Source organism: Sulfurimonas sp. NW15, from assembly GCF_051132285.1.
GTDB classification, from domain to species: domain Bacteria; phylum Campylobacterota; class Campylobacteria; order Campylobacterales; family Sulfurimonadaceae; genus Sulfurimonas; species Sulfurimonas hydrogeniphila.
In genome coordinates this window covers 1,374,245-1,431,915 of the sequence record NZ_CP093237.1, presented here as the reverse complement: position 1 = coordinate 1,431,915, position 57,671 = coordinate 1,374,245, and the positions used below count along the sequence as shown (strand labels likewise).

53 protein-coding genes and 1 pseudogene (2 of these 54 running past the window's edge) are annotated in these 57,671 nt (G+C 32.6%); 44 read left to right on the top strand and 10 right to left on the bottom strand.

All coding sequences use genetic code 11. The annotated features are described in order from the left end of the window. The 12 genes from dnaE to MLC52_RS07275 form a co-directional block, all read left to right on the top strand. Nucleotides 1–1,221 carry the final stretch of a DNA polymerase III subunit alpha gene (gene dnaE, locus MLC52_RS07330; protein ID WP_434579859.1) on the top strand. The gene continues 2,397 nt to the left of window position 1, outside the view, so the window shows 1,221 of its 3,618 coding nt (coding positions 2,398–3,618); its start codon lies beyond the left edge, outside the window; the stop codon is at nt 1,219–1,221. 4 nt (nt 1,222–1,225) lie between these two features. Further along, a complete protein-coding gene (locus MLC52_RS07325) occupies nt 1,226–2,488 on the top strand; it encodes a M18 family aminopeptidase (protein WP_434579857.1) in 1,263 nt (420 codons plus the stop codon). After that, nucleotides 2,488–3,471, top strand: coding sequence for a sensor histidine kinase (locus MLC52_RS07320; protein WP_151900163.1), 984 nt, complete (start codon nt 2,488–2,490; stop codon nt 3,469–3,471). The genes MLC52_RS07325 and MLC52_RS07320 overlap by 1 nt, the downstream gene beginning before the upstream one ends. An 81-nt stretch (nt 3,472–3,552) precedes the next feature. Continuing rightward, the gene (gene ccsA, locus MLC52_RS07315; RefSeq protein WP_434579855.1) at nt 3,553–6,675 is read left to right on the top strand and encodes a cytochrome c biogenesis protein CcsA; all 3,123 of its coding nucleotides are present in this window, start codon (nt 3,553–3,555) and stop codon (nt 6,673–6,675) included. A gap of 160 nt (nt 6,676–6,835) precedes the next feature. Then, nucleotides 6,836–7,540 carry a DUF2461 domain-containing protein gene (locus MLC52_RS07310; RefSeq protein WP_151900165.1) on the top strand — a complete coding sequence of 235 codons (705 nt, stop codon included), beginning with the start codon at nt 6,836–6,838 and terminating at the stop codon, nt 7,538–7,540. Further along, entirely contained in the window at nt 7,533–7,832 is a 300-nt protein-coding gene (locus tag MLC52_RS07305; protein ID WP_151900166.1) for a cupin domain-containing protein, read from the top strand. Before MLC52_RS07310 ends, MLC52_RS07305 begins: the two co-directional genes overlap by 8 nt. Nucleotides 7,833–7,840: 8 nt before the next feature. Further along, entirely contained in the window at nt 7,841–8,794 is a 954-nt protein-coding gene (gene hemH / locus MLC52_RS07300; RefSeq protein ID WP_151900167.1) for a ferrochelatase, read from the top strand. Further along, nucleotides 8,791–9,426 (top strand): HAD family hydrolase, encoded by a 636-nt coding sequence (locus tag MLC52_RS07295; protein ID WP_434579853.1) that lies wholly within the window; start codon nt 8,791–8,793, stop codon nt 9,424–9,426. Before hemH ends, MLC52_RS07295 begins: the two co-directional genes overlap by 4 nt. Nucleotides 9,427–9,471: 45 nt before the next feature. Further along, nucleotides 9,472–10,152, top strand: a complete 681-nt coding sequence (locus MLC52_RS07290) for a hypothetical protein (RefSeq protein ID WP_434579851.1) — start codon at nt 9,472–9,474, stop codon at nt 10,150–10,152. 58 nt (nt 10,153–10,210) lie between these two features. Further along, entirely contained in the window at nt 10,211–11,410 is a 1,200-nt protein-coding gene (locus tag MLC52_RS07285) for a molybdopterin-dependent oxidoreductase (RefSeq protein ID WP_151900170.1), read from the top strand. A gap of 9 nt (nt 11,411–11,419) precedes the next feature. Continuing rightward, on the top strand, nt 11,420–11,728 hold the full coding sequence (locus MLC52_RS07280; protein ID WP_151900171.1) for a sulfite:cytochrome C oxidoreductase subunit B: 309 nt from the start codon (nt 11,420–11,422) through the stop codon (nt 11,726–11,728). 39 nt (nt 11,729–11,767) lie between these two features. Beyond that, nucleotides 11,768–13,879 (top strand): cache domain-containing protein, encoded by a 2,112-nt coding sequence (locus MLC52_RS07275; protein WP_434579848.1) that lies wholly within the window; start codon nt 11,768–11,770, stop codon nt 13,877–13,879. A gap of 290 nt (nt 13,880–14,169) precedes the next feature. On the opposite strand, the gene MLC52_RS07270 is transcribed toward MLC52_RS07275, so the two are convergent. From MLC52_RS07270 to MLC52_RS07260, 3 genes are all read right to left on the bottom strand, one after another. After that, nucleotides 14,170–14,367: a hypothetical protein gene (locus tag MLC52_RS07270; protein ID WP_434579846.1), complete on the bottom strand. Its 198-nt coding sequence runs from the start codon at nt 14,365–14,367 to the stop codon at nt 14,170–14,172. Nucleotides 14,368–14,651: 284 nt separating this feature from the next. Beyond that, complete coding sequence (locus tag MLC52_RS07265; RefSeq protein WP_434579844.1) at nt 14,652–14,909, bottom strand: type II toxin-antitoxin system RelE/ParE family toxin; 258 nt, start codon at nt 14,907–14,909, stop codon at nt 14,652–14,654. Nucleotides 14,910–14,911: 2 nt separating this feature from the next. Next, nucleotides 14,912–15,163, bottom strand: coding sequence for a hypothetical protein (locus tag MLC52_RS07260; protein WP_151900175.1), 252 nt, complete (start codon nt 15,161–15,163; stop codon nt 14,912–14,914). Between the two features lie 83 nt (nt 15,164–15,246). On the opposite strand from MLC52_RS07260, the pseudogene MLC52_RS07255 reads away from it, so the two are divergent. The 12 genes and pseudogenes from MLC52_RS07255 to MLC52_RS07200 all read left to right on the top strand — a co-directional run. After that, nucleotides 15,247–15,489: pseudogene (locus MLC52_RS07255) on the top strand (IS30 family transposase); the annotation flags it as partial. A gap of 156 nt (nt 15,490–15,645) precedes the next feature. Beyond that, a complete protein-coding gene (gene istA, locus MLC52_RS07250; protein WP_434579843.1) occupies nt 15,646–16,758 on the top strand; it encodes an IS21 family transposase in 1,113 nt (370 codons plus the stop codon). After that, nucleotides 16,749–17,567 carry an IS21-like element helper ATPase IstB gene (istB, locus tag MLC52_RS07245; protein ID WP_434579842.1) on the top strand — a complete coding sequence of 273 codons (819 nt, stop codon included), beginning with the start codon at nt 16,749–16,751 and terminating at the stop codon, nt 17,565–17,567. Before istA (MLC52_RS07250) ends, istB (MLC52_RS07245) begins: the two co-directional genes overlap by 10 nt. 331 nt (nt 17,568–17,898) lie before the next feature. Continuing rightward, on the top strand, nt 17,899–19,440 hold the full coding sequence (gene istA / locus MLC52_RS07240) for an IS21 family transposase (RefSeq protein WP_434579769.1): 1,542 nt from the start codon (nt 17,899–17,901) through the stop codon (nt 19,438–19,440). 41 nt (nt 19,441–19,481) lie between these two features. Continuing rightward, nucleotides 19,482–20,234, top strand: a complete 753-nt coding sequence (istB, locus tag MLC52_RS07235) for an IS21-like element helper ATPase IstB (RefSeq protein WP_434579771.1) — start codon at nt 19,482–19,484, stop codon at nt 20,232–20,234. A 27-nt stretch (nt 20,235–20,261) separates the two neighbouring features. Next, the gene (locus MLC52_RS07230; protein WP_434579841.1) at nt 20,262–20,552 is read left to right on the top strand and encodes a hypothetical protein; all 291 of its coding nucleotides are present in this window, start codon (nt 20,262–20,264) and stop codon (nt 20,550–20,552) included. Between the two features lie 466 nt (nt 20,553–21,018). Beyond that, nucleotides 21,019–22,230 carry a tyrosine-type recombinase/integrase gene (locus MLC52_RS07225; RefSeq protein ID WP_434579839.1) on the top strand — a complete coding sequence of 404 codons (1,212 nt, stop codon included), beginning with the start codon at nt 21,019–21,021 and terminating at the stop codon, nt 22,228–22,230. Between the two features lie 67 nt (nt 22,231–22,297). Beyond that, entirely contained in the window at nt 22,298–22,900 is a 603-nt protein-coding gene (locus MLC52_RS07220; protein ID WP_434579837.1) for a gamma-glutamylcyclotransferase family protein, read from the top strand. Continuing rightward, complete coding sequence (locus MLC52_RS07215; protein WP_434579836.1) at nt 22,901–23,731, top strand: hypothetical protein; 831 nt, start codon at nt 22,901–22,903, stop codon at nt 23,729–23,731. 27 nt (nt 23,732–23,758) lie between these two features. Continuing rightward, nucleotides 23,759–25,255, top strand: a complete 1,497-nt coding sequence (locus tag MLC52_RS07210) for a hypothetical protein (protein WP_434579834.1) — start codon at nt 23,759–23,761, stop codon at nt 25,253–25,255. 174 nt (nt 25,256–25,429) lie between these two features. Then, entirely contained in the window at nt 25,430–25,621 is a 192-nt protein-coding gene (locus MLC52_RS07205) for a helix-turn-helix domain-containing protein (RefSeq protein WP_434579833.1), read from the top strand. Between the two features lie 247 nt (nt 25,622–25,868). Continuing rightward, the gene (locus tag MLC52_RS07200; protein WP_434579831.1) at nt 25,869–28,646 is read left to right on the top strand and encodes a type IV secretory system conjugative DNA transfer family protein; all 2,778 of its coding nucleotides are present in this window, start codon (nt 25,869–25,871) and stop codon (nt 28,644–28,646) included. A gap of 215 nt (nt 28,647–28,861) precedes the next feature. Here MLC52_RS07200 and MLC52_RS07195 read toward each other — a convergent pair whose 3' ends face one another. The 5 genes from MLC52_RS07195 to MLC52_RS07175 all read right to left on the bottom strand — a co-directional run bounded on the left by MLC52_RS07195 (nt 28,862) and on the right by MLC52_RS07175 (nt 32,546). Further along, complete coding sequence (locus tag MLC52_RS07195) at nt 28,862–29,764, bottom strand: hypothetical protein (RefSeq protein WP_434579829.1); 903 nt, start codon at nt 29,762–29,764, stop codon at nt 28,862–28,864. 229 nt (nt 29,765–29,993) lie between these two features. Then, a complete protein-coding gene (locus MLC52_RS07190; RefSeq protein WP_434579827.1) occupies nt 29,994–30,302 on the bottom strand; it encodes a DUF2958 domain-containing protein in 309 nt (102 codons plus the stop codon). 109 nt (nt 30,303–30,411) lie between these two features. Then, nucleotides 30,412–31,125 (bottom strand): Rad52/Rad22 family DNA repair protein, encoded by a 714-nt coding sequence (locus MLC52_RS07185; protein WP_434579825.1) that lies wholly within the window; start codon nt 31,123–31,125, stop codon nt 30,412–30,414. Between the two features lie 12 nt (nt 31,126–31,137). After that, nucleotides 31,138–31,725, bottom strand: coding sequence for a hypothetical protein (locus MLC52_RS07180; RefSeq protein WP_434579824.1), 588 nt, complete (start codon nt 31,723–31,725; stop codon nt 31,138–31,140). A gap of 11 nt (nt 31,726–31,736) precedes the next feature. Continuing rightward, entirely contained in the window at nt 31,737–32,546 is an 810-nt protein-coding gene (locus MLC52_RS07175) for a DUF932 domain-containing protein (protein WP_434579822.1), read from the bottom strand. A 400-nt stretch (nt 32,547–32,946) separates the two neighbouring features. On the opposite strand from MLC52_RS07175, the gene MLC52_RS07170 reads away from it, so the two are divergent. The 20 genes from MLC52_RS07170 (at nt 32,947) to MLC52_RS07075 (ending at nt 56,619) form a co-directional block, all read left to right on the top strand. Further along, complete coding sequence (locus MLC52_RS07170; RefSeq protein ID WP_434579820.1) at nt 32,947–33,846, top strand: helix-turn-helix transcriptional regulator; 900 nt, start codon at nt 32,947–32,949, stop codon at nt 33,844–33,846. A 75-nt stretch (nt 33,847–33,921) separates the two neighbouring features. Then, nucleotides 33,922–34,602, top strand: coding sequence for a hypothetical protein (locus MLC52_RS07165; protein ID WP_434579818.1), 681 nt, complete (start codon nt 33,922–33,924; stop codon nt 34,600–34,602). Nucleotides 34,603–34,604: 2 nt separating this feature from the next. Continuing rightward, nucleotides 34,605–35,207: a hypothetical protein gene (locus MLC52_RS07160; protein ID WP_434579816.1), complete on the top strand. Its 603-nt coding sequence runs from the start codon at nt 34,605–34,607 to the stop codon at nt 35,205–35,207. Between the two features lie 58 nt (nt 35,208–35,265). Beyond that, nucleotides 35,266–36,957: a dynamin family protein gene (locus MLC52_RS07155; RefSeq protein WP_434579815.1), complete on the top strand. Its 1,692-nt coding sequence runs from the start codon at nt 35,266–35,268 to the stop codon at nt 36,955–36,957. Between the two features lie 9 nt (nt 36,958–36,966). After that, nucleotides 36,967–39,981: a WG repeat-containing protein gene (locus MLC52_RS07150; RefSeq protein WP_434579813.1), complete on the top strand. Its 3,015-nt coding sequence runs from the start codon at nt 36,967–36,969 to the stop codon at nt 39,979–39,981. 20 nt (nt 39,982–40,001) lie between these two features. Beyond that, nucleotides 40,002–42,203 carry a dynamin family protein gene (locus MLC52_RS07145; protein WP_434579811.1) on the top strand — a complete coding sequence of 734 codons (2,202 nt, stop codon included), beginning with the start codon at nt 40,002–40,004 and terminating at the stop codon, nt 42,201–42,203. Then, a complete protein-coding gene (locus tag MLC52_RS07140) occupies nt 42,203–42,352 on the top strand; it encodes a hypothetical protein (protein ID WP_434579809.1) in 150 nt (49 codons plus the stop codon). The genes MLC52_RS07145 and MLC52_RS07140 overlap by 1 nt, the downstream gene beginning before the upstream one ends. Nucleotides 42,353–42,361: 9 nt before the next feature. Further along, nucleotides 42,362–44,605, top strand: coding sequence for a dynamin family protein (locus MLC52_RS07135; RefSeq protein ID WP_434579808.1), 2,244 nt, complete (start codon nt 42,362–42,364; stop codon nt 44,603–44,605). Next, nucleotides 44,605–46,017: a dynamin family protein gene (locus MLC52_RS07130; protein WP_434579806.1), complete on the top strand. Its 1,413-nt coding sequence runs from the start codon at nt 44,605–44,607 to the stop codon at nt 46,015–46,017. The genes MLC52_RS07135 and MLC52_RS07130 overlap by 1 nt, the downstream gene beginning before the upstream one ends. 123 nt (nt 46,018–46,140) lie before the next feature. Next, nucleotides 46,141–47,049 (top strand): AAA family ATPase, encoded by a 909-nt coding sequence (locus tag MLC52_RS07125; protein ID WP_434579805.1) that lies wholly within the window; start codon nt 46,141–46,143, stop codon nt 47,047–47,049. A 65-nt stretch (nt 47,050–47,114) separates the two neighbouring features. Further along, nucleotides 47,115–48,299: an IS3 family transposase gene (locus MLC52_RS07120; RefSeq protein ID WP_434579643.1), complete on the top strand. Its 1,185-nt coding sequence runs from the start codon at nt 47,115–47,117 to the stop codon at nt 48,297–48,299. Nucleotides 48,300–48,392: 93 nt separating this feature from the next. Further along, nucleotides 48,393–50,891 carry a WG repeat-containing protein gene (locus MLC52_RS07115; protein ID WP_434579802.1) on the top strand — a complete coding sequence of 833 codons (2,499 nt, stop codon included), beginning with the start codon at nt 48,393–48,395 and terminating at the stop codon, nt 50,889–50,891. Continuing rightward, nucleotides 50,881–52,359, top strand: coding sequence for a VWA domain-containing protein (locus MLC52_RS07110; protein WP_434579800.1), 1,479 nt, complete (start codon nt 50,881–50,883; stop codon nt 52,357–52,359). The genes MLC52_RS07115 and MLC52_RS07110 overlap by 11 nt, the downstream gene beginning before the upstream one ends. Before the next feature lies 1 nt (nt 52,360). Then, complete coding sequence (locus MLC52_RS07105) at nt 52,361–53,689, top strand: dynamin family protein (RefSeq protein ID WP_434579799.1); 1,329 nt, start codon at nt 52,361–52,363, stop codon at nt 53,687–53,689. Between the two features lie 75 nt (nt 53,690–53,764). After that, on the top strand, nt 53,765–54,016 hold the full coding sequence (locus MLC52_RS07100; protein ID WP_434579798.1) for a hypothetical protein: 252 nt from the start codon (nt 53,765–53,767) through the stop codon (nt 54,014–54,016). Next, the gene (locus tag MLC52_RS07095) at nt 54,003–54,338 is read left to right on the top strand and encodes a type II toxin-antitoxin system PemK/MazF family toxin (protein ID WP_434579796.1); all 336 of its coding nucleotides are present in this window, start codon (nt 54,003–54,005) and stop codon (nt 54,336–54,338) included. The genes MLC52_RS07100 and MLC52_RS07095 overlap by 14 nt, the downstream gene beginning before the upstream one ends. A 1-nt stretch (nt 54,339) precedes the next feature. Continuing rightward, nucleotides 54,340–55,440 (top strand): HP0729 family protein, encoded by a 1,101-nt coding sequence (locus MLC52_RS07090; protein WP_434579795.1) that lies wholly within the window; start codon nt 54,340–54,342, stop codon nt 55,438–55,440. Nucleotides 55,441–55,449: 9 nt separating this feature from the next. After that, the gene (locus tag MLC52_RS07085; RefSeq protein ID WP_434579793.1) at nt 55,450–55,638 is read left to right on the top strand and encodes a hypothetical protein; all 189 of its coding nucleotides are present in this window, start codon (nt 55,450–55,452) and stop codon (nt 55,636–55,638) included. Between the two features lie 209 nt (nt 55,639–55,847). Beyond that, nucleotides 55,848–56,066, top strand: a complete 219-nt coding sequence (locus tag MLC52_RS07080; RefSeq protein ID WP_434579791.1) for a DUF4277 domain-containing protein — start codon at nt 55,848–55,850, stop codon at nt 56,064–56,066. Further along, on the top strand, nt 55,993–56,619 hold the full coding sequence (locus tag MLC52_RS07075) for an IS1634 family transposase (protein WP_434579790.1): 627 nt from the start codon (nt 55,993–55,995) through the stop codon (nt 56,617–56,619). Before MLC52_RS07080 ends, MLC52_RS07075 begins: the two co-directional genes overlap by 74 nt. A gap of 22 nt (nt 56,620–56,641) precedes the next feature. Here the strand turns inward: MLC52_RS07075 and istB (MLC52_RS07070) are convergent, their stop codons facing one another. Then, entirely contained in the window at nt 56,642–57,394 is a 753-nt protein-coding gene (istB, locus tag MLC52_RS07070; protein WP_434579771.1) for an IS21-like element helper ATPase IstB, read from the bottom strand. A 41-nt stretch (nt 57,395–57,435) separates the two neighbouring features. Beyond that, nucleotides 57,436–57,671 carry the end of a Mu transposase domain-containing protein gene (locus tag MLC52_RS07065; RefSeq protein WP_434579788.1) on the bottom strand. 313 nt of this gene lie beyond the right edge of the window, so 236 of the gene's 549 nt are visible here — the last part of the coding sequence; its start codon lies off the right edge, out of view — the gene reads right to left on this strand; its stop codon occupies nt 57,436–57,438.

Sequence of the window (57,671 nt, the reverse complement as noted above, 5' to 3'; positions counted from 1 at the left end):
TACGGTTTCAACAAATCACACTCGGCAGCCTATGCCATGGTTACTTTTCAAACGGCATGGCTCAAGACATATTATCCCAATGAATTTATGGCAGCACTTTTAACCTCAGACAAAGATAATACAGAAAAAGTAGTGCGCTATATAGATGAAGTCAAGCGAATGGGCATAGCACTTTCTCCTCCTGATATCTGTGACTCTTATTTGGAATTTTCTGCTATTACGAAAAATCAGCAGGAGATTATTTTGTTTGGTTTGGGCGGTATAAAAGGGGTTGGAGAAGCAGCTATTTATGCCATGATAGAAGAGCGCGAAGAAAACGGCGACTATACCTCTTTGCAGGATTTTGTCAACAGAATCGAGCCAAGTAAAGTAAACAAGCGTGTTATTGAAGCCATTATAAAGTCAGGCGGATTTGACAGATACGGCTACTCACGAAAAGCACTCTTAGACCAGATAGAACTGATTGTGGAGACGGCAAAAAAAGCGAGTGAAGCAAAGAAAAATGCAGTTGGTTCTCTTTTTGGAGATGATGAAGAGATTACAACCGTAAAACTCGAACTTACAAACTCAGACGAATATGAACTCAAAGAGATTTTAGAGTTTGAAAAAGAGACTTTGGGATTTTATGTCTCCGGGCATCCGATGGATAATTTCAGACAAGAATTGGATGAGCTAAATTATACACTCTCATCAGAACTTGAAAGCATCAAAGACGGCTCTTTTGCTATATTTATAGGAAAAGTAGAAGAGATAACGAAAAAAATCTCTAAAAAAGGGAATCAGTTCGGTATTGTCAACCTGATGGACTTTCATGGAAATATTGAAATTATGCTTTTTTCCGATAAGCTCGAACAACTCAGTGAAATGGATCTGGAAGAACCTGTTGCTTTTAAGGCAAGAGTCACGCATACTGATTTTGGACCACGACTCAATGTTACAAAGCTAATGACACTCAAACAGGCAAAGAAAGAGACAAAAAAAGTAAAAACAGAGATTCAAGAAGCGCCGCCGGAGCCAATTAATTTGGCTGTACGACTGAGCAGTAATTTTGATGTACTGGAAAAACTTTATACGCTTATCAGGCAAAATCCGGGGAACAGACCGCTTAAAATTACCATAGTATCAAAACTGCACAATGTCGTCATAGATTCCGCCATACATGTAAATGCACAGCTCATAACTGCGCTTGAAGGCAATGAATTTGTGGATATAATAGGATAAACAGATGAATAAACAAGATTTTAACGAAGGACTTTTAGGCTTTTTGGATGCTTCGCCTACGCCTTTTCATGCGACGCAAAATATGGCAATGATGTTTGAAAATGCAGGATTTATCAAGCTTGATGAAACAGATAAATGGGAACTTAAAGCAGGACAAAAGTATTATGTCACACGCAATGGCTCATCAATCATTGCCTTTACCTATCCAAAAACAGAGAAAAATTATGTGATGGTCGGGGCACATACCGATTCGCCAAACCTGAAACTCAAGCCAAATCCTGTAATAAAAGAGCATGGTGTGGTGAAATTCGGTGTTGAGCCTTACGGCGGACTGCTCTTAAATCCCTGGTTTGACAGAGATTTATCTTTAGCGGGTCGGGTAAGTTATCTTGATGCAAACAAGACTTTGCAAAGTATCTTGATTAATGTGCAAAAGCCAATCGCTGTTATTCCATCGCTAGCCATTCATTTGGACGACAAAGCCAACAAAGAGAGAACGGTGAACAAACAGACAGATATCTGTCCGGTTTTGAGCACAAATGAAGATTTTGATTTTGATGAATTTATTAAATGGCAGCTTGCAAACAACGGTATTGGAGATGTCGAAGAAATTTATGCAAGTGAGTTGAGCTTTTATGATACACAAAAAGCAGAATTTGTAGGGCTGCGGAATGATTTTATTGCAAGTGCGCGGCTTGATAATCTGCTGAGTTGTTACACAGGCATGGTTAGTATTTGCAGTGTAAATACAGACAAGCCTATGCTTTTCATCGCAAGTGACCATGAAGAGGTGGGGAGTGAATCGACGAGCGGAGCAGGGGGCAGTTTTCTAGAAAATACCCTGCACAGAATGTTTGATGATTATGAAGAGTATATGAAGATGACAAGAAGCTCTTTGATGATAAGTGCAGACAATGCCCATGCAATTCATCCAAATTACCCGGCAAAACATGACAGCAATCATGCCCCGCATATAAACAAAGGTGTTGTCATAAAAGTCAATGCAAATCAGCGATATGCCTCCAATGACAAAACAATAGCAAAGTTTAAGTATAGCGCTTCATTGTTACATGTAAGGCTGCAAAATTTTGTGACAAGAAGCGATATGGGATGTGGCTCCACCATAGGACCCATCACGGCTTCGCGTTTAGGAATAGACACCATAGATGTAGGACTGCCAACCTGGGCAATGCATTCCATACGCGAACTTGCCGGCAGTGATGATGCACATGATTTGTATAAAATTTTGACAGGACTCAGTGCTTAATGGCATCTATTACACCGCAGGAACTTAATGTTCTTATTCAGCAGACTTATAAGGTTGAGAATGAGTTTAATGAGTTAAAGGCCTCGTATGCACACCTGCAGGATACTGTTGAAAAGGTTGTTGAATTTCTCCCTAATGCTATTTGGATTCTTAACAGTGATAACACTGTTTTTTTGCAAAATTCCCATGCAAGAGAGTTATGGGAGCTTTTAAAGCTTTTGGAGTACCGTGATGAAGATTATGAAATTACTTTTAATGCACACTCCTACCTTGTCAAGAGTTCTACCTATAAAGACAAAGTGATGCTCTCTGCAACAGATATTACAGAACAAAAGCGAAAAGAGAATCTTGCCACTATGGGACAGATGGCAGCCCACCTTTCCCATGAAATACGGAACCCTATAGGGGCGATTTCTTTGATGAGTTCGACACTTAAAAAACGGGTACTTCCTGAAAATATTCCAATAGTCGAAGAGATACAAAAATCAGTTTATAGAATTGAGCGAATCATTAAAGCGACACTGATGTTTTCAAAAGGTGTGCAGACACAAAAAGATCTTATACCGTGGAGTCAGCTCAAAGAGTCTCTGGATATGGCGATAGCCTATTACGGATATTCAAAAGAGATAGAGTTTGTTTTTCCAAAAGAGGATTTTTTTATGCATGCAGACAAAGATTTACTTGAAATGCTGTTTGCAAACTTTATCACCAATGCCATTGATGCGATAGAAGAGGATGAAAACGAAGAGGGAAGGGTTGAAATAACCTATGAAAATGATGGAATATATCACATCTTTAAGATATATGACAGTGGTGTGGCTATAGATAATGAAAAAGAGCTTTTTGAAGCATTTAAAAGCACAAAGCTCAAAGGCAACGGTTTAGGACTTGTTCTTTCCCGTCAGATTGCCGAGGCACACGGCGGAAGTGTAAATTTATGCACTGTGCAGAAAAAATGTTTTGAAGTGAAAATTAAAATGTAAGTTAAAAAGGCGTGATTGTTTTTAGGTTAGTTTATTATTATCTTATTGCAAGTATAATAATTTTTTTTTAAAAGGTTAAACATGAAAAAAATTCTCTCTTTAATTGGTTCAATGCATACGATGGCAATTTTAATGCTTATTTTTGCATTTACAATAGGGTATGCAACGATAGTTGAAAATGACTATGGAACGATGACTGCAAAAGCAGAAATCTATAATGCACGATGGTTTGAGGTTTTGCTGGGTTTATTGGCTTTGAATCTTTTGTATAATATCTATCGATTTAAGATGTACAAACTCTCTAAAGCGCCTATTTTTATCTTTCATATTGCGTTCTTGGTGATATTGGTCGGTGCGGCAGTGACGCGGTATTTTGGTTATGAAGGGACTATGCATATTCGTGAAGGAGGCAGTGCTTCTTCAATTGTAAGTGCTGATCCCTATATAAGCATAAAAGTCAGTAACGGCAGTGACACAAAAAAATTCTCTAAAGTTTTATATCTCTCAAAAAGAGGAAATAATGATTTTGAGGCGTATTTGAAGCTTGAGAATAAAAAGGCTGATGTGAAGCTTGTAGAGTACATTCCTAATGCCATAGAAACTTTGGTGGCAGACAAAAACGGCAAGGCAATAGCAAAACTTATGGTTACAGGCAGTGGACAGGGAAAACCTGTAGCACTCGAAGAGGGCAAGTTTTATAATGCGGGAAGTTTTATTCTGGATTTTAATTCAGGCGAACATTTTGATAAACCGGTTTTGTTTTTGTATATAAAAGACGGCAGGTTGTACCTGAAGCATGATATGAAACTTTCTTACTTAAAAATGGCTGACCGATCCAGAGGCAGTTTGGATGCAAATGATCATGAAGCGCTTCAGACAAGAGTTCTTTACAGCAGTGATTTAGGCGGTTTTGTTTTGCGTGATTTTATGCTGCATGCACATAAAAAAGTGGTTTCAAACCCAAAATCCATACTGCGGGCTTCCGGTGTAGATGCGCTTAAATTTTTGGTTCACAGTGGCGATAAACAAAAAGAAGTCCTGGTATACTCACAAAAAGGTATGCTTGGTGTTCCCAGTGAAGTGGATATAAATGGTTTACATGTAAGTGTTGCCTATGGTTCAAAAGAGATAAAAATTCCTTTTACCTTAAAACTTTTGGATTTCGAGCTTGACAGATATCCGGGATCTATGAGTCCGGCATCGTATGCAAGTGAAGTGGAACTTATAGACAAGGAAATGGGAATTGATATGAAATACAGAATATACATGAATCATATTTTGGAACACAGAAATTACAGATTTTTCCAATCATCTTATGATATGGATGAAAAAGGAACAATTTTGTCAGTAAACCATGACCCAGGAACACTGCCGACATATATAGGCTATTTTTTACTGGCACTCGGAATGTTTTGGGCACTCTTTTCCAAAAAACACAGATTTGCCAAACTTTCGGCAAAAGCAAAAAAAGCGAGTGAGTGTAAAATAGTTCCGGCATTGTTGATTGCAGGTTTGGCATTTGCAGTGACACCGGCAAAAGCCGCTGAACTTGATCCGGCTATAAAAACCATACTTTCTTTTGATAAAGAGCATGCACAAAAATTTGGACATTTGATAGTGCAGGATACAAAAGGACGTATGAAGCCGATAGATACACTTGCTTTGGAAGTATTGGCAAAAATACACAGAAGTTCTACATTGCAAGTCGGAAAAACAGAGTTAAGTGCAAATCAGGTAATCCTGGGCATGATGATACGACCGGATGTTTACAAAGACATAAAACTTATTCGAACGGGTGATGAAAGAATAAATGAGGCCATAGGAATAAAAAAAGATGCAAAATATGCCTCTTTTGCACAGTTTTTTCAGGATCCTGCAGGTATGCGGGGTTACAAGCTTTTGTCTCTTGTTGAACAGGCTTCAAGAAAAGCTCCAAAAGACAGAAACAAGTTAGACAAAGCTGCCTTGAAAATTGATGAAAAAGTAAATGTTGTTTATATGGTTTTTACAGGTTCACTGTTGAAAATATGGCCAAAACCGAATGACCTTAATAACAAATGGTATGCAACAATTGAGGCTTTAAAAACATTTGATGCTTCTCAGGCTGAAAAAGTCAGAATGATTGCGATAGCCTATTTCACAGCTGTCGATGCTGCTCTTTCAAACGGAGAATGGAAAATCGCTGATGCAGGATTGAAAAAGATAGACGAATATCAGAGGTTCTACGGTTCTGCTGTCTATCCGAGTGAAAATAAAATAAAAGCAGAGATTTTTTACAACCACTCAAATGTTTTTGAAATTCTTTGGCCATTGTATTTCATTATGGGCTTTGTATTGTTGATTTTAAGTTTTGTGAAAATTTTAAAACCGAAATTTCAAATGCAAAAAATTACAAAAGTTTCTTTGGGACTTTTAGGTATCTTTTTTATTGCACATACTTTGGGTCTTGCACTGCGATGGTACATATCGGGACATGCTCCATGGTCAAACGGTTTTGAATCAATGACATATATTGCATGGGCAACGGTTCTGGCAGGATTTATTTTTTCCAAGCAGTCTCCTATTACGCTGGCATCTACGTCAATTTTGGCAGGTCTGATTCTGTTTGTGGCACATTTGAGCTGGATGAACCCGCAGATTACCAATCTTGTGCCTGTACTTAATTCTTACTGGTTGAGTATACATGTATCAATGATTACGGCAAGTTATGGTTTTCTGGGGCTTGGAGCATTGCTTGGATTTATCACCCTGTTGCTGTTTATTGTAAAAAATGACAAAAATGACAAGCAGATTTCGCTCTCTATTAAAGAGTTGAATGCCATTAACGAAATGAGTTTGATCATCGGGCTTGTTTTGTTGACAGTCGGAAACTTTTTAGGCGGTGTCTGGGCAAATGAATCCTGGGGCCGATACTGGGGATGGGATCCAAAAGAGACATGGGCACTGGTGACTATTTTAGTCTATGCCGTTGTTATCCATGTACGGTTTATTAAATCTATTTACAATGACTTTAATTACAGTGTAATCTCGCTCTTGGCATTTACATCGGTTTTGATGACATATTTCGGAGTGAATTATTATCTTGCGGGTATGCACTCGTATGCAAAAGGGGATCCGGTACCTATTCCTGACTTTGTTCCGGTAACCTATGCAATAGTGTTTATAATTATTGCACTTGCTTTTAGAAACAGAAAATTAGCATAGAAATACCAGATTTTAGGCAAGCTTAAAACCTTGGTTTTAAACGCAATGCTATTAAGTTAAGCGACTTTTTTGGAACCCGTACTTTAGTGCGGGCTTTGTGTCTTTCATGACTAAGTTTTAGTTTGACACATATATTTGTAATGTAAAAAAGGAAATACCTTTGGAGTTTACAGGTTTTAGTAAAAAAACACTGCCGTTTTTGGCAGCAATTCGAAAAAACAACAACAAAGAGTGGTTTTCGGCTCATAAACAGGAGTACGAAACACTCATTCTCAATCCCTCCCGTGCTTTTGTCACAGAGATGGGAGAGCATCTGCAGGCACTTGAACCATCCATAAACGCAATACCAAAAATCAACAAATCTCTGTATAGAATCTACCGTGATTCAAGACGTCCAAATGCGCTTGCCATGCCTATAAAAGAGCGCATCGGCATAATATTTTGGCAGGGAAACAGCAAGAGAATGCAAAGCTCCTCTTTTTATCTGCACTTTTCGCCTGAAGAACTTTATGTAGCCGTGGGTGTACGCTGGTTTGAAAAACCGATGCTTGATGCTTTTCGGCAAACCATTAAAAATGATGCCAAACGTGCCGAACTCGCAAATATACTTAAAGTTATCAAAGCAAAAAACAAAAACTACACCCATCTTGAAAAAGGCTATAAGCGTTTTCCTAAAGGATTTCATGCTGATATGGAACATGCTGATTTGAGCCTTTATAAAGGTATGGCAACCTATACGATACTCGACCCGCATCTTATAGAAGACGGGGAGAAGCTTATAAACAGGCTTTATGAAATTTATGAAGATATGCTGCCTCTGCAACAGTTTATGTATGAAGTCAGCCTGAGAGTCGAAGATGAGTAATATTTTTGATTATGAGCTGCCTGAACCTGACAGTGAGAAATTTCAAACACTTTTAAAAAAGAAAAATGTAGAAATAAAAACTATAGTAAGCAACACCCTGAAAACTCCGCAAACCTTTGTTGAGGAGAGAGATGAATGGCTTGTCGTTCTCAAAGGTTGTGCAAAATTGGAAATAAATGGTATAGTACACAAATTAAAAAGCGGTGATACTCTGTTTATAGCTGCAAATACAAAGCATACACTTCTCAAAACAAAAAAAGTCGTTGTCTGGCTGAGTGTATATATACAATAGGAAGTAGATTGAAAAAAGAGGCGATAGTATTACTGAATATGGGTGGTCCAAACAACCTGAATGAAGTAGAAATGTTTTTAAAAAATATGTTTGCAGATAAAAACATACTGACGATGAAAAGCAATCTTGTGAGAAAAATGGTTGGCGGACTGATTGTCTTTAACCGTGCGGAAGCATCTCAGGAAATATACAGAGAACTGGGCGGAAAATCGCCTATAGTCGGGCATACAAAAAATCTTGTGTCAAAACTGCAAAAAAAACTGGGTGAAAAATTTATAGTTGATTTTGCCATGCGATATACACCGCCTTTTGCCTGTGAAGTAGTGGAAAAACTGGCTAAAGAGGATGTGGACAAAATATACTTGATTCCTTTGTATCCGCAATACTCTACAACGACGACAAAGTCCTCTCTTGAAGATTTTGAAGAGTGCTATCACAAGAGTAAAGGCAATGCACTTTTGGTGGAAATAAAACATTTTTTCCAAAATGAAACATATAACAGGGCAGTTATTCAAAGTATTCAAAATACAGTGGGAGAGAGTGAGTATCGTGATTTTGACATTGTTTTTTCAGCACACGGACTTCCGCAAAAAATTATAGATGCGGGAGATGTGTATGAAAAACATGTGAAACGTCATGTGGAAATTTTAAAAGAGATGATGCAAAAAGAAGGGATGGCATTTCATGATGTTCATTTGGCATACCAGTCAAAAGTAGGGCGTATGGAGTGGCTCAAACCTTCACTTGAGGACAAACTCAAAACAGTCAGAAACAGGGGTGTTGTCATTTTTCCTATCGCCTTTACTATTGACAATTCGGAAACTGACTATGAGCTGGATGTAGAGTACAGAGAAATAGCACAGGATTTGGGATTTAAAGAGTATAGAGTCTGTAAATGTCCAAATGACAGTGATTTGTTTGTTGAAGCACTTGTGGAAATTTATAAAAAGATGAAATCATGAAAAAAATAGTTATATTTGATATGGACGGGACATTGATTGATTCAAAAAAAGATATTACCATCTCAGTCAATTATGTAAGAAAAACAAATCATAACCTGCCTCCACTAAGCGAAGAGTTTATAGTGGATGCTATTAACAAAGAGGTAAGAAATCTTCCTAAACTCTTTTACAATACTGAAATCTATGAAGAAAAAGACAGAATTCTTTTTGAAAAACATTATAAAGAGCAGTGTATAGAACATCCTTACCTTTATGATGGTGTCCAAGAGATGCTTGAGCGGTTACATGTAAAGGGGGTAAAGCTTTCAGTTGCGACAAATGCACCGACACAGTTTGCCCTGACAATGCTGGAACATTTACATGTAGCCGATTTGTTTGACATGATAGTCGGTGCAGATAAAGTACAGGCATCAAAGCCGCATCCCGATATGATACACAAGATTTTGAATTTTTACAGTTATGATGCAAAAAAAGATAAGGCATGGATGGTGGGGGATAATTCAAAAGATATTAAAAGTGCACACAATGCCGGCATTGAAGCGATTTTTGCAGCATGGGGATTTTCTGCGCATGGAACACATACCATAGTAGTAAAAGATCCAAAAGAAATAGTAGATATCGTTTTACAATAAATTATGATACAATAAATCCTAACTCGGTTGAGGAGGGATGTCAAAATGTTTCATAATGATTTACTGATAGCTTTTATTGTAATGGGCATTTTATTTTTACGACAAATAGCAATTTTGAAACGTCCGGACAAAATTAACTATGCTCCTCTTGTTCTTGCTATTGGAGTGATTGCTACACTTGTCCATTTTATTTTACATACACAGTATGCAGATATTTTACTACTTGTCAAAGAATCTCTTTTTCCTCTTCTTTTTGCTTTAATCTTATATGTAATTATGAACATTTTTCATCAAACACAACAATCGCAGTTTATGAAAATGCAATTGGCACAACTTGAGAGCATCATACATGCAGACAGAGATATACAGAGAGTTGAAGAGCAAAATATTGTTTTAGAAACATCAAATAAACTGTCTGCTTTGATAAAAGATTTTGAAAGTGAGATACTGCTTTTAAAATCTCATACCGGCAGTATAAATACAACTTTAAGCGAGAGTGAAGCCAAACTGTTAAATGTCAAGAATCAAAGTGAAATGATAATAAAACAGATTGTTTTATCAGTGAAGAATATGCAGGAACTTGAAAAAACAACAGCAAGTTTTCCAAAAATATTTTCTCAATTAAACAGTGTGATTCAAGAAATAGAAGCGATAAAATCGGATTATATAACATCATACAAAGAGCTTGAAAATCTTTTAAAAAGATTGGAAAAAAAGCTCTTTTAAGTCATTTTAAATATTTGTCGATATAATCCAAACCAAAATAACAATTATAAGGAAAAATATGAAAAGAAGAGAATTTCTTAAAACTTCTATGGCTGCTTCAGCTGCTATTTTAGGTACAACTGCATTATCAGCCGGTGAAACACATCAGCCAATTGATACCAGAAAAGTCTCTGATATGGCTTTCCCTGAAAAAAGACCATTGATAACCTATTCGGACAGACCACCGCTTTTGGAATCACCAAGAAGCACATTTGCACGCGGCATCACTGAAAATGATGAATTTTTTGTCAGATGGCACCTTCCGGATATTCCGACTTATATTGATACAGATTCTTTTACTATTAAAATCGATGGTTTGGTTGAAAAAGAGTTGGAAATTTCTCTTAAAGAGTTGAAAAATGATTTTGAACAAGTTGAAGTAACTGCAGTACTGCAATGTGGTGGTAATTCCCGTTCAGCTTTTACACCAATAGCAGGCGGTATTCAATGGGGAAGTGGTGCTATGGGATGTGCAAAATGGAAAGGTGTACGGTTAAGTGATATTTTGAATCGTGCAGGCTTGAAAAAAGATGCTCATTGGATCGGTTTCAACGGTAAGGATAATGCAGCTTATTATGAAACACCGAATTTTGTAAGAGAATTAGAGATTGAAGAGTTAAATGATCATGTCATTATTGCGTATGAAATGAATGGTGAGGATTTACCTTATTTAAATGGCTTTCCTCTTCGTTTGGTTATTCCTGGATACTATTCGGACAGTTGGGTTAAAATGTTAAGTAATATTACAGTTACAAATAAGTACAAATCTCTTTTCTTTATGGATGTAGCATACCGTGTTCCAGACAATAAATGTGAATGTGAAACGCCAAAGCATAAATTTAAACCAACAAAGCCAATAACAAATATGAATGTAAAATCAGTGATAGGGTATCCTGAAAACGGGATGAAACTCTATCATAATTCACATGTAGTTGTAAGAGGTGTGGCATTTGATGACGGACATGGAATTAGAGAAGTTTTAGTCTCTGTTAATGGTGGGAAAACATGGGAAAAAGCAGAACTCAAACAAGAAAATGGACGTTATGCTTATACGGAGTTTAGGTATTCATATAAACCTACAAAATACGGAAAACTGACATTTATGGCAAAAGCAGTTAATCGTCTTGGAGATGAACAGCCATTTGCAAAAGATATCGGATGGAACCATGGTGGATATAAGTACAATGGTATTGATGAAGTTACAGTAGAAGTGGTTTAAGGAGAAAAAATGAAAAAATTATTATTAATAGCAATACTGTCCGCAGGTTCACTCTTTGCACAAGTAAAGGGAGATATTGAAGTCCCGTATATATCTTATCAAATCAAAATGGGTAAAGGATTTGATGCTGTTCAGGCAAACTGTCTGATGTGTCACTCTTTTGGATATATTATTAACCAAGGCCCTCAATCACGTGAGTTTTGGCATAAAAAGATAGAGAAGATGATTGTACATTTTAAAGCACCTATCACAAAAGAAGATGAAAAAATTGTGACTGACTATCTCTTTAAGCACTATGGAAACGGCAAATTAAAATAGTACCTGTCAAAAAAAATTGCAGGAATGGAGGTAAATTTCATGTCAATCAGTAAAAAAATACATATACCATTGGTAGTTTCTATTTTAGCAGGATTTATTGTTATTTTGGTGAACTACTATTATTCTATTAAAGACTTGGAACATGAGGTTTATACTTCAGAATCTGCTTCTTTGCATCTTAGCTACAAGCAAGCAATGCAAGCAAAGGAAGACATCGGTCTTACCAATGCTATAAACATATCGCAAAATTACAGTGTGATACGCTCATTGATGGAAAACAACAGAACTGTTGCCATCAATGGTTTAAAAAGCCTGTCTCAGGAATTTAAAAAATACACAAAATATAAAAATATTAAAATACATATACATGATGCAAATGTACATAGTTTTTTACGTGCTTGGAAGCCAAAGAAATTTGGAGATGATTTAAGTTCTTTTAGAAAAACAATAGTTGCCGTTAAAAGAGATAAAAAACCTATTGTCGCTATTGAGCTTGGTCGTGCAGGGCTTGTACTCAGAGGCTTAGCTCCCGTTGAGCTCAATAATCGCTATTTAGGTTCTGTTGAATTTATGCAAGGTTTAAATTCTATAATAAAATCTGCGAGAAAAAACAACGGATACGAAATAGCCATTGTCATGAAAAACGAATATCTCTCAACAGCACGTTCATTAAAATCTGCTCCAAAAGTCGGTAATTTTACACTTGCAGTCAAAGAAAATGTCGTTAATAAAGAGTTTTTTAATGATTTGGCTCATATTTCCATTGAGAAGACAGATACACCACAAATAACTGATAAATATTTTATAGTCTCAGAACCTATAAAAGATTTTTCAAACAATGTTGTTGCTTATGCACTGATCGGTGAAGATATCAATAAAGTAAACAGCGTCATTTCTCAATCTGAAGACTCTCTTTTGAGACAAGTATATATTATGTCTTTGGTTGATCTGTTTATTTTACTGTTTTTAATGTACATTATCAAAAAAACAATTACTGACCCTATAGTAAACCTTGCAAATGTTGCTGATGAATTGGCACAGGGTGATGCTGATTTGTCCAAGAGACTTCCCGTGGTATCAGAAGATGAATTAGGGCAGGCGAGTAAAAATTTCAATGCCTTTTTAGATAAAGTCGAAGCGCTTGCACTCGAAGCAAAAGAAGAAGCTTTAAGAGCTGAAGATTCTGCAAAACATGCTGCGGAAATTGGCGAGAAGAACAAACTGACTCTTGCACTGTCAGGAGAGATGATAAGCGGTGCACTCAACAATGCAGAAAATTTAAGAAACAGCATGTCTCAGAGTGTTGAAAGTGTCAATCAGGTAAATATACTCAATGCCAAAACATCCGAAGTCATTCAAGAAGTGACACACTCTACGGATAACATTAAAGATGCAATTGGCAGTATTACAGAGATGGTTTCAGAATCACGACATTCTGCAGAGGAACTGAATGCAAACGTTGAAGAAATTTTTAATGTGATCTCTCTTATTAAAGATATTTCAGACCAGACTAACCTGCTTGCACTGAATGCGGCTATAGAAGCGGCACGTGCAGGTGAACACGGACGAGGATTTGCAGTAGTTGCCGATGAAGTTCGTAAGCTTGCAGAACGAACGCAAAAAGCTACAAGTGAGGTAGAAGCAAATATAAGTGTACTTAAGCAAAACTCGATGAATATGAGTGAAAACAGTGAAAAAATTGAAGAACACTCCATAAGTTCACAGCAAACACTTGAGGACTATGTTGACACGCTTTCTCAGTTGATTTCCAACAGTGAAGCTATCACAAAAGACAATGAAATCATAGGATACGAACTCTTTGCAAATATGGCTAAACTTGATCATATGGTCTATAAAAACAATGCATATTCATCAATGCTTGAAGGGAAATTGAAATTTGAATTGAGTGACCATACTCAATGCAGACTAGGCAAATGGTATGCAGATGAAGGTAAAAAACTATTTGGAAAAAGCAGTTTTTATACCAACCTGCAAGAGCCGCATAAAAAAGTGCATGATGATATAGCAAAAGCTATGCGTATGCTTGGCAGTGATAAAGTTGATGAAATCATAAAAATATTTAAAGATGCAGAAAAAGCATCACAGGAGTTGTTTACTTATTTAGACAATATGGTTAAAGAGAAATTATAATTCTTTTTAACCCGCTATTTATACCCAATGCCATTAAGTTAAAAAAAATTAATGCTTTTTCGGAACCGGTACTTCAGTCATAAGTATCTACACAACTCAAAACTCCATCTACATCAGATATCTTGTTCCTGGTTACGAGCCTGCAGCTTAATCGAACTAAAAACTTTCTGATTTCCAACATATTTTTACTGTTTGTATGTTCTGTCTCTCATACAAGCAAACAGGCATAAGAGGCAACAAACAAGCGTTTAAATATAGCCTGTGCACTCTTTTGTTGCCATTTTTCCAAATTAAACCCTGAACTCTTTAGCAGTTGTCAAACGAGTGCTTTCATTGATTTCATTGAAAAAGATAGCATATGCTTCTTCTAGGAGCTCTTTTTCTATCTCATGGATAGTTTGAGTGTCTTTGATATTAAAATTGTTTCTAGATACATCACTGTTCTCGTAGTAAAACTCACTACTTACTAACTGATATTTTGATGCCATACTTTTTTCTGAGGAGTTGAGCTTTTTTTATAACAGAAGTATTTTGTTGTAGTATATCCTTCAATAGCTTGAAAGATAGATACAATTTTTGAGATAATATTTTTATTGTTCGGATTCTTGCTCTGCCAATTCAAATTTAAAGTGCTTATTTTAGGGGTTTTAAGGGGTGGATGGGGTAGAGGGTTTCACTGTATCCCTGTTTTATTGTATTTTTTAAATACAAAATAAAAATATACCCCTAAAAATTAAAGTGACCTACAATTCTGCTTTATACCTTTTAATACCTAAAACTGTAATGATTGATTTTTCTTCATCAACTTTATATACAACTGTATACCCTCGCCTTTATAAATCAAGTCTCGGATATTATCATCATCAAAGTAAATTGATTTTCTACATTTGTAAGGCATATGGTGCATATCTTCAATTAATTTTTTTATCCCTTTTTTAAATTGATTTGCTCTATTCTTGCTATCTTGTGCAATATAGTCCCAAATGTTATTAAAAGAATTTATAAACCTTGGCTCATAGATAATTTTCATACTTAATTGCTAGTATGATGTTCTATTGTATTCCATACTTCTGTATGTGAAAGAGGTTTTGTCTTTCCACTTTCAATATTTTCTAAAGCATTTTGGAAATAAGCTTTATCCTCTTGAAATTGCTTAGAGTTTAAGTAATCATCTTTTCTATCTACTAGATTCAGAAGGTATTCATTAATTTTTGATTGCATATCAATGCCAGCACTCTTGAGTTTTTGATAAACATCATCTTGAATATTTAAAGATATTTGCATCTGTAATTACCTCCTTTAGTTACCTAAGTATAACATATTTTTGGTGATACAAGCGTTAATTGTAATTATAATTGGCGAGAGAAAAGTCTCGCATCGGAGATTGGGAAATTGACACTGTAGTTGGTAAAGATCATAAAGGATTTTTAGTTACTGTAGTTGACAGAAAATCAAAATTTGCTATCATTAAAAATGTACCAACTAAACATGCCGAAGTAGTAACCCAAGCGCTTATAGAGATGCTCACACCAATGAAAAAGATCACTCATACAATTACAAGTGACAACGGCAAGGAATTCGCATATCATAAACAAGTAGTAGCTGCACTTGTCAAACGAACTGCTAAAATTGGCACTAAGGGAAGTGAGTTAAAAGTTACTTTTTAAACACAAACCTTAAAAAATCAAATTAATTTTTGATAGACTCCGTTTCATCTTTTTTGAAGGGAGTCAAGTGTTAGATAAGAGGCAAGTTCAAATGACGGGGTGCCCCTTGAGGGTATAAAAAAACTTTTAAAACAAGGATTTAATAAAACAGAAGTAGCAAGACGACTGGGAATCAGTCGTGAGACAGTTCGTAAATATTCTAAACTTCCTGATGGGTATACACCAGTTATTAACAGAGCACCAGTAGAAAATATTGTAGATCCATATCTTCCCCATATTGCAAAGATGTTGGAAATATCCCATAAGGAGAACTCTTTTATTCCAACCACTGTAATTTACAAAGAGATACAGGCTTTAGGATACAAAGGAAGCTTGCGTTGGCTCCAGCAGGTAATGCAGAAATATGAACTGCGTGAGCGAATAAAAAATAGTGAAAAGCTTATACGCTTTGAAACAGAGCCAGCCAAACAGATGCAAGTCGATTGGGTAGAGTTTCCAAAAGACAACCTCTCTGCATTCGTTGCTACAATGGGCTATTCAAGGGCTTCGTATGTGGAGTATGTTGATAATGAAAAGATAGAGACATTGCTGGCATGCCATATGAACGCTTTTAGATACTTTGGAGGCGTTCCACTAGAGTGTCTATATGATAATATGCGCACAGTCATTATTAGACGCAATGCGTACGGGAGAGGTAAACATAAACTCAATCCTCTCTTTGAAGACTTCGCCAAGCATTGTGGCTTTGCTATTAAAGTATGTCGACCATACCGTGCAAAGACGAAAGGAAAAGTTGAGAGATTTAACCATTATTTACGCTACAGTTTTCATAACGCACTGCGTGTAAAACTTGCAATGAAAAATTATCAGCTCAATATTGACAATGCTAATGCAGAAGTACTCAAATGGCTTGAAATGCAAGCCAATGTACGCATACATCAAACAACCCTGCAAAGGCCATTTGATCTGTTGGCAGAGGAGCAACCCCACTTGCTTTCTCTGCCTAAACCTTATGGTGGCATCCATCCAAAGGCTGTAATACAAAGTGTAGCAAAAAATAATCAAGAGTTCAATAAAACACAAACAATAGATTCTATCTATATTCCAAAACCAGATATACAAAGTTATGATGAACTGATCCCTGCTGCCCTGCTTTACTGTATGCTGCCAACTTTTTCTATGCAACAACTGGGAGGTGCTTTATGGAACTAGAGCAGGAGATAGAAACACTTTGCAGATCACTCAAACTCTCTACTGTAGCAAACGAGTTTCACACTGTTGCCGCCACTGCTGCCAAAGAGAGTTGGCAATATACACAGTTCTTACATGAACTTTTAGTGCTTGAAAATAACAGTAGAATGGACAGAAGTAAAAACACCCTAACCAAACTTGCAGGGTTTCCTGCTATTAAAACGCTTGAGCAGTTTGATTATACTTTTTCTGTAGGAGTTAACCGCAAACAAATAGAGGAGTTGGCAACTCTAGGTTTTATTAAACGGCATGAAAACATTATTCTCCTTGGAGAGTGTGGTGTAGGCAAAACCCATCTGGCTATTGCTTTGGCATATAAGGCAGTTCAGAACAGATACAAAGCAAAGTTTACTACTATTGCAGAATTACTTGCCAATGCCAATAAAGCCAAAAAAGAGAGGAAGTATGATGCCTTTTTAAAATCAGTAACCAATCCTTCAATACTTGTTATCGATGAGATAGGTTATTTCAATATGAACAAAGAGGAAGCCAATCACTTCTTTCAGATTATCTCTAAACGGTATGAAAAAGCCTCTACTATCCTTACCTCCAATCTTGTCTTTAGCAAGTGGTCACAGGTATTTGCAGGTGATAAGGTTGTAACAACTGCTATCCTCGATAGACTACTGCATCATTCACACATCATCAACATACAAGGAGACAGCTATAGATTAAAAGAGAAAAAAGAGTCAGGAATTATCAATTCAGATTTATATAAGTTTGGAGCTAAATCTTCAAACAAAACAGGACAAAACAAAGTGGTGGTTTAAGTTTCAAATTGTAACTTTTTTTTACTTTTTAGTGCAAATTTTTAGGGTTCGTTTGACACTCTGATAGCTCTTTGTTCTACATTATTGAAAAAGAGTGTACGAGGTGGGTTAATAGTTGTAGGTGCAAAAAACGCACCTAATCGGACACCCATAACGTTTTAGTTCGGACACCCGTGACGGTTTTAAATCGGACAGTGATGACGGAAATGATTCGGACACTTTTACTAAAAAAGCGTCAACACAGATTCGTTTAAGAAAGAGATATTTTCTAAATTCAAATACACTCTTTGTAAATTTATTTACAAGGGTGTTGAAAATGAGGATTATATCTATGAGATCAGTTCGTGATATTGTAAAGTACCATAGTATGGGCTTGTCAATCAGAAAGATACATGACGCTACAGGAGTAGCCAAAAGTACCGTTGCAGATTATATCAAACGGTTTAAAGAGCTTGGATTGTCAATAGAGCAGATTGATGTTTTAGATGATGATGCACTCAAACTACAGTTTTTCCCCGATGTAGCCAGTGTCGTTGTCTCACGCAAAGCGATGCCAAACTTCAACTATATCCACCAAGAGCTCAAACTGCGCAAAAAAACCAAAGTGACCCTCTATCTGTTGTGGGAAGAGTATAAAGAGGATAATCCGGATGGGTATCAGTACACCCAGTTTCGCGTATACTACCGCCGCTTCGTCAAAAAACTCAACCCCTCCATGCGCCAGACACACCTTGCGGGTGAGAAGATGTTTGTAGACTACAGCGGTGTTACTATGCCAATACACAACCAAAGAACCGGTGAAGTGGAGTATGCACAGATATTTATAGCCGTACTAGGGGCTAGTGGATACACCTTTGTTCATGCTACCCCAAGTCAAAAACAGGAGGACTTCATCTACTCCCATGTCAAGTGCTATGGGTTCTTTGGCGGAGTGCCAAGAGTGGTAGTTCCCGATAATCTCAAAAGTGCCATCATCTCCAATAATAAAAACGGTATCGTCGTCAATGAGAGCTATGCAGACCTCAATCGTCACTATGGCGTCATAGTAAATCCAGCACGCCCAAGAAAGCCAAAAGACAAGCCAAAAGCAGAACAGGGTGTCCAAGCGATTCAACGCTACATTCTCGCACGCTTTCGTCACCATAAGTTTTTCAGTGTCGATGAGCTCAACGAAGCTATAGCGGAGTTGCTCGATAGATACAATAATAAGATTATAAAACATCTCCAAAAGAGTAGAACAGAGCTCTTTAATGAGCTCGATGCACCCTATCTTAATCCACTGCCTGCAAACAGCTATACCTATAAACAGTTTAAGATCGCAAAAGTGCATCAGGATTACCATATAAGCCTTGAGAAATGCAACTACTCTGTACCTTACAAATATATCAAAGAGGAGGTAGAGGTACGATACTCCACACAAAGTGTCTATATCTACCACAAGAACAGACTCATCGCTACACATCCACGCCTGCGAAGAGTTGGTGAGTGTTCGACACTGCATGAACATATGCCAAGTAAACATCAGTATGTAAACGAGAGTATGAATCCGCAAAGAGTGCGTTCTTGGGCAAAAAATATAGGTGAATTCAGTAGTGTGTTTGTGGAGGATGTATTTGCATCAGTAGAGTATCCACCACAGGCGTATAATAAAATAGTAGCCATCTTATCGTTGGCAAAACTCTATGGTAATACAGAGCTGGAGTTGGCGCTGATGTATGCCACAAAGCACAACACCACAACCACAAAGTCGATCAGATCGATACTCGATAAAAAGCTCTATCTGAGTGAGAGTGCCAATAATGTGCAACCATCATCACACTACGCACTTTTTAACAACCACTCCAATATCCGCGGTGCAGATGAGTACAAATAGAAATAATAATCAAATAATAAAAAGAAAACAAGGACAAAAGAATGAATCACACTACCGTTATCAACAAACTGACAGAACTTGGTTATAAGGGCTTTAAAGAGGCATATTTGCAACAGATGGAGGATATCAACTACGATTCTATGGGGTTTAGTGAAAGACTCTATCAGCTTCTTGATGCGCAGGATATATTTTTACGCAATAAACGCATCATCATGAATCACAGACTCTCAAAAATCAAAGATAAGCAAGCAGCACTCGATGCTATAGATTACACACCACAAAGAGGGATCAACAAAGCACAGATCAGATCACTATCTTCACTCAACTTCATCGATGCCAGACAGAACATCATCATTACCGGTAAAACTGGGACTGGGAAAAGCTATCTCGCTCAAGCGTTTGCCAATAAGGCTATATTTGATGGGTACAAAGCCTACTATGTAAGAACCCCTTCATTGCTTGAGGAGATAAAAATTGCAAGGTTGGATGGCACTTATACTAATCTGCTTAAAAAGTATTCAAGATTTAAACTGCTGATTCTTGATGACTTCGGTGTGATACCTATGGGTGAAGATGATGCAACGAATCTCTTTGAGATCATAGAGGACAGAACGCAGATTAATTCTACAATTATCACTTCACAGCTTCCTGTAAGTGAGTGGTATAACTATCTCAACAACAACACCATTGCAGATGCAATTTTAGACAGAATTGTTCACTCCTCCCATAGGATAGAACTGAGTGGTCCATCGATGCGAAAACTCAAATCGAGCATCAAAACTGACGAATATTAAAAAATCATTCGGACACTTTATGCTAAAATGGCGTTACAGAAAATATTCCCTTTCTTGGTGTCCGATTTAAAACGCGTTGGGTGGCCGGATGCTCCGTCATATGCAGTAGGAGAGATTAACCTTGGCGGATCTATTGAGCCTATACACAATCCAGTAAGTATTGCTGAGATAGCTGTTGAAAAAGGTGCCAGTGTTTTACTTATGCCCGTGACCAGTAGACGACAGCTATTTGATTTGCCTGATGACCTAGCCATTAAGATCGATATACAGTTTTATTCTGATGCCAGGGATGCTTTGTTGAAAGCGATTGTGGAGTAACAATTATTTAACTTCATTGCTTACAAAAAATGATAGTTATTATAAAACAAAAAGAGATTTTGAACTAGCTTAAAAGAAATTTACAGTTTTGACGAATTTTAAGAATGAAATATTTGTACGTTTTCTGACAAGAAAGATTCAATTTTACAATCTTTTTCAAAAATATGCAGATTTCAAACTATTTGTAGTAAAAAAAATGTAGTAAAACTTTAAAATTTCAAACCTTAAAGCCCTTAAAAAAGGGCTAAACTAAGAAATATGAGACTAATCCTATAAGTCCTCCAAAGACAAATCCCTATACTTTTGCAATAAACCTTAAATCTTCTCAGATAGCCTTATATATAGGCTTCTAGGAGCTATTTGTATTTTTTGATATTTTCAATATTTTACAGTTTTATGCAGTTTTACAACAAATTGTTGTAAAATTTTGTTGTAATAAAATATTTGATAATTCTAAAGGTTTCTAGTGGGTTTACGAAAGATAAGAGCAAAAAAATATAACGGTATTTATGAATATTTTAAAGATAGTGATAACGATAAAAGGACTATAGCTTATTATATTGCATATAGAGATATTGATAACAAGGTTAAAAAATATAGATGTGATGCAACATCCAAAGAAGAAGCATTAAAAATATTAAATGATAAAAGAACTGAACTAGCGAGAGATAGAGCAGAGATAGAAAAAGATGATTCTCTTTTAGCTAGAAAGTTAATGAACAATAATCTAACTTTAGAAGATGTTGCTAAAATTTATTTTCCTACAAAAACAGCTAAAACTACCAAGATGATAGAATCAACATTTTACAGACATGTTAATCCAAAACTTGGAAAGATAAAAATATCAAAGATTAAAACATCTGACATAAAAAAATTGAGTGAAGAATTAAAAAAGACACCAGCTTTAAGAGGTGCACAACAAAAAGCAAAACTAGATGCAGATCCATTAAATCCAAGAACAGTTAAAAAAATTATTAGTAATCTTAGAGCCTTGTTTAATTGGGCTATAAAGAATGGATATGTAGACAAAAATCCTGTTATTGTTGGAGAGATAATTAAGACTGATAAAAATGAAGCAGGTAGAGTGTTGTCAGATGAAGAGCTTGAGAAGTTATGGAACCTTGATGAATTGCAAGTTAAGCCACGATTGTTGTTATTTTTAAAAGCTTGTTATCATACAGGGGCAAGACCATCAGCAGTAATGACAATACAAGTAAAACACATAAATTTTAAAAATAAAACAGTTCATATTAGAGCGATGAAGCAAGGTAAACCTTATGATGCAAAAGTTGGCGATGAACTTTTAACAATGTTTAAAGAATGGATTGGTAAACATGATTTAGTACATGATAACTTTATATTTTTTCCAATACAGCTTTATAAAAAAGCTACAACAGAAAAAGAAAAACAAAAAATGAAAAATAGATACACAAGGTATCAAGGCTATGCTGAACATTTTAGAAATATATTTGATAAACATTTCAACCAAAATATAAGTCCTTATGATAGTGCTTATAGAGTAACAGTTTATACAATGAGAAGAACTGCTGCAACAAAGGTGTATAAGAAATTTGGGATAGTTCATGCAAAGAAGTTTTTAAATCACACAGAGATTGATACCACTATGAAATATCTTAATATTGATGATGATATGGAAGTTATTGATTATGGATTATAAATATTATCGTGACAGTTTTATAAAAAATATGCTATAATTTAGTCACGATAAAAGAGGAGAAAACATTATGACAATCATAGATAAAATAGAGCGACAAATAAACAGTTTAGCTATTTATGAAGTAGTGCCTTTTTCCTATATAAAATTAAAAGATGTATCTAAAGACACAATTAGAAAATATCTTCATAGGCTTCATGATAGGGGATTAATCTCTATTGAAAAAAGAGGTTACTTTAAAAAGATAAAGCCATTTAACGAGTTTCTTTTTGTGTATGGCTCACTGAAAAAAGGTTTTGATAACCATAAGCTACTAGAAAAATATGCAAAAAGAGTAGGTAAAGCCTCTACTGTTGGTAAGTTTGCAATGTATGAAGATAGTTTTGGAAACTATCCATATCTTGTAAAAGAACCAATAACAAAAGTGATGGGTGAACTTTATGAGATCAAGAGAAAAGAACTATTAGACAAGATTGATGAGTTTGAGGGAGCTCCAGAGTATTACCAAAGAAAAAAGATAAAGGTAAAAACTCACAAGGGTGTAAAACTAGCATTTGTTTATATAAGAGAAGATGAAGAGATACCAAAAGAACAAGAGTCGTTAAAAATATGGGAAAATAATACAGACTATAAAGTGCATAGACTTGATAGTTTTTTAGAAGGTTTGCACTAAATGGTACAAAATACTACAAAACGATATAGAGCAGTTAAGAGTAATATTGAGACTTTAAAAATAAGTGATAATGATTTATATCAGTTTGGGTGTGAGTTTGAATTTTATATAGATACAGCTAAATATAATTTGCAAGATGCTATTAAAGAGATAAGAATTAAAATTGCAAATTTTACAGATGCAGATATTTTAGTAGATTTAGCAACACTGCCGACTGATGCTGATAAAAACCATTGTGTACAGATAAAGCCTGACCAGTCGCTAGATGATAATGGTATTGAAATATCAATCCCTATAACAACTAAAGATGGTGTAAAACATTACATCAATAATATCTTGCCACTTATTGAAGAGTACGGCTACACTAACGAAGACACAGGACTACATTTTCATATTTCTACTTTAAAACAAGATGGTATTAATTTTAACTTTTATCTCTATATGCTTATGTGTCATGATAAGAACTTACTCTCTTCTTGGTTGCCTCGTAGTGGCTATAGTCAAAATGTGATGGATATATTGTCTAAAAACACAAAAGTAAAATCAAGAGAGATAAAAAATAAAAAAGGAACTATCTGGAATCTTGAGAAAATAGGTGTGAATCATATAGAGATAAAGGCTATTGGTGGAATGGACTATCATAAGGAGATAGATAAAATTGTGAATGAATTTGATATGTATGTTGAGTGTTTTAATATGGTTATTAAAGACAAAAATTCCCAATATAGACAGAAGTTGATAAATGATCATAAGATTTTAATTAGCTCTGTTAGTCAATCTGTAAAAGAAGAATTTTCGAAAGTTGTTGATGAAGCTGGTCTAATAGAATAATATATATATGAAATAGTAGGAGGGAACATGGAATTAATTAATAATGATATTGGTGAGAAGCTTTTAGAAATAAATAGACAAAAAACTTTATGGGATGAATATACATATGATATAGATATGGTTGTAAAAGATCATAATGTGAGATTAACAATGAAATCATCTATGTCTCCTGTAAAATGTGAAATTCCAGCAAAAGATAATGTACGATATACTTATATTCAAAATCTTGAAGACTATAACCTATCTAATAGTTTAGTACTCGATATGATAATAAGAAATAAAGAATTTCAGAATTATATATATTATGTAAGAACGATTGATTTTGAATTTGAACATAAGTCCTCTGTGTTAAAGGAAGAGCGCTACAAACAACTCAAGCAAGGACTGATAGAAAAATTTGGTTTTAATATTGAAGATGAACAAAAACTTCTATTTCATCCTTATGTGAGCGAATCTATCGTAGATAGTAATGAAAAAATACTACATGATTTTTTGATACTAAATCCACCATTTATTAATGATTTAAAAAATGGATTGATTAAAGTAATGAACTTTTATTTACAGAAAAAACAACTTTATCGATTTATTCAACCTACACATTATGAATTAATAAATTCTGATAATATAGAAGATTATTCGGATAAAAATTTGTTTGTATATATAATTCATCCAGAAAGTATGAAAGCTGATTTTATGCGTTATGATGTCTACAAGGATAGAGGAACACATTTAACCAAAATTAATGATTCCCTATATACTATACCTCCAGTAAAAGAAGTTGTGTTAACTGAAATATCCGATGAACTGATAGATAAACATTTGCATGAGATTTGTATACCAATTAGCACCGATGGAGAAGAAAAACTAGTTTCATTAGGTGAAAAAAATTTCCCAATAGATTTTTTAGATAAGGATTTTATATCATCAATATCTGATGATGATTATATTAACTCTTCTCATCAAGATAGCTTACAGTTAGTTAATCTTCCAAGTATAAAATTAAAAAGTAACAAAAGTATTAATGTGAGCTTAAATGTTGATTTACCAAGGGAAGAACTAATAGCATATATAGATAAACTAAAAGGTAGCAAAGATATAAAATCATTTATAGAAGTTTTTGATGAAAAAATTGAAGAAATTGAAAATCCAAAACAAATAAAAGTAATTGCTAAGAAACGTGAACTTAGAAATCGAGATTATGCAAATGCTTTTTATATATACGATTTATATAAAATTATTGGAAAAGAATTTCATAAAAAAGAGCTTGAATTAAAAGAAGAAGCAGAGGCTCAAAAAGTAAGAATAAGTGAAAATATACAATATGGAAAAGAGCAGAAAAAGCACGAATTTGCAAAAATTGAAGAAAGACTACAAAATCATCTAAAGCTGTTTAATAAGACAGTTTTAGATGATGAAATATGTAAACTTACAAAAATAGAAATAAGTAAAGTCAGAGCATTGTATGCACTTTTAAAAGGTTATATAGATGAATATAAGTTTAAAAATGTAATTTTAGGTAAATAATCTTTTATATAGCCATTATAATAAACTAGTAAAAAACACAAAATATATCTCCATTCTAATCTTTTTATCCCCCTTATTTAAGTCATTTAGGAAAAATATATCTTTTTTTCCCTAAATGAAACTCTCTATTTATCTGGTAAATTTTCATCATATCATTAAAAGGAGGTACAAAACATGACAACTTTAGACAATTTACATCACAGATATAAAAAGTCTTTGTTATCTAAAAAAGAAACAGCACGAGAACTAAATATTTCTCAAGCGACCCTTGATAGATTACGAAAGTCTGGTGCTATAAAGTCTAAAAAAGTTGGTGGTGGAATTTTTTTCACCATTAATGAAATTGTTTTATTTTTGGAATCATAACCAAATAAAACTTAGATAAATTCGATGAAATTTTTTTTCATCATGTTCTTTTACAACTTATTGTCAAATATACCTTAATAGATTAAATGCTCTTATTACTTTATTAATTATATTGCTTCATCCTCACAGCACTACAAGGGTAGTGTTGTCTCGATGAAACTTTATCGGGTAGCCAATGTATCCATATAGTGAATCAGTATAGATGTAGCTATTGGAGAACCATATAATAATTAATAAAGGAAATATCATGATGAATAATCATTTTACAGGTTCGCATTTACCTGCTAATGTAAATGCAAATAAGAGTTTTGTCGCTAGTAAGCCTATTTTTTTAGATACGGTACAAGCTGAATTGGTTAATGAAGAACTGGAATACCAGAATCAACGATTCCAAAAAAATCTCATACAACACGAAAGTCTTGTACACAGACATTGGCGTAATGAAAATGATAAGCAGATCATTGTAAATAATGAATGGAACAAATACAATAGTTTAATTCAAAATGAGCAATCGTTTTTATTTAACAATCGTATTGCAAGAGATGGGGATGTATTTTACTACCAGCCAAACCCTAATCATAAAGTTATCTCAGGCACAAAAGAGGAAATTGAACTAGAGGTTAGTAGTCGAAATCCTTTTAATTTGTGTTTTGTGGATGATCTTAATGATATAAAAGGGATTCGTTTTGATACGGTACATATTTCTATTAAGTCTATTCCTGTGTTATCGGAACAAGTATATGATCCTAATAATAGCTATGGTATGGTAAACTATTTTAATGAAATATCTCAAAACGATTTTATTCCAACAGAATATTTATACGAACGATTTAATGATTGTTCTCTAGAAAAAGAACCTTCGCCAGTATTATATGTTATTCAAAATCTAACAACATATAAAGACCATGCTTTTTTAGCTAACAGAATGGGTAAACATTTTAAGAACCTAAAATCAGATAATACTCTTGTTTTAATTCATAATCGAGATGTAGCTGATGTAATATGGAGTCAGATTATCACAAAAATCTATGGAGAACATAATGTAAAAGTTCTTAGTGATGAAATCTTAAATACTCAATCAGTCGAAGATATACTTGATAAAACTTTATGTATTAGAGTTAATTCTATTCCTGATGATTTTGAGAAACAAGAAAGATTAAAACAACTTATTACATCTGTATCAATTAGTTATGACAGAGTCCAATTATATATTACTCTTGATGAAGCTCATCCAATTTTAGAAGAGTTTTTAAGTGCAACCGATATAATATTTTTAGATTCAATACAAAATATTATTGAGAAGCTAAAAGCAAGAGATAAAATTAACTTATTAAAACAAATTGATAGTAATTTAATGCACTTTGCAAAAGAATTATCTGTTATCGGATTAAACCCACTAAATGAAAACAATTACGATAATAATGTTGAAAAACAAAAGTATCTTAACCTTATCTCAGAAATTGATAGCAATAATATATCAAAGAATGAATTGTTAAATCCATTTGATGGCAGTATTGATAGAATCATTCCATTGGAAGCAAGATATAAGCATATGATGATTACAGGGCAAACTGGTTCAGGTAAAAGCGAACTAGCTAAATCGCTAATCTATAATGATGTTGAACGAAATGATGGAGTAGTAATTTTACTAGAACCACATGGTGATTTAGCAGAACAAGTTGCAAAACTTCCTATTGAAAGAAAAAGACTGGTTTATATTGATCTTACTTTGCACGAGAACATGACTCCATCAATGAACCTTTTTTACTTAGTTCATAAAAATGAAAAGGAGATACAAGCGAGAGCTAAAGTTATTGTATCAGTTGTAAAAACTGTAAATGATACAGAAAAATTTACTGGGGCAATGGAGGATGTTCTTTATAACGTTGTATGTGTACTTCTAAGAGCAGGTAAAAGTGACTTTTTCGAAGTTTTGAGATACCTTAGTGCTAAAGAAAAAGACCTACTTCAACTTGGTCAACATAGTCCAAATATGCTAGAAAAAGAGTTCTTTGTGAACGATTTTGAAACTATAAAACCGACGAGAGATGCTGTAAAGAGAAGAATCAAGAAGTTATTAAATGATCCATTACTTGCAAATCTATTTAATGGTGATTGTACTTTTGATTTAGAGCAACTAATGAATGAAAGAGGAAAAGTACTCATTTTTAGAATCCAAAAAAGTGAAATGTTAGATTCTTATGCTTATTATGCTAGATTTATCCTTGGACTAATCCAAACTATAGCTTTAAAGCGTGCAAGGATTAAAGAAGCTGATAGAGTACCAACTTATTGTTATATTGACGAGTTCCATAATTTTATTACTTCAACTATTGAAGAGATTTTAACGGAGAGTCGTAAATATGCATTATATATGACTCTAATCAATCAGTCGGTATCACAAATTAAAAACTCAGCGTTAAGGGATATTATTCTCAGTAACACCAATGTTAAAGTAATTGGCAACAATAGCAATAAAACATTGGATACGATGAACAATACACTTAATACTAAGCTAACAGATGTTGAGAAACTCCCTACTGGTGAGTTTTATTTATCCATCGGCAATGGGGATATTGTTAAAGTCAAAAATAGTGATGCCTTACTAAGTAATAATGTTAATATCTCGCCAAGCGAATGGAGTGAACTAAAGCATTATCAACTGGAGCATTATTACAGAAGCACAAAATCTGTTGATATTACATTATCAGATAGTGAGTTGGAACAAAAGATTAATGAATTCATTATGGCTATTTTTTCAAGGACTATTTCATATTTTGATAAAGTCAAATCAAATCAAGAGCTGTATAATGAATTAATATATAATTTTAACGATAACTCACTTGGTGCATTAGGATACATCTCTAAACAAGATCTTTATTTATACTTCAATTTAGTGCATAATAATAACTATTTTGAAAATAATAAAAAGCTGTTAAAATTGCTTAGAAAAGATGATTTCTTTACACAAAAAGTTGATGACAACAAAACATATAATGGTAAAAAAAGATTAAAAATCACTTAGGATAGAAGTATTCGGCTTCTATCCTATGGTTATTCTACTTGATTTTACTATTATTCTAAAAAACCTATCTTATTCGAGAATAAGATGGGAATAGCCCATAGAATACCTTATATATGGGCTTTATTCCACTTTTTACCATATTTGTATTTTCTATAAAATGTCCATTATTAGGATTTTTTGTAGAATATACTTTCTTTTTTATCTGTCTTTTACTTTTATAACACTGTCTCTACATCCTCAATATCAAAATGCCATAATTCAATATTAAACATCCAGTATAAAAACTCATCTATATATACCAAGTCTGGATATATTCTATATGCTTCAAAACCAATCTTCTTTACATCCCTTACTCTAAAATTAGTGAAACTTTCATACTCAGTCATTTTATTTAGTTTTTCTTTAATAGTTGGAAAATACATTACATGGTAACGATCTAATGCTTTTGCAATTTCGTTAATATCAGCATTATTTTTATGAAAGAATTTTGGGCTTAGAGATAGTTCAAATCGTGTTAAATCATAATCAAGTTTTTCCTTATATGCCTTGTCGTACGTGTAAGCATGTTTGGAAACTTTATGCAATCTATCATAAGCTATATTTTCAACATATCTAGTTTGTTCAAATTTCTGTTGTTCTGAGAGACTATAGTATTGAGTATTTGGTGTTCGTTTCGTACACACTACTAGCACATTATTAAATTTTGCATAAATATCTATAGCTATATCAAGTTGTGTGATCTTAAAGACTAGATTATTACTATTGATAAAAGCACACAACCTAAATAGACAATCGCTTGAAGCATTGTCTATAGCTTGGTTATATCGCATTAATCCAGCTAATTTTATACTAATATAGTAATTATTTTTAGGTCTATTATGTCTATAATATGTTGTATATATACCTGTAGTAATAGAAGCGATATAAGTTCCATGGTAGTAAATAAAGAATACTCTATTTGTTTGTCTACTAATCTCATTAGTAAAATCTTTATAGTTAACAAAATAAGACTTGCTTATATAGTCAATTATTTTAGAGTGAACATCGTGTTGTTGTTCTTGTGTTGTAAAGTCCAGTTGTATTTTAACTGTATCTATTATTGTATTGTAAGGTTGCATTCCTTTTCCTTATGTTAATATAGTAGGAATAATAAATACAGTAATAGTTATCTTTCTAATTATTTTAATATAGTTATTAGTTATATAATATTTGGTTATAACTGATACCTAATTATACTTGTACCTTTTTTGGTAAAGTATTAGTGAAAATAGAGCTTCTTATTACTGTATTATTTTCCATCAATAAATAACTAATGAAGAAAAAAATAAATTGCACATAGTGCATAGCTTAGTAGCTATGCTCTTTTATAGTTGATAACACTGTAGGAGTAAAATACAAATCTCTCTCAACACCAAGCCCTAAAGCACCGTGTAGTGATTCAAGCTCACTAAGGGTAAAATACCCAAGCTCACTCTCTAACCCTTGCACATATCCATAACAAGTATCTCTATCAGCTTTGGAGAACTCTATGATATACCAACTCCAATTACTATCAGGTGTAAAAAGCTTAACATAGCAAAGAGGATCTTTTAAATCCTCTGTTGCATATAGGTCTGGAATGTCACTTAGAAGTGTTTGTGGGATTAAGTTGCTCATAACTCCCCCTCCTTTTGAGTACATAAAAGTGTTGTTACTGTTAAAGCCACCAAAAGACAAGAGAGAACAATTTTGTGTGATGATGGTTGTTTTTGTGGTATCACTATCATTAGGCTGCCTTTTGCTCTATTGGTTTATACCAAAGCTTAGAAGCTCCATCCCAACGAAATCCACAAGCTTTGATAGAGTCTTTCTTTGCAAATATATCATCACCAACAACTATAAGGTTTTGCCCTTGCTCCATTATTGTTAATCCCAAATTATAGAGTGAAGCATAATCTTGTGGAATGTGATTGTTGTGTGGCTGTTGTGCTTGTGACTGTGGTTGAGAGTATTGCTGTTGTGGCTGTTGTTGTAGCTGTGCAGGTTGTTGGTAGTTTTGCTGTTGGTTATGTTGTCTGCTCTTATCATAGAGTGAATTACCAAACTGATTCCCAAAACTCCTAAGTGTTCGTTTTATAGCATCTGTTACTGCCTCTTTAGCTCCACCCTCATGTGCATCTGCTAAAGTTTTTGCAATCCCAGTACCAAACCCTACATCCTCACGAGTGACACTTTTAGAGTGTTGTATATCGTGTACTGTAATGTTGATTACTGCTTTATAGCAGATTACATGGTTTTGATTATGGTTTTGTTCTTGTGAAACCTGTATGAGATTTGTAATAGTATAATCCCAGTTTCCATAACCAAATATTTTATTAGCTGTCTCAATTACATCAAACCCCTCCAGATAAGAGAGGCTGACATTTCCTTTGGTACGACTTTTTATTCTACTACTATCGAGTTCATAGCTTAAAACTTGTATCTGTTTATCGTTAAACATTTCATTTGCTCCTTATGCTACTTCTTGATTCTCTACCAAACTCAAAAGTTCGGTAGCTTGATTGTTGGCACTGCTACGGCGAGAGTTTACTTTTATACGAGCAGGGATCTCCTCTTTTGCTATCCCCACTTCCACATACTTATCTATCTCATTCATCCCCTCTAATGTACTCATCGCCTCTTTGACTGCATCCTCATCTACTACAACTTTGAAATATCCCAGTTTAATAAGTGCATCAGCATTGATAATTTTAAAGGTCTCTTTGAGTTTTGTCTTTTTTGGTGTGATGGTTATTGAGGATATTGCTGTACCATCAAGTCTATCTATCCCATACTCTGCTAAAACATCTGCTGTAGCTTCTAGTGCTGTAGTTTTTGCTTGTGTGAGATTTTTCTTTAAGGCTTGTAGCTCTTTTATATCATCGCTAATATAAGCGATTTTATTATCTAACTCTTTGATACTAAGTCCTAGATAGTCAGCTTTTGCATGGTATGGCTTATCTGATTCAAGAACCTGTTTTACATAGTTTTTAAACCACTCTGTTTTATCGGTTTTTATATTTTCAATTTCAGTTTGTAATCTGTAGTTTGTCATTTTCATAATACTGCTCCTTATGCTGCTTGTGCCATTTGTGGCTGTTTAATGAAAGCTATTTTCTCCGTTATATCCCATAACCCCTGATTTACTTCAACATCTTTAGAGATAGATTTAATCTCTTTACTTGTAAATCTTCTGCCTGTCTCTTTATTAACACCTGAGATATTTCCACGAAGGAGGTTCTCTTGTATTACATTTAAAACTGTGTAGAGGTCATCTTTTGTATCCTCTTCACGATGAGGAACTAATAGATCTTGATAGTCTATTTGAAGATGCTTTTCAAACCGTAAGGGTATGCTACTTTTGGCAAAGCTCTCCTGCTCTGTTTGTGAGAGTTGGATTGATTCGAGTGTTTGTATCTTTTGCATCAGTTTGGGTTTAATAGCTGTAATGTTGGCGACTGCATTTGCTACATCGTTTTCTCTCTCACCGAGATGTTTGATTTTATAGCTCTCAAAGATATTATCAGCGATTACAAGTCCATTACTACATACAAATCTATAGATACCTGCACTGATACTAAAGCTTTTACTTCTGTCATGTGAATTAAAAAGTAGTAGTTCTACTGCATTTTCTTGTGGGTTAAGTAAGTCGTCAAAGTGTCGGAATCGTACAAGGTGTTGTTGATACCCTTGTTTATCATCATCTCTGACATTTGCCTCACTTACTGTTACTGGATGCCAGTTGTGGAGTTTTATCTCATTGATAACATCTATGGTTGGGATAAAGTGATACTTATCACTTACATCGTAGTGTGGTTCCTCTGTAAAGAGTGCTGGGGCTTGGGTTCTTAACTGTTCATTTGTTAGTGGAAATTGTGACATGGTTGTCTCCTTTTATTATATGGTGGTTGAAACTCATTGAGTAAAACTTTAATCATCACAAGCTTCTTTTAAAGCTGTAGCTACTGCGATAGCGATTGTTGCGAGTGTACATGTAGATGGCATTGTTTTCCTTTTGGTGATTTTTTATAGTGTGTGGTTGGCTTATTTAAATAAGCGACAGATAATCTCTTTTTGGATGGTGCAAACATCCCAATCATCAAGATCAACTACTTTCATTCATGCTCCTTGAACTGCTGTTGATAAATTTTTAAAGCGAACGAGTAAACTGGTACTCTTGCTATATGAGTAATATATGTTTGAAAAAAATTAGAAATCACTTTTTGTTTATAGTAAAAAGTATGCTAAAATGAAACGGCAAATAAAACAGTGGATATTAAAAATGAAGAAACCTAATGAAACAAATTTTTCTAAACTATATAGCTATTTGCAACTAGGTGGTAAGTATAGTGCTAAGGAGTTAAGTGAAACTTTTCAAACATCACTTAGAAGTATGCAAGGGTATCTTAAACAGTTAAGAGAGGAGTATGGACTTCAAAAAGAGGGAAAATACTATTTTTTTACAGATGAGTATCGTCACATTGAGATTGATGAAAAGGTACAAATGAGTACAGCATTAATGATCTCTTTATATAAAAATGCAATTCCTCTTGTAGATGAGAGAGTCTTGCAAAATTTTAAAAAAATCCCTAAAGAAACAGATGCTTTTTTATTTGATATAGATTTTCAGCCAATAGAAAACGAAACCTATTTCAATCAGGTAACGGGTGCTATTATTCATAAAAGAGCTATACATTTTAGATACAAAAATACAAAAAACATTATCTCTACTAAAAATATCTATCCTTTAAAAAATATCAATGTCTTAGGATATTGGTATTTGATGGGGTATGATCTTGAGCAAGATAAAATAAAAAGTTTCTATTTTAACAATATCAAAGAGCTGATTGTTTCTAAGGATGAGAGTTATCTCTCAGAAAAACAGATGAAAGAGTTAAATGACAAATCATTGCAGATAGATTCGGTATGGTTTAATGATGATAAGAGAAGTGTCAAGCTCAAAATCACTGGAGATGCCGTCCGCTACATATTACGAAAAAAGGGAGATATGTTCACAATCATTAAACAAAACAAATCTTCTCTTATAGTAAGTATGCAATACTACAATGATATAGAGGTTCTCACCTTTGTAAAAAAATGGATACCTTTTGTTCAGATAGAAGACAACGAAGACTTAAAGAGCAAGCTCTATGAAACTTTAAAAGAGTATCTCTTGTCGTAAGATGTAAAAAACGAAATTTTTTTGCATTTTATCCTGCTACAATTTTCCCATACAAAATTTATGGGAGGAAACAAGATGCAAAAACTAAAAACAAAGCAGAAAAAGAAACTTCAAAAGTTTACAAAGAGTATCAATGTGTACTTAAAAGAACTACAAACAAAAAAGCTCTATGAGTTTATGATATTACATCTACCTTATATAGATGATTATAATCTGCGATATATCAGCCACACAAATAAAGTTGAAAAGGCAGAAGATCTAGGAGAGATACTTCTAAGTGGGATAGAAGATTTAGTCAATATTTTTGCCGAGGATGGCTTAGGCATCAAAGATTACGAGCCAGTAGAAGATGAGATGGAGCAACTTAAAGAGTTTCGAGAGTTGATAGAATCACAATTTCCTCCATTTGAAACCAATAAAGTTATGGATAAAATACAGAAAAAGTTGAAAAAATTAAAGCAAAAAGATAAAACAGATAGTCCCTACTACAAGAAACTAAAGAAACTTGAAAAAGAGATAGAAAAAATTCGTGATGTTTTAAAAATAAGACACGATGTGCATAGCTCACTCAGTGCATTAGAGTGGAAGTTAATCAAAATAAATCTTGCCATATCACTTACCAAACTAAAAAACATATCGGCATATGCCGAGCTACAAAGACTTGAGGGGGAGGCAAAAGAGATATGTAAAAATATTGTTACCTCCACTAAACAATATGACAGTGAAATTGAAAACTTACAGCCAATAGGAAAATAGATATGAAATCTACCATTTTTAATGTAGCAGAGATTATTATACGAAAAATAGTTGATGAGATTGAAATTGAGAGAGAAAGAGAAAAAATGGACACTCAGCCATTTTCAGACACAAATGGCTATGTCGCAAAATCAAGAAACCATATCCTATCAAGCATGAGAACAGTAACTCCAACAGTTGGTTCTGTTTTAGCTACTGGACTTGGACTTGGGCTAATAGAACATACAGGTATCTATATAGGAGATGGCTATGTTATAGAACAACATGGAGATGACATGCTCAAAAAAGTCACCTTAGAGGAGTTTAAAAAGGGTGATGGAGAGTTTTATGCACGAGGCTTAAACAGTGAGATTCAAATAGCATGTAACAATAAAGGTGTTCCACTTGCAAATGAGTATGTCGCAAAAAATGCAATAAAGATGTATGAAGATTACAATAGGAGAACGAAAGAGTATTCTATAATCTTCAATAATTGCCATCAATTTACTTGGGAATGCATAGAACCAGATGCAGATGAACAGTTGGTTTTATTTACAACACTTGAGCAAAAAATATCACAAAAGTATAACAGTGTCCTTTATTGGGACACATTAAACATAAAATAATACATTTTATAATACTATTAACAATATAGTTATAAAATGCTGTAAAGGAGTTTTAATAATGATACAACAAAAGAAAACTTTCTTAAACTATTTAAGAAGTATAGAAAAAGAGTTAGACGGCAGTAGTATTTCAGTAGAAGATACAAAAGTATTGGAAAATGAGATTGAGAATTGTGAGTTAGTTGTTCCTGTCGTAGGTGGTTTTAGTGCAGGAAAAAGTTCCTTGATTAATTCATTTTTAGAAATAAATGTTTTACCTACAAACTTAACTCCAGAAACAGCACTTGCCACTGAACTTCGCTATTCGCAAAATGATTACATAGAAGCGATTAAAGAGGATGGCAGTGTAGATAAATTTGAGATTCAACAGCATGAAGAAATTAAAAACAATGCGAAAAAATATAAATATTTAAAACTGTATCTCAATAATGATAAACTCAAAAGTATAGAACCTTTTGTATTGGTAGATATGCCTGGATTTGATTCCCCTTTAGAGTTACATAATCAAGCAATCCTAAACTATCTAAATAAGGGTGTCTATTTTATTATACTCTTAAGTGTTGAAGATGGCACAATACCGAAGAGTATTTTAAATGAATTAGAAAATATTTCAGACTTTGGAAAAGACTTCTCTTTTTGTTTAAGCAAAACAAACTTAAAAAGTCCACAGGATGTAGAGTCGATACGACAGCAAGTTTCAGAACAACTTGAAGATTTCGATTTTGAAAAAGAGATTGTATTGTTAGATGACAATGGAGGGGAAAACTTAGAAAAGATTTTTCAAGATATGGATAGTGAAAAGCTTTTTTACTCCTTGTTTATTGATGATCTTAAAAGAGATTATTTTCGTATAGATAGTGCTATTAGCACAACTATTAGTGTACTAAAATCAGATAAAGATGATTCTTTGCAGGCTATTCAAGCTTTAAATGATAGTATCAAGAATATTGAAAATAAAAAAATAAAAATGATCAATGAAGCACAAAGGAGATATTCTAACAATACAACAGAAAGCATTGTTAGTATTGTTGGTGAAGAATTGTCTAGAAATCAAGAACAACTTGTTTCTTTGGTATCAAGGGACAAAGAGTCTTTTCAAAGAGAGGTAAATAGTATTGTAAAAAATAAACTGATTTCTGAACTAAACTCCAGAATGAAAACAATTGGAGAAAATATTGTTGATGATTTTAGTATAGAACTTAAAAATCTAGGTAATGAATCTGAAGGATTTACTATAGATCGAGATTGGATAGAAAAAATATCTGGAAATACCAAACAGATACTTCAATCAACACAACATGGATTAGAAAAAATCACAGATGCGACCAAAGGTAAAAGTGGTGCAATCTACAAAGTAATCGCAACTACTCTTGGAATAACAACAACTATTTTAAATCCTATTTTAGAAGTTATAATTATATTTTTACCAGATATTATAAATTTTATAACTGGAAAATCACAAGAAGCTAAAAGACAAGAGATGTTAAGGCAAAAATTTACCAATGAAATTATTCCAGGTTTAAAAAATCAATTACGAAGTAAAGTTGATGAGATAATGCAACAACAAGTTCAACAACTTATCGAGTCAATCGGCGAGCAGTTTGAAAAACAATTAGAACAAAAAAAGCAAGAGGTTGAAGTTGCACTAAAAGAAAAAGAGGCAAATATACAACAAATCGAAGCCCAGATAGAAACATTATTAACTCTTGAAAAAAGTATCAAATCTATAGCTACATCAGTTATTTTTTAAGGCAAAATTATGGGACAAAAAACAGAGTGTGAGATTCAAAAAGAGTTAGTTTCAAACTTACTCTCAACTGGTGCGACAAATAAAGGATTAAAAAAGTTTAAAGAGTTACTTAATGGAGATTTTTTACTCTTTGCAAATAAAGAAAATGCTTTAGCAAATGAAGCAGAGATGATTTTAAAACTCCAAGAGATAGAAAAGGAATTAGAGATCATTTCAGCTTACCCACTGCTACACACCAAAAATGTGGTAGCAGTTGGTGGAGGTTTTAGTGCAGGTAAGAGTGAGTTTATCAGTAGTTTTATTCAAAGCGATGTTAAATTACCTATCGGAGTAGTACCAACTACTGCTATACCAACTTATGTTTTTCATGAAGAAAAAAGGAATTTTTTAGGGTGTAGTAGCAAGGGTGGTATTGTAGATTTGGAAAAAATTGATGAAGATTTTCAATCAAAACTCTCTCATGACTTCATAAAATCTTTCGATTTTAATCTCAAAGATATTATGCCATACCTTCTTATTGCATCACCACTTTCACATGATCATATATGTTTTGTGGATACTCCAGGATACAACCCAGCAACAATAAGTGATGGTTTTACAAGTGAAGATGTAAAAACTGCAAAAGATTTCCTAGAAAATGCTAATGCCCTGTTATGGCTTATTGGAGGAGATAGTAATGGAACTATTGGAAATACAGATCTTCAATTTCTCGAAAATTTAAATTTAGAAGATAAAAAGCTTTATGTTGTATTTAATAAAGCAGATTTAAAACCGCTTGATGATTTAGAAGATATTTTAGAAGAGATTGCTGAGAGTTTAGAAGATGCAGATATAGATGTAGAGGGGATTAGTGCATATAGTTCTATTATGCAAGAGGAATATACCCACAAAGGAAAAACTCTTGAAGAGTTTTTGCAAAACTGTAACAACTTCATTAGTAAACACCAAGAGTTACTTCAACGGGTATATAGTGTTTATGAAGCTTACCGAGTTGCAACACAAAATAAAATTGATGAGAAAAAAAATGCAAAAGAGGAACTACACTCTCTTTCACTTGATATTTTTGAAGAGGGAATTGATTTAGATAAACCAGTGCATGAAAGAGTAACAAAAATCCAAGAGTATTTTTCTACTGAGCAAGAGGAAGAAAATCTTAAAACTCTTAAAAGTGTTTTTGAAGAGTTTAAAAATAGCATTAACGATGTATTTGGCATAGTAAAAGAGTATATGGATAATGAAACAAAAACACAAGATCCTGTGCAAGAAGAGGTAAATGAAGATGTTGCCAATAAAGAATCTAGCAAAAAGAGTGATAAAATCTATCCACTCAAAAAAGAGAATTTATATGGATTTATAGATACTGATGGGCAATGGGTAGTAGAACCTCAATATGAAGAAATTGAAAAGTTTGATAGCAATGATTTAATTAAGGTGAAAAAAGATGGTAAATATGGTTTTATAAATACCAAAGGTGAAATCGTTATAGAGCCGCAGTTTGATGAAATTGAAGCTTTTGAAGATGAATTGTCAAAAGTAAAACAAAATGACAAATATGGTTTTATAAATACCAAAGGTGAAATAATTATTCAGCCACAATTTAAACATGCTAGTTCTTTTTCAGAAGGATTTGCAGAAATAGGAAAAAATGAAAAGTATGGTCTTATTGATAAAAAAGGTAATATTATAATTGAACCTCAGTTTGATGATATTTATGGTTTTGAAAATGGTTTTGCTAAATTTGAAATCAATGACAGAATAGGTCTTATTAATACAGCAGGAAAAATTATCATAAATCCAGAATATGATAATAAAATAAAGGTGAAGAATGGCTTTATAGAAGTTAAACACTCTAACAAGAAGGGGTTATTTAACAAACAGGGTCAGATGATATTAGATTTTAATTATGATTCTATAGCTGTTAATGATAATTTTTTTATAGTTCAAAAATATGGTAGATACGAATTTCTTGATAAAAATACCCAATTAATAAGAGATGATAGATATGAAGACTATGACATAATGGGAAATGGATATATTGCAGTAAAACATTATGGAAAGTGGGGATTATTAAATAAAAACTTTGAAATGATTGTTGAACCAAAATATGATGAAATGTATAAAAGAGATGAAAATTTTATAACAGTTGAATTGGATAATAAAGAAGGGATAATGAATAGCAATGGAGAGATTGTTCTTGATCCTATTTTTTATACAATCTATGAATTTTTAAATGGTTTTGCAAGAACTAGGTATAGAAAAAGAGATAAATGGGGTTTTATTAATCAAAACTATGAAGTAACAGCTGAACCAATATTTAAACATGCTAATGACTTTACAGAAAATGGACTCGCAAAAGTAGAAACCAGTGATGGCAAATATTGTTTTATCAATACAGATGGTAAAGTTGTTATTGAGTCAAAATTTGATGATGTTTATGATTTTAAAGAGGGATTTGCAAAAATTAAGCAAGGTGCTAAATATGGTTTTATTGATGAGAGTGGAAAGGTTGTCATTGAAGCTAAGTATGACGAACTAAAAGATTTCTCAGAAGATTATGCTGTGGCAAAAATGAATAATAAAGTTGGATTTATAGATAAAACTGGAATGTGGAAAATAGATCCAATTTATGAAGATGCTGAATCCTTTGAAAATGGCTTTGCTAGAGTAAAAAGTCAAGGCGAATGGGGCATAGCAAATAAGGATGGAATATACTTAGGAAGTGCCTCAAAAAAAATAAAAGAAGAGAAAAAAACTTCTTTTCCTTTTTTTGGTTCCAGTAGTTTTTTCGATACAGATAAAAAAGAAGATTCCAAATTCATCATTTCTAAAAATAATGATATTATCATTAACAAAACAGGAAAAGTTGGAGTTAAAAAATACAATGGAGAGTGGCTTGTTCTACCCCATTTTGACAAGATAGAATTTCTAGAAGATCTCATAAAAGTAAAGTTTGGAGATAACGAGGGATATATAAGCTATGATGGTGAGTATCTTACATTTAGCGAAGAAGACATTTACAATTAAAATAAAACGGAGGATAGAGAATGAAAGTAGTAGAGTTAAGTGAAAAGTTAGAAGATGTTGTTGCTAAGTATAATCTAAGTGATAGTGCATCAGTCTATAAAAATGAATTTGCTATTGCAAAAACACAAGATTTAAAGAAAGCTCTTGAGGAGATGGAACAAGAGGGTCGTATTCTAAAAATAGGGATAGTTGGTCGTGTTAAAGCAGGAAAAAGTTCTTTACTAAATGCACTTATATTTGATGGGGATAGTATTTTACCAAGTGCTGCTACACCAATGACTGCTGCACTTACAGTAATGGAGTATTCTCCAGATACAAAGGCAGAAGTTGAATTCTTCACACAAGAAGATTTAAGCGATATAAAACATGAACATGATGAGTATCTTCGACAGTTAGAAAATTTAATAGAAGAAAAATTTAAACAATTAAAAGAGAAAAATAAAAAAAATAAACCAGATGAAGAGCTACAAGAAACAGCAAGGAAGCAAGCTACAAGAGAGATGAAAGGCAATGATAAGCTTTTTTCATCTTACGATCAATATTGTCGGATTAAGGATTCTGATGCAAGTTTAGAAGAGTTGAAAGAATTTGAGGAGATAACGGCTGAAAACACTCAAGAACTAAATAAAAAGCTTTTGGATTTTGTTGGTGCAGATGGTAAATATATGCCATTCACAAAATCAGTTACTCTTAAACTCAATGAGGAAAATCTAAAAGATGTACAAATCATTGATACTCCAGGTGTAAATGACCCTGTAACTTCAAGAGAAGATAGAACAAGGGAACTTTTAAAATATTGTGATGTTATACTTATTGTTTCTCCATCTGGACAATTTTTAAGTAGTGAAGATATGGATCTTTTTGATAGAATTACCACAAAAGAAGGGATCAAAGAACTTTATATCATAGCAAGTCAAATTGACAATCAACTATATGGTAGTGAAAAAAAAGCTGGTGGTGGAATATTGCATAAAGTATTGCAAAACACTACTAAAAACTTAACAAACCATATGCATTCCGTCCTTTCCAAAGATGAATACTTGAAGGATAATCCAACTTTTAAGTCACTTTTGTCAAATGAAGTTGTATATTCATCTGGTATTTGCTACTCTTTGATGCAAAGTTTAGATAAAAAAGAACAATGGGATAAGAATAAAGAACATGTTTGGGGGCTATTAACAGAACAATATAAAGATTATTTTAGCGACGATACTATTGCTCGTGAGAACTTAAAACTACTCGCAAATATGCAAAAAATAAACGATATATTAAATGGTGTTAAGGATGAGAAAGAAAATATCTTAAAAGAAAAAAAAGATAGTTTTGAAAAAGCAAAAGAAAAAGGGTTAAAAAATTATCAAAATGCTCTTATAAAAGAGATTAATCGCACCATAGAAAAACTTAAAAATAGTGATATAGAAGAGATTAAAAAGAAAATAGAACACATGTCTAAAATTAAATCTAAGTCAGTAGAGGTAGTCGATGAAGCATATAGCGATAAAATAGATACTTTAGAATATGACATAAAAAGTTCTCTGCTTGATAAATTAAATTCATATTTCAGAGATTCAAAACGAGATATATCAAATAGTGAAGGAAGTGAAACTGAAAGCTATACAGTAGATAAAGGATGGTTTCAAGGAGTTAAAAGCTTGTTTGGTGGAGATGATCGGTACGAAACAAGACACAGAACATACACAACAGTAAAAGCTGGACATATCAGAAACTCTTTAGACGAATTGACTGACAAACTAGAAATGACTATTGATATAGAAGCAAAACGAACTATAGAAGAATGGAAGAAAGAGCTTGTGAAAAATATTGTCCATACACTTAGAGATGTTGCGGGAGATTCTAATTTAGAGATTGATCTTTTAAGTAAAACGATTAAACAAATTGTCAATAGTGTCACATACCCAGAAGTAAACTATGGAGGTGGTTTGCCTAGCTCACTTAGAAAAAGTGGTACACTAGAAGGTAGTAGTGCAGAACGATTTATAGATGATGCACGAGACTATGTAGATAATTTAAAAGGGCAAGTAAAAAGTGATATTAACAGTTATATCAAAAATTTAGTTCAAAAACTAAAAGAGACTAATATCGCAGACAGTATATTTAAAAAATATGAAAGTGATATGAAAAAGTTTGAAGATGATATAAATAATAAAACAATGATGTTGGAAAAATACAATATGATAGTTTCTGAATTGGAGAAATTATAATGAATGAAACTATAGACAAAATACATCAAGAGGTTGAAGTTGCACTAAAAGAAAAAGAGGCAAATATACAACAAATCGAAGCCCAGATAGAAACATTATTAACTCTTGAAAAAAGTATCAAATCTATAGCTACATCAGTTATTTTTTAAGGCAAAATTATGGGACAAAAAACAGAGTGTGAGATTCAAAAAGAGTTAGTTTCAAACTTACTCTCAACTGGTGCGACAAATAAAGGATTAAAAAAGTTTAAAGAGTTACTTAATGGAGATTTTTTACTCTTTGCAAATAAAGAAAATGCTTTAGCAAATGAAGCAGAGATGATTTTAAAACTCCAAGAGATAGAAAAGGAATTAGAGATCATTTCAGCTTACCCACTGCTACACACCAAAAATGTGGTAGCAGTTGGTGGAGGTTTTAGTGCAGGTAAGAGTGAGTTTATCAGTAGTTTTATTCAAAGCGATGTTAAATTACCTATCGGAGTAGTACCAACTACTGCTATACCAACTTATGTTTTTCATGAAGAAAAAAGGAATTTTTTAGGGTGTAGTAGCAAGGGTGGTATTGTAGATTTGGAAAAAATTGATGAAGATTTTCAATCAAAACTCTCTCATGACTTCATAAAATCTTTCGATTTTAATCTCAAAGATATTATGCCATACCTTCTTATTGCATCACCACTTTCACATGATCATATATGTTTTGTGGATACTCCAGGATACAACCCAGCAACAATAAGTGATGGTTTTACAAGTGAAGATGTAAAAACTGCAAAAGATTTCCTAGAAAATGCTAATGCCCTGTTATGGCTTATTGGAGGAGATAGTAATGGAACTATTGGAAATACAGATCTTCAATTTCTCGAAAATTTAAATTTAGAAGATAAAAAGCTTTATGTTGTATTTAATAAAGCAGATTTAAAACCGCTTGATGATTTAGAAGATATTTTAGAAGAGATTGCTGAGAGTTTAGAAGATGCAGATATAGATGTAGAGGGGATTAGTGCATATAGTTCTATTATGCAAGAGGAATATACCCACAAAGGAAAAACTCTTGAAGAGTTTTTGCAAAACTGTAACAACTTCATTAGTAAACACCAAGAGTTACTTCAACGGGTATATAGTGTTTATGAAGCTTACCGAGTTGCAACACAAAATAAAATTGATGAGAAAAAAAATGCAAAAGAGGAACTACACTCTCTTTCACTTGATATTTTTGAAGAGGGAATTGATTTAGATAAACCAGTGCATGAAAGAGTAACAAAAATCCAAGAGTATTTTTCTACTGAGCAAGAGGAAGAAAATCTTAAAACTCTTAAAAGTGTTTTTGAAGAGTTTAAAAATAGCATTAACGATGTATTTGGCATAGTAAAAGAGTATATGGATAATGAAACAAAAACACAAGATCCTGTGCAAGAAGAGGATATTGTTATAAAAACTAAGAATATTTTGGAAGCAATTAGCAATATTTTTGGTATAGAATACACTACAGAGATTTTGAATAATCAATATAAAAAAAGTGATGAAATTCATATACTTAAAAAGAAGGATATACTTACTTTTATAAAAGAGATTAATCGCACTATAGAAAAACTTAAAAATAGTGATATAGAAGAGATTCAAAAGAAGATAGAAAGCATACCTAAAATAAAAACAAAGTCGATAGAGGTGCTTAATAAAACATGTAATAGTGAAATAGATACTTTAGAATATGATATAAAAAGTTCTCTGCTTGATAAATTAAATTCATATTTCAGAGATTCAAAACAAGACATATCAAACAGTGAAGGAAGTAAAACTGAAAGCTATACAGTAAGTACATCACCATGGTCTAATCCTTGGAGCTGGGGGGATGATCGGTACGAAACAAGACACAGAACATACACAACAGTAAAAGCTGGACATATCAGAAACTCTTTAGACGAATTGACTGACAAAATAAAGAGTATTGATATAGAAGTAAAACGAACTATAGAAGAATGGAAGAAAAAACTCTTTAAAGATATTGTCCGTACACTTAGAGAAGTTGTGGGAGATTCTAATTTAGAGATTGATCTTTTAAGTAAAACGATTAAACAGATTGTCAATAGTGTCACATACCCAGAAGTGAACTATGGAGGTGGTTTGCCTAGCTCACTTAGAAAAAGTGGTACACTTGAAGGTAGTAGTGCAGAACGATTTATAGATGATGCACGAGACTATGTAGATAATTTAAAAGGACAAGTAAAAAGTGATATTAACAGTTATATCAAAAATTTAGTTCAAAAACTAAAAGAGACTAATATCGCAGACAGTATATTTAAAAAATATGAAAGTGATATGAAAAAGTTTGAAGATGATATAAATAATAAAACAATGATGTTGGAAAAATACAATATGATAGTTTCTGAATTGGAGAAATTATAATGAATGAAACTATAGACAAAATACATCAAGAGGTTGATACTTTAGCAAATCGCTTTTTTTTCGGGAAACAGCCAATAAAACAAAGAATTGCTGAAGAACTTAATGATTTACTCTCTAAGCATAATCAATTAGAACAAGATTTTGAAACATATAAAGAGGATAGTAAAACACGGCTCAATATACTTGAGACATCTTTGCATACCTTTGAAGATAAATTAAAAGAGCATTTATTAAAAACTCAACTTATCTCTAAATTGCTATCAGCTTCCACAAATAACAAAGGTTTGCAAGAATTTAAACATTTGCTTTATAATGATTTTATGGAGTTTGCAAATAAAGAAAATGCTTTAGCAAATGAAGCAGAGATGATTTTAAAACTCCAAGAGATAGAAAAGGAATTAGAGATCATTTCAGCTTACCCACTGCTACACACCAAAAATGTGGTAGCAGTTGGTGGAGGTTTTAGTGCAGGTAAGAGTGAGTTTATCAGTAGTTTTATTCAAAGCGATGTTAAGTTACCTATAGGGGTAGTACCAACTACTGCTATACCAACTTATGTTTTTCATGAAGAAATAGAACTTTATTTAGGCTGTAGCTCAAATGGTGGACTTGTCCATCTTAGTGATATAGATAAAGATTTTCAATCAAAACTCTCTCATGACTTCATAAAATCTTTCGATTTTAATCTCAAAGATATTATGCCATACATGATGATGGGTGTCAAAATTGATCATGATCATATTTGTTTTATAGACACTCCAGGATATAATCCAGCAACAATAAGTGATGGTTTTACAAGTGAAGATGTAAAAACTGCAAAAGATTTCTTAGAAAATGCTAACGCTTTAGTATGGCTTATTGGAGCTGATGCAAATGGGACTATATCTGCTAGTGATTTAGAATTTCTGGATGATCTTAATATTGAAGATAAAAAACTTTATATTGTGCTAAACAAAGCAGATTTAAAATCTCCTGATGATTTAGAAGATATTTTGGATGAAATAGAAGAAAGCCTTGAAGAATATGATATTGAGTTTGAAGGCATTAGTGCATATAGTTCTGTTTTGAAAGAAACTTATTGTACTCGTGGTATATCATTAGATGATTTTTTTATAAATAGTGACAAAGAAGCAAACAAGCAAAAAGAGCTTACAAGTAAATTATATCAAGTGACGAATGCATATAAAAATGCTATTTTACAAAGCAAGAAAAGAAAAGAATCAGCAAAAGATGAGCTACATTCTTTATCATTAGATTTGCTAGAAACTGATCTTGAATTGGTAGATACACTTTCAGATCGTATTGAAACTTTAAAGAAACTTTTTTTAAGCGAAGAAGAAGATGAAAATTTAAAACAACTTGAAAATATAACAAAAAAACTAGATGCAGCAATTCAAAAGGTATTTCATTAGTAAAATTAAAGCTGAAGGATAAGTGTGTTTTTATGGTTTATAATATTATAAGAATTATTTAATTTCAACTCAAAAATCCAATAACAAATATTTGAAAAGTGACTTAGAAAGGTTAAAGCTAAAATGATAGATAGAGTAAAAAAGATATTGCAAATCCTAAAAAAGGATTTGCATGAAAGAGATGAGATTATAGAAGTAGCTTTTTTATCTGCACTTGTTGGAGAAAATATTTTTTTATATGGACCTCCAGGTGTCGCAAAGAGCTTAATATCTCGGAGAATTTCGAGTGCATTTGAAAGTGAGAACTATTTTGAATACTTAATGCAAAAGTTTAGCACCCCTGAAGAGGTTTTTGGACCAATATCGCTAAGCGAGCTTAAAAAAGATAACTACCTTAGAAAAACAAAAGGATATCTTCCTGAAGCAGATTTTGGGTTTTTGGATGAGATTTGGAAAAGTAATCCTGCTATTTTAAATACACTACTTACTATCATCAATGAAAAAAAATTTAAAAATGGCGATAAGATAGAAGATGTTCCACTAAAGGTACTTATAAGTGCATCAAACGAAACCCCACCACAAAATCAAGGTCTTGAAGCTTTATACGATAGGTTTTTGGTACGGTTATCTGTAGAACCATTAAAATCAAGAGATAGTTTTGAGAGTATTTTACAACAAGGAAATTTAGATAGTTTCGTAGATGTTGCAGAACATTTAAAAATCAAAGCTGATGAATGGAGAGGTTTTAAAGATAAAATAAATAAAGTAACCATTTCTCAAGACTGCTTTAACATCATAAATGCAATACGACTAGAAATAGTTGAACACAATGAGAAAAGTGATGAAAAAGATATATTATATATCTCAGATAGAAGATGGCAAAAAGCAGGACTGCTACTAAAAGCAAGTGCATTTTTTTGCGATAGAGATACAACAAATATAGTAGATTGTTTTTTGCTTGAGTATTGTTTATGGAGCAAACCAAAAGAGGTTGAAGTGATAAACAAAATATATAATGCCCCTAAAATCTAAGACAACAATTCAGTAAGATTTATTTTCAAAAAAGTTAAAATAATAAGAATTATGGAGATGAAATTATGAGTAGAAAAAAAGGTCAAACTTACACAGCTGAACAAAAAACAAAAATAGTCTTAGAGATGCTAAAAGAGGAGATGACAACAAGTCAATTAGCCTCGAAGTATGGGGTAACATCACAATCATTAGGGAAATGGAAACAGCAGTTTTTAGAAAATGCTTCTTTAGCATTTGATGTTGGCGGAGCTACCAAAGCCTATAAAGATGAGATAGAAGAGCTTAAATCTGAAAATGAGCAGTTGGCTAAAGCACTCGGCAAGGCAACTGTAAAGGCGGAGTGGGCAGTGGGAAAGTTAAAGAGCTTGGACTTGATTGAAAAAAGAGCTCTGATAGAGTCCAGGCATAAACAACTTTCAATATCAGAGCAGTGTGAACTTATTGGTGTCAGTAGAAGTAGTTTTTACTATAACCCCGTGCCTATAAGTGCAGAGAATATAAAAATACTCCATAAAATCGATGAAATCGCTACTGATAATTCAGAATATGGGTATCGACTCATCTATGAACAACTCAAAGAGGATGGCTACAATATTGGAAGAAATAGAGTGCTCAAATATATGGGGATTTTAGGGATACAAGCGATATATCCAACAAAGAAAAGAGTCACAAGTATCAAACATCCCCAACATCAAGTATATGAATATTTGCTCAAGCAGTACTGGACTCAAAACGGCAAGAAAAAAACAGTGTATGTCTCAACACCAAATGAAGTGTGGAGTGGAGATATTACCTATATTCGCATCAATGGTGGGTTTATGTATCTTGCTGCTATTATCGACTGGCACAGTAAAGCTGTGCTTGCATATAAAATCTCTAACAGTATGGATGCAACACTTGCCACAGATGTACTTCAAGAGGCACTTGCAAAGTATCCTAAGCCTAAGATATTTAACTCTGATCAGGGGAGCCAGTATACAAGTTATGAGCACACCCAATTACTCAAAAAACATGATATCCAAATATCAATGAATGGCAGAGGCAGAAGTATCGATAATATCGTAATTGAGAGATTCTTCAGAACTCTCAAGCACAGCAATATCTATATAAATGATTATATAACAATCAAAGATTTAAAAGAAGGAGTAGCAGCATATATACACAAATATAATTTTAAAAGATTTCATTCAAGTATAAACTATCAAAAACCAATGAATGTTTATCTTGAATATCTAAAAAATGTGGCATAGGGTAACAGATGAAGATGAAATTAAATTTCTGGAGAAGTTGTCTTGATTTTTAGGGGCATTATAATAGTTACTGAAGCCATAGACAATGTAGGGATGGATAGTGGTGTTAATATAAATAGATTAAAACAAGATGTTAGCAGTATCAATAGCCGAATAAAAGATGAATTGTATTATCAAGAAGATGTGTATAACATTTTAGAAGTAAACAAAAAAAGATATTTTATAGCCAATATACAAATAAAAACAAATAAATTTCACAATTGTTATATCCCTTTTGATAAATTTAAAACAGACAAGGAATTTCATCCATATGATGCAAAATTCAAAGAATTAAAATGGATAAAATGTAACTTTAATGGCACAGCAAAGTGTGAAATATCTGTAAATATAAAAGGAAAAGAAGATAGTTATTATCTTTCAAGTGGCTATTATTGGGACTATGATACAGAATTTGAGCCTAAAATCTTACATAAAAAAGGTGAATTTAAAACACGCTCACACATAGAAGAGCGACTTGTTGATCTATTTGTAGATGAGATTTCAAACATAACTCAACAACTACAGTCTAGCTTAAAAATCATCCAACAAAAAGAAAGAGAATATTCAAAAACAGCATACAGCCCTTTTACATCCCAAGAAAATATAGAACTTGTAACTAAAAATATTACAGCACAAGTTGAGGAAGTCGAGGTGTATATAAAAGATATCATATCTTCTACTGCTATTTTAAAGAAAGCTCGACAAATACTAGAGCAACCTATAAAGTTATATCCTTTACTACAAAATGGCTTATATGGATATATAGATGAATACGGTAAGATGATTATAAATCCACAATTTGATGATGCATATCAATTCAAAAGTGGAATGGCAATAGTAGAAATAGATAGTAAATATGGGTTTATAGATGAATATGGGAAAATGATTTTTAAATCCTTATTTAACTACATTGGCAATTTTATAAATGGACTAGCAAAAGTAAAAAAAGATGGTAAATATGGATTTATAAATGATAAATTTGAAACAGTTCTTGAGCCTCAATTTGATAGAATTGGAGACTTTAAAGATGGTTTTGCAGAGGTAAAATTAGACGGTAAAAAAGGGTTTATAAACGATGAGTTTGAAACAGTTCTTGAACCTCAATTTGATAGTATTGGAATTTTTAAAGATGGTTTTGCAGAAATTGAATTAGATAATAAATATGGAGTTATAAATAATAAATTTGAAATAATTATAAAGCCTGAATATGATGAAATTTATGAATATAAAGATGGATTAGCAAGAGTAGAAAAAGATAGCAGATATAGTCTTATAGACAAAAAAGGAGAGATAGTTTTTAAATCATCTTTTAGTTACATTGACAATTTCATAAATGGACTAGCAAAAGTAAAAAAAGATGGTAAATATGGATTTATAAACGATAAATTTGAAACAGTTCTTGAGCCTCAATTTGATAGAATTGGAGATTTTAAAGATGGTTTTGCAGAGGTAAAATTAGACGGTAAAAAAGGATTTATAAACGATGAGTTTGAAACAGTTCTTGAACCTCAATTTGATAGTATTGGAATTTTTAAAGATGGTTTTGCAGAAATTGAGCTAAATGATAAGTATGGATTAATCGATGAAAATAGAGAAATAATACTAGAGCCTATATATGATTATGTAAAAACTTTCCCAGATAAAATTGCAATAATTGAACAAAATAATAAAAGTGGTTTATTAGATAGCAAAGGTAATATAATTCTTAAACCTATATATGATTGTATTTATGATTTTCAAGCTGGCATTGCAATAATTAGACAGAATAACCAAAAAGGACTTATTGATAAAAATGGTCGAATTCTATTACGACCTTATTATGAAGATATTTATGATTTTCAAGGTGGAATAGCAAGAGTAAAGCTAAATGGAAGATATGGTTTTATAAATAAAAATGGGAAATTAGTTTTAGAGCCTAGATTTGATTATGTTGGTGAGTTTTGCAAAGGATTAGCTCCTGCTAAAATTGATAGTAAATTTGTAATTATCAATGAACAATTTGATATAGTTTTTGGTCCTGAAGATAATTATTATGTGAATTTTGATCGGATTGATGATTTTAAAAATGGCTTTGCTGAAGTGGAATTAAATAACAAAAAAGGACTTATTGATACAAATGGCAATATTGTTATCAAACCTCAATTTGATTATATTCAAGACTTTGAAGATGGATTTGCTGAAGTGGAATTAAATAACAAAAGAGGACTTATTGATAAAAATGGCAATATTGTTATCAAACCTCAATTTGATTATATTCAAGACTTTGAAGATGGATTTGCTGAAGTGGAATTAAATAACAAAAGAGGACTTATTGATAAAAATGGCAATATTATTATCAAGCCTCAATTTAATTTTATTTACAAGTTTGAAAATGGATTTGCTCATGTAATATTAGATGGTAAATTTGGACTAATTAATAAGAATGGAGACCTAGTTTTAAAACCAGAATTAAATAGCATTAGCATTTATGATAACTTTCTCATAGCAAAAGTTGATGATGAAAATGAAGTTTATATAAGCTTTGATAAATTAAAAGAAAACAATGCTAAATAACTTAGAAAAAAAATTTAGTGTATTAAACAACGAAAGTATAAGACAGAAGAGTATTTTAAAAATTAAAAAGTATCAAAGTGATTTAAAAAGAGAAAAATTACTTAATGATCCTTTTTATGAAAATAGAAAAAAACTCAAAAAAAACATAGCTTCTACAAAAATTAAAAAGAATTCGTTTATAGAAGATTTTAAAAAATATATATCTGATTATGAAGAGCTTGAAAATATAGCAAAAGAGAAGTTTATAGATATTGATTTTTTTTACAAAGAGGTAGAAAAACTAGAAAATATAGCTTTAGAAAAAAAGCAAAAGAAAAAATCTTTAGCTGTTGAGTTTGATAAAAGGATTCAAAAAGATATAAAGATAAACACAAAATTGCTTTTTGAAAAATGGCAAAAAGACCTCAATAACTCTTATGATAAATGGGCTTTGATGTTTGAGAAAGAAAAAGAGAAACTCTTTTTAGATGATTTAATCTCTTGGCTTAAAAAACTTCAAAAGGTTTCTGATACCTTAGAGGCTACAAATCTTGGAGATAGTTTACTTTTTGATTTTGACAATGGAGCTTTAAATGAGCAAGATCTACAAGAAATATTGAGATGGGCTGATTTTATCAGTAGTAGTAAAAATATTCAAAAACTTTGTGACATGTTAGGAAGACTTAAAAAAGCTTCAAAACTAAAAAAGAAAGAGTTAGCAAAAGTTACAAAAGAGATAAAAACTTTTACAAAAGTAACCACATCAAAAAATGAGATTTCGGGTTTAAAATTTGGTAAAGATATACAATATGCACTACCATCTGAACTTTCTATGATAGATGATGAAGAGTTTTCTATACTGTTTGATAAAAAGTTTGTAGAAGGTACTTTACTTTGCTTTGATAGTAATGTAATAGGTGAAATTGATATAGAAAGTGTCTCTTTGCAAGAGTTTCAAAAGTATATAGAAAAAGAAGAGCAAGAGAAATTGGGTCCAATAGTAATATGTGTAGATACAAGTGGTTCTATGAGTGGTGAGCCAGAAAATATAGCAAAAGCAGTAACTCTAAGTATAGCCTCAAGAGCAAAAGAAAAAAATAGAGAGTGTTTTTTGATAAACTTTTCTACATCTATAGAATTGTTTGATTTCTCACAAAAACAAGGAATATCGCAACTTGTTGAATTTTTAAAAAAATCATTTCATGGTGGTACAGATGTAGCTCCAGCACTAGAATATGCAGTAAAAAAACTTCAAGAGGATAAATTTAAAAATGGAGATTTACTCGTAATATCTGATTTTCAAATGGGCAGCATAAATAAAGATTTACAAGAAAAAATAAAGTTCTTAAAAGAACAAAAAAATAAGTTTTACTCATTAGTTATTGGCAATTATACTACAAATCAACTTGATATTTTTGATAAAGAGTGGTTATTTAATCTTAATAGCAATGATATAATAGAGATAGATGATATAGCAAGAAGGTTTTAACATGGATGATAAAGATAAACTCAACTTAGTAGCAAAACTTATAGATTCAAAGACACAAAATAGATATTTCAAAGAGTTTACAGATGTTTTATACAATGATTTTTTAGAATTTTCAAATGCGGACAATCATTTAGCAAATGAAACAAAACTCTTTTTAAATCTAAAGGCTATAGAAAAAGAGTTAGGGGTAATTTCTGCTTATCCTGACCTTTATAATAAAAATATCATAGCTGTTGGTGGTGGATTTAGCTCTGGTAAAAGTGAATTTATAAGCAGCTTTCTACAAACATCTCTCAAGCTTCCAATAGGAGTTGTACCAACTACAGCAATTCCGACTTTTGTGATAGAAAATGACGATAATAAAGTATTGGCAATTTCTTTCAAAAACACCAATATAGAGGTAGATAAAGAGTTTCATAAAAAGCTATCACACAATTTCATCTCTTCGTTTGGTTTTAACCTTAAAGAACTTATGCCTTTTATGATTATTGCATCCAAAATGAAGTATGACAAAATCTGCTTTTTAGACACCCCAGGATACAATCCAGCAGATAGTAGTGAAAGCTTTACAGAAGAGGATGTGAATACTTCAAAAGAGTTTTTACAAAATTCAAATACTTTAATTTGGCTGATAGGACTAGATAGCAATGGAACAATATCTAGTAGTGATTTAGAGTTTTTAGAAGCTCTTGAGCTTGAAAACAAGGACCTCTTTATCGTGCTTAACAAAGCAGATTTAAAACCGAAAGATGATTTGGAAGATATAATACAAAGTGTATGTGAATACCTAGATGATGATGACATAAATTTTAGTGGTGTTAGTGCTTTTAGTTCTACAATGCAAGAAGAATTTGTTTATGAAAAAAAATCACTCTTAGAGTTTTTAGACAACAAAAATATCAACTCCATCAAGTATGATGAAATCAGTAATAAACTTAAAAATATCTATTGTGCTTATAAATATGCACTCATCAAAAAAGAGAAAGAAAATGAAGCACAATATAGCTATATAAAATCTATTTTACTCGATATGATGGAAAATTCTGATGATGAAAGTATAGCTTATGATAAAATTCAAAAGTTACAGGCTAATTTTAAATTAAACAATCCCAACGAAAGAATAAAAAAATTAGATAGAGTATTTGAAAAACTTCAAAGCAAAATTGATGGTATCTTTTCAAAAAAAGCAAATTTTAATTTTGAAGAATTAGATATAGGAGAAATTGAAATAGATTTTGAAGCATCGAAAAAAGAAGATCAGTTTGAAACAGTTGAAGATAAAGATTTTTTAATAGATGAGCTAAATGATTGTATAAATAGTTTAAAATAAAAATAGTAGATTTTTCATGCAATTAATTAGAATTATGCTATACTGATGTAAAATTAAAATGCAAAAAGGATATGTATGATTAATATAACACTTTCTAATTTGCGAAATAGCTCAAACTTTTTTGATATAGATGATATAGCTACCATAGTTAATGGTAGAAAAAAAGAGGAGATTGGCTACTTTGTACCTAAAATGTTTAAAGAAGAGTTTGAAAATTTCATGCAAGATTTAGAAAAAAAACGAAAGCTAAAACTATTAAAAAGAGTAGCTAATGCTTCCAAAAAAGACACAATAGAAGATGGAGCTGTTGCTGATGGTATTGAATAGAGGAGATATTTGTTTAGTTAATTTCAATCCAGCAAAAGGTGCTGAGATGGGTAAGCTTAGACCCGCTATTATTATCAGTGAAAAAGAGGATAACGAGATTTTAGATACAGTTATTGTTATTCCACTCTCAACTGTAATAGAACCAAATACTTTACCATATAGATATACAATAACTCCAAGAGATAAATTGGAAAAAAAGAGTGATGCTTGTATTTATGAGATAAGAGCTTTGAGTAAAATACGGATCAAAGAAAAACTATCAAAGATTACACATAATGAATTAACAATAATTCAAAAATCTCTATGCCAAATTGTGGGGTAAAATGAAAAATATATTAGTATTATACAATCCGTATTATCAGGAAAATGTTATAGAACAACACTTAGAGATACTGAAAAATAATGGTAGTGTTGCTTTTGGAAAATTAAGATCAAAACTAAGAGATTATGAACATCCATCTCAAAATCTACTCAATGAACTCTATAGTGAAGTATCGCAAGATACTCCACTGCAGCTCTTTTTGACAGATTATAATAGTATGTATGTTGCACATGTTGTAGCTGTGAAAGAAGATAAAAGTAAAGATATAGAAGCACCTAAATATTACGATGAATTTGATGTAGAGAAATGGTATATTATAGATGATTTACGATTAATAGTAAGTAACGATTTTCAGCTTATCAGAGATAATATCCTAGCTAACTTTCTAGCTACAAACTTCAACAATAGAACTTATGCAATATATGGAAACAAATATGTTTATCCAATGCAAGTAACGATGAAAGAGGAGATAAACTATTTTGAAAAAGAGGATGAAAATTTTAAATACTACACAAATATATTCAAATCAGATTTAGAACTAGAGATAAAACAATCTCTAATTGATTTTTCTTTTGGAGTGGAGATATTTTATAGTTATCATGCAAACACACAAGATAATGTTATAAGTGCAGAGATAGAATATTTACAAAATAAACACAATACTCTATATGATTTTAGTTCTGTAGTTATAAAATACTCAAAAGCTGTAGAGCTGGAACTACATAGATTTATGAAAATACTTTTTCAATATCTAACATCTCAAGAGGAGAAACTCCAAGAGTTGCCCTATACTATACAGGGAAACGATTATCGATTGGCAGATATACAAGAGCATAAGGCAAATTACGGTACATATAAGTATCTAATCAAAAACCCTGAAATAAAAAATGCTATAAACAATTATATACATAATGGCACTCTAAGATATTTCATATTTTCCACTATCCCATACTTTATAAAAACAATGCAAAATGTTAGAAATGAATCGGTGCATGGTGCTTCAATAAGCTTGGCAGAATGTACAAAAATAAGAGACAGTATGCTTGGTATCGGTAAAAGTAGTTTTTTAGGTGATTTAATTGTTTATAAAAAAAGTTTTTAAAGGATATATATGCCAGTTAGACCAGAACCAATCGTAGAAGAGTGTCCAAAATGTGGATATTCAAGAGTTGTACACTTAAAGAGCGATGCAATAAATCCTATGGAGTTTACATTACAATGCCCAAAATGTGGTGCAGAACTAGAGCTTAGAAATTTATCGACTTTTGAGAAAATACTCGATTCTTTTAAATTGTCGTAAAATACCAAAACAAGGAATATAATAAATGAACAATCAAGAAATAAAAGAACATTACAAATGGCTAACAACTGGGACAAAAGAGTGCATAACACTTGATAAACCCGTCATTCCGCAGTAAAAAAATAATAAACACAAAGGCACATTAATTGCTTAGAAAAGTCCTAAAAACAGGACTTTATATGCGAAGCGAATCAATAAAAATAAAAAATATGGATCACTTAGGTTTAGTTGCTGGTATGATTGATGAATTAGAGATTGTTAAATGTGTTGATAATGAGATAGTGTCAAAAAGCCATAAGAAAAATCTCTCTTATGGAACACTTATAAAAGCGATGATTTTAAATGGTTTAGGATATGTCAACAAACGCCTCTATCTTACCCATAAGTTTTTTGAAGATAAACCACAGAGACCACCATCCAGAGCTTAATCAAGTAGTCCTTAACCTTATTACAGAACACCAAGCAGGAATACCTTTAATGATGCAAGCAGCTGATGGAAACCAAGTAGATACACAAGCCTTTAGCACTATAGTAAAAAGCCATATCGAATCACTCAAAAGCGCTTCTCATCAACATATTACCCTCATAGCCGATGCAGCACTCTATACTACACTAATACTCAAACATCTCAAAACACAAAAGATAGACTTTATCTCCCGTATTCCTATGCGTCTTAAAAAAGCAAAAGAGTTTGTCCAAACCTCCACAAACCAAACCTTTAACTCTATTGATGAGAACTACAGCTATATCAAACAGACACTTACCTATGAAGATATCCCTCAACAGTGGATACTCTATCGAAGTGGATATACACAAACGAAACAAAGTAGCACCATTAAAAAGGAGCTGTTGCAAAAAAGCCTCAAAGAGGCTAAAGAGATAAAAAGACTCACCAAACTGCATATGACGGAGCATCCGGCCACCCAACGCGTTTTAAATCGGACACCAAGAAAGGGAATATTTTCTGTAACGCCATTTTAGCATAAAGTGTCCGAATGATTTTTTAATATTCGTCAGTTTTGATGCTCGATTTGAGTTTTCGCATCGATGGACCACTCAGTTCTATCCTATGGGAGGAGTGAACAATTCTGTCTAAAATTGCATCTGCAATGGTGTTGTTGTTGAGATAGTTATACCACTCACTTACAGGAAGCTGTGAAGTGATAATTGTAGAATTAATCTGCGTTCTGTCCTCTATGATCTCAAAGAGATTCGTTGCATCATCTTCACCCATAGGTATCACACCGAAGTCATCAAGAATCAGCAGTTTAAATCTTGAATACTTTTTAAGCAGATTAGTATAAGTGCCATCCAACCTTGCAATTTTTATCTCCTCAAGCAATGAAGGGGTTCTTACATAGTAGGCTTTGTACCCATCAAATATAGCCTTATTGGCAAACGCTTGAGCGAGATAGCTTTTCCCAGTCCCAGTTTTACCGGTAATGATGATGTTCTGTCTGGCATCGATGAAGTTGAGTGAAGATAGTGATCTGATCTGTGCTTTGTTGATCCCTCTTTGTGGTGTGTAATCTATAGCATCGAGTGCTGCTTGCTTATCTTTGATTTTTGAGAGTCTGTGATTCATGATGATGCGTTTATTGCGTAAAAATATATCCTGCGCATCAAGAAGCTGATAGAGTCTTTCACTAAACCCCATAGAATCGTAGTTGATATCCTCCATCTGTTGCAAATATGCCTCTTTAAAGCCCTTATAACCAAGTTCTGTCAGTTTGTTGATAACGGTAGTGTGATTCATTCTTTTGTCCTTGTTTTCTTTTTATTATTTGATTATTATTTCTATTTGTACTCATCTGCACCGCGGATATTGGAGTGGTTGTTAAAAAGTGCGTAGTGTGATGATGGTTGCACATTATTGGCACTCTCACTCAGATAGAGCTTTTTATCGAGTATCGATCTGATCGACTTTGTGGTTGTGGTGTTGTGCTTTGTGGCATACATCAGCGCCAACTCCAGCTCTGTATTACCATAGAGTTTTGCCAACGATAAGATGGCTACTATTTTATTATACGCCT

Bases quoted from the DNA above. Each gene is read 5' to 3' on its own strand.
- MLC52_RS07325 (WP_434579857.1), top strand. From the start codon at position 1,226: ATGAATAAACAAGATTTTAACGAAGGACTTTTAGGCTTTTTGGATGCT.
- MLC52_RS07320 (WP_151900163.1), top strand. From the start codon at position 2,488: ATGGCATCTATTACACCGCAGGAACTTAATGTTCTTATTCAGCAGACT.
- ccsA (WP_434579855.1), top strand. From the start codon at position 3,553: ATGAAAAAAATTCTCTCTTTAATTGGTTCAATGCATACGATGGCAATT.
- MLC52_RS07305 (WP_151900166.1), top strand. From the start codon at position 7,533: ATGAGTAATATTTTTGATTATGAGCTGCCTGAACCTGACAGTGAGAAA.
- MLC52_RS07295 (WP_434579853.1), top strand. From the start codon at position 8,791: ATGAAAAAAATAGTTATATTTGATATGGACGGGACATTGATTGATTCA.
- MLC52_RS07290 (WP_434579851.1), top strand. From the start codon at position 9,472: ATGTTTCATAATGATTTACTGATAGCTTTTATTGTAATGGGCATTTTA.
- MLC52_RS07285 (WP_151900170.1), top strand. From the start codon at position 10,211: ATGAAAAGAAGAGAATTTCTTAAAACTTCTATGGCTGCTTCAGCTGCT.
- MLC52_RS07280 (WP_151900171.1), top strand. From the start codon at position 11,420: ATGAAAAAATTATTATTAATAGCAATACTGTCCGCAGGTTCACTCTTT.
- MLC52_RS07275 (WP_434579848.1), top strand. From the start codon at position 11,768: ATGTCAATCAGTAAAAAAATACATATACCATTGGTAGTTTCTATTTTA.
- MLC52_RS07270 (WP_434579846.1), bottom strand. From the start codon at position 14,367: ATGGCATCAAAATATCAGTTAGTAAGTAGTGAGTTTTACTACGAGAAC.
- MLC52_RS07265 (WP_434579844.1), bottom strand. From the start codon at position 14,909: ATGAAAATTATCTATGAGCCAAGGTTTATAAATTCTTTTAATAACATT.
- MLC52_RS07260 (WP_151900175.1), bottom strand. From the start codon at position 15,163: ATGCAAATATCTTTAAATATTCAAGATGATGTTTATCAAAAACTCAAG.
- istB (WP_434579842.1), top strand. From the start codon at position 16,749: ATGGAACTAGAGCAGGAGATAGAAACACTTTGCAGATCACTCAAACTC.
- istA (WP_434579769.1), top strand. From the start codon at position 17,899: ATGAGATCAGTTCGTGATATTGTAAAGTACCATAGTATGGGCTTGTCA.
- istB (WP_434579771.1), top strand. From the start codon at position 19,482: ATGAATCACACTACCGTTATCAACAAACTGACAGAACTTGGTTATAAG.
- MLC52_RS07230 (WP_434579841.1), top strand. From the start codon at position 20,262: ATGGCGTTACAGAAAATATTCCCTTTCTTGGTGTCCGATTTAAAACGC.
- MLC52_RS07220 (WP_434579837.1), top strand. From the start codon at position 22,298: ATGACAATCATAGATAAAATAGAGCGACAAATAAACAGTTTAGCTATT.
- MLC52_RS07215 (WP_434579836.1), top strand. From the start codon at position 22,901: ATGGTACAAAATACTACAAAACGATATAGAGCAGTTAAGAGTAATATT.
- MLC52_RS07210 (WP_434579834.1), top strand. From the start codon at position 23,759: ATGGAATTAATTAATAATGATATTGGTGAGAAGCTTTTAGAAATAAAT.
- MLC52_RS07205 (WP_434579833.1), top strand. From the start codon at position 25,430: ATGACAACTTTAGACAATTTACATCACAGATATAAAAAGTCTTTGTTA.
- MLC52_RS07200 (WP_434579831.1), top strand. From the start codon at position 25,869: ATGATGAATAATCATTTTACAGGTTCGCATTTACCTGCTAATGTAAAT.
- MLC52_RS07195 (WP_434579829.1), bottom strand. From the start codon at position 29,764: ATGCAACCTTACAATACAATAATAGATACAGTTAAAATACAACTGGAC.
- MLC52_RS07190 (WP_434579827.1), bottom strand. From the start codon at position 30,302: ATGAGCAACTTAATCCCACAAACACTTCTAAGTGACATTCCAGACCTA.
- MLC52_RS07185 (WP_434579825.1), bottom strand. From the start codon at position 31,125: ATGTTTAACGATAAACAGATACAAGTTTTAAGCTATGAACTCGATAGT.
- MLC52_RS07180 (WP_434579824.1), bottom strand. From the start codon at position 31,725: ATGAAAATGACAAACTACAGATTACAAACTGAAATTGAAAATATAAAA.
- MLC52_RS07175 (WP_434579822.1), bottom strand. From the start codon at position 32,546: ATGTCACAATTTCCACTAACAAATGAACAGTTAAGAACCCAAGCCCCA.
- MLC52_RS07170 (WP_434579820.1), top strand. From the start codon at position 32,947: ATGAAGAAACCTAATGAAACAAATTTTTCTAAACTATATAGCTATTTG.
- MLC52_RS07165 (WP_434579818.1), top strand. From the start codon at position 33,922: ATGCAAAAACTAAAAACAAAGCAGAAAAAGAAACTTCAAAAGTTTACA.
- MLC52_RS07160 (WP_434579816.1), top strand. From the start codon at position 34,605: ATGAAATCTACCATTTTTAATGTAGCAGAGATTATTATACGAAAAATA.
- MLC52_RS07155 (WP_434579815.1), top strand. From the start codon at position 35,266: ATGATACAACAAAAGAAAACTTTCTTAAACTATTTAAGAAGTATAGAA.
- MLC52_RS07150 (WP_434579813.1), top strand. From the start codon at position 36,967: ATGGGACAAAAAACAGAGTGTGAGATTCAAAAAGAGTTAGTTTCAAAC.
- MLC52_RS07145 (WP_434579811.1), top strand. From the start codon at position 40,002: ATGAAAGTAGTAGAGTTAAGTGAAAAGTTAGAAGATGTTGTTGCTAAG.
- MLC52_RS07140 (WP_434579809.1), top strand. From the start codon at position 42,203: ATGAATGAAACTATAGACAAAATACATCAAGAGGTTGAAGTTGCACTA.
- MLC52_RS07135 (WP_434579808.1), top strand. From the start codon at position 42,362: ATGGGACAAAAAACAGAGTGTGAGATTCAAAAAGAGTTAGTTTCAAAC.
- MLC52_RS07130 (WP_434579806.1), top strand. From the start codon at position 44,605: ATGAATGAAACTATAGACAAAATACATCAAGAGGTTGATACTTTAGCA.
- MLC52_RS07125 (WP_434579805.1), top strand. From the start codon at position 46,141: ATGATAGATAGAGTAAAAAAGATATTGCAAATCCTAAAAAAGGATTTG.
- MLC52_RS07120 (WP_434579643.1), top strand. From the start codon at position 47,115: ATGAGTAGAAAAAAAGGTCAAACTTACACAGCTGAACAAAAAACAAAA.
- MLC52_RS07115 (WP_434579802.1), top strand. From the start codon at position 48,393: ATGGATAGTGGTGTTAATATAAATAGATTAAAACAAGATGTTAGCAGT.
- MLC52_RS07110 (WP_434579800.1), top strand. From the start codon at position 50,881: ATGCTAAATAACTTAGAAAAAAAATTTAGTGTATTAAACAACGAAAGT.
- MLC52_RS07105 (WP_434579799.1), top strand. From the start codon at position 52,361: ATGGATGATAAAGATAAACTCAACTTAGTAGCAAAACTTATAGATTCA.
- MLC52_RS07100 (WP_434579798.1), top strand. From the start codon at position 53,765: ATGATTAATATAACACTTTCTAATTTGCGAAATAGCTCAAACTTTTTT.
- MLC52_RS07095 (WP_434579796.1), top strand. From the start codon at position 54,003: ATGGTATTGAATAGAGGAGATATTTGTTTAGTTAATTTCAATCCAGCA.
- MLC52_RS07090 (WP_434579795.1), top strand. From the start codon at position 54,340: ATGAAAAATATATTAGTATTATACAATCCGTATTATCAGGAAAATGTT.
- MLC52_RS07085 (WP_434579793.1), top strand. From the start codon at position 55,450: ATGCCAGTTAGACCAGAACCAATCGTAGAAGAGTGTCCAAAATGTGGA.
- MLC52_RS07080 (WP_434579791.1), top strand. From the start codon at position 55,848: ATGGATCACTTAGGTTTAGTTGCTGGTATGATTGATGAATTAGAGATT.
- MLC52_RS07075 (WP_434579790.1), top strand. From the start codon at position 55,993: ATGTCAACAAACGCCTCTATCTTACCCATAAGTTTTTTGAAGATAAAC.
- istB (WP_434579771.1), bottom strand. From the start codon at position 57,394: ATGAATCACACTACCGTTATCAACAAACTGACAGAACTTGGTTATAAG.